Genomic DNA, 57,671 nt, shown 5'->3' on the forward strand with positions numbered 1-57,671 from the left:
GGGTGGGCGGGAACGCGACGCTCGTCATTAGATCGGACCATCCCCATGAACTGGGATGACGTCCGCATCTTCCTCGCCGTGGCGCGCGCCGGCCAGATCCTTGGCGCGGCCAAACGGCTGGAGCTCAACCACGCCACTGTCTCGCGCCGCATCGCCGCACTCGAGGATGCGCTGCGGACAAAGCTGTTTCGCCGGTTGACCACCGGCAGCGAGCTGACGCCTGCCGGCGAGCGCTTTCTCGACATTGCCGAGCGCATGGAAGGCGACATGATCGCCGCACGTTCGACCGTTGCCGGCGAAGGCGACGATGTCTCCGGCACGGTGCGCATCGGCGCGCCGGACGGGTTTGGTGTCGCCTTCCTGGCCAAGCGCCTTGGCGCGCTGACCGCCCTGCACCGCGAGCTGACGATCCAGTTGGTGCCGGTGCCGCGCTCCTTCTCTCTGTCGCGGCGCGAGGCCGACATCGCCATCACCGTCGAGCGGCCGACGGAGGGTCGGCTGGTGGCGGGAAAGCTGGTCGACTACTCGCTCGGCCTGTTTGCCTCCCGCGCCTATGCTGACGTGCATGGTTTGCCCCAAACCGCCGCCGAGCTTGGCCAGCACACATTGATCGGCTATGTGCCGGACCTCATCGTCAGTCCCTCGCTCGACTACGCGGCCGAATTCAGCGCCGACTGGCGCACCAGCTTCGCCATCTCCTCGGCGCTCGGCCAGGCCGAAGCGGTGCGCTCGGGCGCCGGCATCGGCATCCTGCACACATTCGTCGCCCGCTCGATGCCGGAACTTGTGTCCGTCGATGCTGTCGCGCCCATCCGCCGTGCCTACTGGCTGGTCTATCACGAATCGGTCAGGCCGCTGCGCCGCGTCCAGATCGTTGCCAGCTTCATCACCAAGGCAGTGGAGCGGGAGCGAAACCTGTTTGTCTGATGCATGTCGCCCAAAAGTGATCTCGGTTTTGGGAGAACGACATGCATAAACAAAGACGCTAAAGCGCATCGCATGAATCCTTTCAAACGCGCTGCGCTTTAGCCGTGCGCCTTTTCCTTGCCACAAAACCGGCGAGTGTGGCATCAGGCGCGCGGTCGCCGCGTAGGGACATCTTTCAGAAAGCTGGCGCGGATAGACATGCGAGCCGTTCTTGCCATCCTGCCGCTGCTTTTCGTTTCCGCTTGCGCCAATCCGTGGACGAAGGTCCCGGAGGCCGAACTGCCCAAACCGATCCGCAACGCCATGGCGCGGCCTTCGCCTTTCGTCTTCGGCAATTATTGCGGCCCCGGCACCCGCACCGGCGATCTGTCGTTCCGGCCGGTCAACCGCCTCGACACGGCCTGCCGGACGCATGACGCCTGTTACATCGCCCGCCACAACCATTGTGACTGCGATGGCGCCCTCGTCACCTCCGCGAAAGCGATACGCGACGACAAGACAGCGCCGCGCAAAATGCGCGGCGAGGCCGAATTACTGATCGCCACCTTCGCCATCCCCGTCTGCAAGGTCTTCCCGCAGGGCTTCATGCCGCCGCGTGACCCGGCGCAACTGAGCGTCCTGAATGCCGGAGCGGCCGGGTGAAGGGCCGCGCATCTGTCGCCCTCGTTCTATTCGGGCTGGCCGCCCTTGGCGGCTGTGCCGGCGGCGCTGGTCGCAGTGCCTGCGATCTCCTGCAAGGCCAGACGGCCTGCGCTCGACCCTCGCTATCGGCCAGGACACCCGGGCCGCAGATCGCCGCCGCGCAGTTTTTCGGCGACGCCAGCACAAGCGACTACGAAAAGCGGTTCCTGGCGCTGCTCGCCCACCACCAGCTCGGCGCGATGGACCGCGCCAACGGCACCGGCCCTTTCGGTCACGACCGCTATGAGATCCGCAATGGCGATTTCCAGGCGACTTACCGGACACTGCAGCAACTGGCCGGGCCGGTTGCCGAAACGCATCTGCCGCCGGCCAGCGGCAGCAGCGGCGACGGCCATTTCGACGGACGCTGGCGGGTGTCGCGGCAGACGCTCTACATCGATGCGGCAGCGCAGCCTTCGACGCCCAGGATCTTCGATTTCTCCGGTCTGCAGGCGCGCAGCGTCGAGATCGTGCTGCGCCAGGCTGGAAAGCAACCGGCCGACATCGAGGGCACCTGCGACGGCTCGCTGGCGATCCGTGCCGGCGGCGGTTCACGCACAATCGCCACGGGCACCGCATTCCGCTTTCGCCTGTCCGGCGAGGACGACACGGTCAGCCTGTTCCCGAGTGACGGCCTGAACCGCTGCACGGCAAGGATCCGCTCCAGCCTTGCCCCGGCCGGCGCGCCGCTCACCATCCAGCGCGAAGAGACCGCCGATCCGGCTCTCGCCGCCTTCGACAGCCGCTACGAGCGTTGCCCGACGCCAGACCCAACCGGCCTCGATCCGCTCAGCCGCGCCTTCTATGCCAGCCGCTGGCTCTCGCAGACCTGTGCCTTGCCGATCGGAAAGCCGCGCCTGCTGCGCAAATCGCGCGACGGCTTCAACGCCAAGGTCGAGGCGCTGATGGGAGCACCACTGTCCGACAGCGCCATCGACAAGGGCGACCCGGAACTGCCGCTCGATTTCTCCAGGGCGCCAAGGCTGAAGCTGATCTATCTGTCGTCGCTGGAGTTCAAGGCCGACTTCTCCGGTCGCATCATCGAGCGGTTGATCCGCCATCATGCAGCACTAGGCACCAAGGTCCGCATCATCGTCACCGACGTTCTGGAGCGCGACAAGGACGATGCCCTGCTGCACCGGCTGGCCGCCGAATTCCCCAATGTCGAATTGCAAGAATATCGCTGGCGGGCGGACCATGGCGCGCCGATCGACGAGCAGACCTCACAACTGCACAAGGTCCATCACGTAAAGATGCTGGCAACGCTTGCCGACGATCCCGGGCGCTCACGCGCCATCATCGGTGGCCGCAACATCCATGACGGCTTCCTGTTCCACCAGCCGATCGATCTGTCGCGCTATCCAGACCTTGAGCAATACGACAAGACCGACGGGTTTTCGCTGAACTACTATTCGAACTGGAGCGACTTCGACATCGAGTTCGCCGATCCGGCCACGGTCGAAACGCTGGCTGCGCATCTTTCGACAATGTGGCTGCGCGACGCCGACACCAATCTGGCGCGCCCCTTCTCCATTCCGGTCCGGTCCGACGGCGCCCGCCCGTCAGGCACGGCACGACACTTCATTTCGGTGCCTTACGAGGATGGTCATGCGCTGGAGGACTATTTCGTCGAGCTGGTCGACGCCGCCCAGCACCATATCCAGATCGTCAATCCCTACCTCAACCTGACGCCCAAGCTTGCCCAGGCTGTTGACCGGGCGCTCGCCCGCGGCGTCAGGATCGACATTGTCGGCCGCATCGATCTCAAGGGCGATATCGGCGGCAAGTTTCTCACCGCGCTCAACAAGCTGTTCGTCGAGAAATATGGCGACCGCATCAACATCCGCGAGTTCAAGGCGCCTGACGTGGTGCTGCATTCCAAGATCATGATGATCGACGAAAGGCTGGTCGCCATCTCGTCGGTCAATCTCAACAACCGCAGCTTCTTTCACGACTCGGAGAACGGCATGATGGTGCTCGATCCGGCCTTCTACACCAGGATGAAGCCGATCTATGACGACTATGTCGCCCACTCGAACCCGGTCGCCACCAATGTGACGATACCGTGGGCCTACCGGCTGCTGTTCGACGAGGACTGGGTCCGACAGGCGTTCTGACCTCTTATCGCAGATAACGCTCCTGCGCGAGGTCGCGGACATCGATGTCCGGCACCCGGCTGGAGATGATGTCGGCCAGAACCTTGCCCGAGCCGCAAGCCATGGTCCAGCCGAGCGTGCCGTGGCCGGTGTTGAGATAGAGATTGGAGAGCTCGGTGCGGCCGATCAGCGGCGGACCGTCCGGCGTCATCGGCCGCAGCCCGCACCAGAACGTCGCGTCCCGCATCGCGCCGGCGCCCGGAAAGAGATCGCCGACCGAGTGTTCCAGCGTGCGCCGCCGCGATTCGTGCAGCCTGAGGTCGAAGCCGGAAATCTCGGCCGTGCCGCCGACCCGGATGCGGTCGCCGAGCCGGGTGATCGCCACCTTGTAGGTCTCGTCCATCACCGTCGACACCGGTGCCGCGGCGGCATCCTTGATCGGCACGGTGATCGAATAGCCCTTGACCGGATAGACAGGGATCGGCCGCTTCACCCGGCGCATGAAACCTGCCGAATAACTGCCCAGCGCCATCACATAGGCGTCGGCGGTCTTCCAGCCTTTGCTGGTGCTGAGATTGGCGATGCGGTTGCGGCTGCGGATGACGCGCCATATCGTCACGTCGTATTCGAACTTGACGCCGCGGGCCACGCAAAGCTCGGCCAGCCTGTCGGTGAACATCTTGCAGTCGCCGGTCTCGTCGTGCGGCAGCCTGAGGCCGCCGACGAACTTTTCGCGCACCCCGGCAAGGCCAGGCTCAGCCGCGATGCAACCGTCCTGCTCGAGGATTTCGTAAGGCACGCCGTACTTCTTCAGCACCTCGACATCGCCGCCGGTGCCGTCGAGCTGCTTTTGCGTACGGAACAGCTGCAGCGTGCCCTGGGTACGCTCGTCATAGGCGATACCGGTCGCTTCGCGCAGCGCCTTCAGCGTGTCGCGGCTGTATTCGGCGAGCGGAACCATGCGCGCCTTGTTGATCGCATAGCGCTCGGCGGTGCAGTTGCGCAGCATCTTGATCAGCCATGTCCACATATGCGGATCGAAGGCCGGCCGCACCACCAGCGGGCCATGTTTCATCAGCAGCCATTTGATCGCCTTCAGCGGAATGCCGGGCCCGGCCCAGGGCGAGGCGTAGCCGGGCGATATTTCGCCGGCATTGGCGAAGCTGGTTTCCAGCGCCGGGCCTTTCTGGCGGTCGAGAACCGTCACCTCGTGGCCGGCCTCGGCAAGGAAGTACGCCGTGGTCACTCCGATGACGCCGCCGCCCAGCACCATGATCTTCATCGTTCACTCCTTGCCGCGCCGCACGTCCTAGGGGACGCCTGGACGCGGCCGCATTTCCGATTTGCGCACGATCCCCGGCGAAAATCGATGCTGACTTTCGGGATCGTGCAGTGTTGCCTGTTCACGCCGCCGTGGGACCGGGGTCGTCATCCCCTGTCTGCCGCATTCCGGCCCTTTCGCCAAGGGGCCGCCAATCGGCTGCGGCGCTGTAGACGAGGGTGAGCCCATGCGGCCGTCGCGCCTCGACTTGGGATCTCTCCCTGACGGCACGCCGCGCGGCCTCCGGCTGGTAGAGCACGGTCGCGATCAGGACCGACTCCCGCCTGCCGTCGGCCTGTTCGATCCAGGCAGTCTGACCCTCGGCCATGCCGAGCATGCAAAGCCCTCGCCTTGTCATGATCGACAGGCTGGAGCCGACCGGACCGCGCACCTCGTTCTGCACCAAGGTCCGGGTCTGAGCAGGGCCGGCATCGATACGAAACACCAGCCTGCTGTTCAGCGTCACGATATCGGATTCGACCGAATCGATCGCGACGACCTCGGCTTTGGAAAGCTTGTTTCAAGCATTGGAACAATCGTATCCGCGAAAGCCCGCCGACGCTCCAACATGATCTCGAGGACGGCGAAGTCCTTTGTCGTCAGCCGGAAATTCGCGCCTGTCATCGCCGTCTCCATGATCAGGACCCTTCCCGCCCGCAGGCCGGCGCATCGACCACTTCGATGGTCGCCGACAGTTCCCGGCCGCCACGGCTGCTCCAGCGCACTGTCTGCCCGATCGACGCGCCGATAAGCGCCGTCCCCATCGGTGTCAGCACCGAGATCCTGTTTTCACTGATGTCTGCTTCGCCGGGATAGACCAGCGTGATGCGCTGGGTGTGGCCGCCATCGTTGCGGATTGTCACCGTCGAACCCATCCGCACCACGTTGGCCGGCATGGAAGCCGCCGCCGTGACGACGGCGCGGTCCATCTCCGAAAGCAGTTCTTCGGCCGTCTCGGGCACGCGGTCGAGCGACGCCCGCGCCAGGCCGGTCAGCCTGTGGTGGTCGGCATCGCTGACCCGGCTCGGTGGACGCAATCCTGTTGCATGTTGCATGGCAAACCTCGATGACTTGGCGCATCGAACAGACGCGCGCCTGCCGCCGCACAAACGGTGGCTTGATGAAAAGCCGGCAGCCGCGAAGCTGTCTGGCTCGGGAATGATGTCAGGTAGAAATGCCCCGGTTCGGACGAACGCCAAAAGGCGACCGCGCCGGGGCTACGATCCCGCGATCGGGCAGACCCTGAACAAGGTTCTGATATAAGCTGGGTTGCTCATGCAAGGAGCCTTGCCGACAGGCGTCCGCTTGTCAAGCGCGGCCAAACCGCTCAACCGCCGACATAGCGCCGATGGAAGCGCGGACCGAGGCTGGTCAGGATCTCGTAGCCGATGGTGCCGGCATGGCCGGCGGCGTCATCGACGCTTTGTGAAGGACCGAGCAGCTCGACGAGATCACCCTCGCGCAGCCTGCCGACCGGCAGGGCGGAAATGTCGAGAATGATCGAGTCCATAGACACTCGCCCGAGGAAAGGCAGGCGCACGCCCTCGAACCACGCAGCCGACGCGGCCCGGCGCTGCCAGCCATCCGCGTAGCCGAACGAAATCGTCGCCAGCCTGAGCGGGCCTAGCGCATGATAGGTGTGGCCATAGCCGACGCCGGCGCCTTTTTCGACGCTGCGCGTCTGTGCCACCTTTGCCTGAAGCCGCACCACCGGCAGCATCGGATTGGGCTTGGCCGGCGTCGGATTGATGCCGTAGAGGGCGGCACCGGGGCGGGCGAGATCGTAGTGAAAGGATGGCCCGAGAAAGATGCCGGACGAATTGGCGAGCGAGGCTGGCGTCGCCGGCAGCATTGCGCGCAGCCGCTCGAACGCCAGCCGCTGCCGTTCATTGGCCGGATGCTCCGGCTCGTCGGCGCAAGCCAGATGACTCATCACGAACCGGATGTCGATGCCGTCGAAGGCCTGCGGATCGGCGGCAACGCGCTCCACATCCCGGGGCGCCATGCCGAGCCGCGACATGCCGCTGTCGACCTGGATCGCGGCCGGCAGTTTTCGGCCGGCGCGGCGAGCCGCCACACGCCAGGCCACCAATTGTTCCGGGCTGTTGATGACAGCGCAAACGTCCGCTGCCACGGCGTCCGTCTCGGCACCGGACGGAACGCCGTTCAACACGAAAATGGCAGGGCCCGGACCAAGCGAGCGGCGCAGGGCGACGCCTTCGCCCAGAAGCGCAACGAAGAAGACATCGCAGCCTTCGCGCAGCAGCGCCGCCCCGACCTGGCCGGCGCCAACGCCGTAGCCGTCCGCCTTGAGCACACCAGCGCAGGCAACATCGCCCAACCGCGCTTTCAGCCGCCGGTAGTTTTCACGGATTGCACCGAGATCGATGGTGAGGATGGCCCCAGCCGCCACTTCGCTTGTGGCGGTGACCTCTTCTGGCGGCGGCTTTTGGGGGGCGTCGTTCATGGCGACCCTTCGCGTGGTAGTGGATACATCAATAGGACCGCCGGGCCGGCGCGGCAACCGCGGTTGTTGTATAGCGGCTATTGCACCAGATGCCGGAACGCCGCCACCACATCCTCATAGACATGGCGCTTGAACGGCACGATCAGGTCGGGCAAATCCTGCATAGGCCGCCATGCCCATTCGTCGAACTCTGCGGTGTGGCCGCCCGGCGGCGGGTTGATCTGGATCTCGCTGGTGTCGCCGTGGAAGCGAAAGGCGAACCATTTCTGCGTCTGGCCGCGATACCGGCCCTTGAAGGCGATGCCGACGAGATGGTCCGGCAAATCATAGTTGATCCAGTCCGGCGCCTCGGCCAGCAGCGAGACGCCTCGCATGCCGGTCTCCTCATAGAGTTCGCGCTCGGCCGCCTGCAGCGGCTCCTCGCCCTTGTCGATACCGCCTTGCGGCATCTGCCAGAGCTGCGTCGTGCCGGCAAATTCGCTGTCCGGTTCGGCAATCCGGTGCCCGACCCAGACCAGGCCCTGGGCATTGAGGATCATCAGCCCGACACAGGGACGGTAAGGCAGCGTTTCGCGGTCGATCTTTTTAGCCATGCGTGATGGGGTCCAGCCGTTTTGAGAATTCGCTCCGGTGAGGCAGGTGGCGAGCGGTTTCGAGAACCGGAGCGGAGCGTACTTAAAGTACGTGAGCACCGGAAGCGCAGAAAACGTCGCCAGATTCCCGCCGGAGTAGAATTATCAAGACGGCTGTTAGCCTTTTTGGGGGTCAATGGCCACCGCTGAAATCGGCACGATCTCGATGCCGCGCTTCTTGGCTTCGACCACCCAGGACGACACGGTATCGACCGTCAGGTCGAAGGCCGAACCGATGCCGACGGCAGTGCCTTTGGCCCGCGCGGTCGCCTCCAGGCTGTCGAGCTTCTTCAGGATTTCGCCGCGATCCTGCACGGCATCGATCGCCATGTCGCCGGAGACGAAGGGCACGCCATCCCTGAGCGCCAGGTCCGGCGCCAGGCTGCGAGCCGACGAGCCGTCATCGATATAGGCGAGGCCGCGTTTGCCGAGCTCGGCGATGAACGGCTCCATCGCCGACGCGTCGGCGGAAAAACGGGCGCCCATATAGTTCATGACGCCGGTATAGTTGGTCGTCCGCGACAGTGCCCAGTGCAGGCTTTTCAGGTTCTCATCCGCGCTCGCCGCCACCGTCAGCGTGTTGCGGCCCGGATTGACCTTCGGATAATCGAACGGTTCGAGCGGCACCTGCATGACGATCTCGTGGCCGCTCTGCCTGGCTGCCTGCATCCACCGGCCGATGCTGTTGCCTTGCGGGGCGAAGGCCAGCGTCACTTCTGCCGGCAGCTTGGCGATGGCCGCCTGGGTGCCGGTCTGCGACACGGCAAGCCCACCGATGACGATCGCCACCCGTGCGCCGCGCCCGCCCGACCAGGGCCGCGCATAGACGTCGAACGGCCGCCTGCCATCGGCGGCGCGCACCGGCAAAGGCCCGGTCTCGCTGGCTTCGATCAGCGCCTTGTCTGGAATGTGCGCGATCTTCAAGTTCTGGCCGATGGTCGACGGATCGCGAATGACGATCGCTGCCTTGGGCGGCCCATCGCCCTCCTCCGTCTGCACATGGATGATCTGCGGCCCGCCTGATTTGACCGGCGCCTGCGGCTTCGGTGCCGCCGGGGCCAATGCAGGCGGCGCGGCGGCAGGCTCGGCCGCCGCGGTCACTTTCGGTGTTGAAACGGCAACCTCTTGCGGCTTTCGAAACGGCTTTTCCCTGAGCGCGATCGCGCCGGAGACGCCGGCCACCGCCAGCACGGCCACGGTCGCCATGATCGCACCGCCGCTGAGCTTGCCGGCGGCGCGCGGCGGCCGGACTGCCTGTCCGAGCGGGCGTTCGATGTCCTTGCCGATGTCAGCCAAGCCTAATCCCCGGGCGCATGGCTCCGAAGGCGAAGCCGCTTCGAAAAGACATGCGCGAATTCATCAATCCCGGCACACACCCCGCGCCATGCCTTGGGGGCTTTGCCTCACCCCCCGAATCAAACTGCCGGAACCTTTCGGTCCCGGCAGCATCGCATTGCTTCCATCAGGCTCAAACAGAAAGATGGAGCGGCGCGTGCGCCGCTCCAGATCCTTACTGGTTGAGAACCGCCTTTTGCGGATTGGGCGGGAAGGCCGGATCGGTCTTCTGGCCGCGCAGCAGCTGCTCGGCATAGATGAGCTGCAGATCGTCCTTCGGATCCGGCGGCACATAGGCTGCCGAGCCCGAACCGGTCGTGCTCTCATCGGCGCCCTTGATATGGCCCTTGAGGTCGGATTCGCCGCGCGTCAGGTCCCTGCCCTGCAGTTCCGGCGGCAACGGCTGGTCGACCTTGATGTCGGGCGTGATGCCCTTGCCCTGGATCGACTTGCCGGACGGCGTGTAATAGAGCGCCGTCGTCAGCCTGAGCGCACCATTCTCGCCGAGCGGAATGATGGTCTGCACCGAACCCTTGCCGAAGGACTGCGTGCCAACCACCGTGACGCGGCGCAGGTCCTGCAGCGCGCCGGCGACGATTTCCGATGCACTGGCCGAACCGCCATTGACCAGGACGATCATCGGCTTGCCGTTGATGTCGTCGACCTGCTTGGGCTTGGCGTCGAAGCGGGTGACGTCCTTGGGGTCGCGGCCGCGCGTCGAGACGATCTCGCCGCGGTTGAGGAAGGCATCGGACACGCTCACCGCCTGGTCGAGCAGGCCGCCCGGATTAAGGCGCAGATCCAGAACGTAGCCCTTCAGCTTGTCGTCGGGAATCTGCTTCTTGATGGTGTCGATGGCGTTCTCGAGGTCGTCATAGGTCTTTTCGGTGAAGGAGGTGATCTTCATGTAGCCGATGTCGTTCTCGACCCGGAACTTGACCGCCTTGACCTTGATGATGTCGCGTACGACCGTCAGTTCAATCGGCTTGTCGGCGCCCTGGCGCAGGATGGTCAGCTTGATCGGCGTGTTGACCAGGCCGCGCATCTTGTCGACCGCATCGTTGAGGGTCAGGCCGCGAACCTCTTCGCCATCGATCTTGGCAATGTAGTCGCCGGCCAGCACGCCTGCCTTGGCGGCCGGCGTGTCGTCGATCGGCGTGATCACCTTGACCAGATCGTTCTCCATGGTGACTTCGATGCCGAGGCCGCCAAACTCGCCCTTGGTCTGGACGCGCATATCCTGCGCCTGCTCGGCATTCATGTAGGAGGAGTGCGGGTCAAGCGAGGCCAGCATGCCGTTGATGGCGTTCTCGACCAGCGACTTGTCGTCGGGCGGTGTCACATACTGTGCCCGCACCCGCTCGAAGATATCGCCGAAGATCGCCAGTTGCTTGTAGGTCTCCGACCCTGCAGCGTTCGCCGCCGAGCCGGGTGCGCCATAGACCAGGCTCATGGCGGACGCGCCCATCAGCGCACCGGCAAACAGAAGCGACAGTTTCCGCATTATTCACGTCCTTCCAGAAAAACGGTCCGCCCACCATGGGGCCGGATCGACGGGTTTTCCATCCTTGCGGAACTCGACATAGAGTTCCGGCGTGGCATTTCCATTCTTCGAAACCGAGGTGCTCGCCACCCGGGCCTCTCCCATCGCACCGATCGGCTCTCCTGCAAGCACTGATTGACCGGTCGCGACGCTGATTCTGCTCATCCCCGCCAAAACGACATGATAGCCGTCGCCTGCGTTCAGGATCAAGAGTTGACCATAAGACCGAAACGGCCCCGCATAAAGCACATTTCCATCCGCCGGCGCGGTGACGATGGCTCCCGATTGTGTCGCAACCATGTCGCCAAGCATCACCGCGCCGTTACCGTCATCGGCGCCGAATCGCCGCTTGATGCGGCCGGTCACCGGCAGTGCGATCTGCCCCTGAAGGGCCGAAAAGGGCACCGCGGCGGCAAGTTGGTTGCCCTCCGGAACCGGCAGCGACGCCAATTCCGCCGGCGCAGATGTGTTGTCGCCATCCGCCGTCTTCTGCTCGGCGGCCTTGGCCGCATCGGCGGCCTTGCGGCTCTTGTCGGCCTGCGCTTCGAGCGAGGCGATCAACTCTTTCAGGCTGCCGGCCTTGGCCGCCAGCGCTTCGGATCGCTGCTTTTCCGCAGCCATTTGCGTTTGCGTGTCGGCTTCGAGCTTCTGCTTGGCCTCCAGCAGCATGCCGAGCCGCTTCTTTTCCGCCGTCTGGTCGCCGACCGCCGCTGTCAGCCGCGCCCGTTCGGCCTCGATCGACGCCGTAATCCTGGTCTGTTCCTTGAGATCGGCAAGCAGGCTATCGGTCTGCTGGCGCAGTTCGGGCACCACCGCGCCGAGCAGGATGGCGCTGCGCACCGACGACAGCGCGTCCTCGGGCTTGACCAGGATCGCCGGCGGCGGGTTGAGGCCCATGCGCTGCAACGCGCCCAGCACTTCGGCCAGAACGTCGCGCCGCGCCATCAGCGAGGCGCGGATCTTCTGTTCCTGGCCCTTCAGTCCTTCCAGCCGAGCGCCGATGTCCTCGATGTCCTGGCCGAGCTTCTGCTCGGTCATCGCCGACTGGATCAATGCGGCGGTGATCGAGGCGTGATCCTTCTTGATCGTCGCGATATCGGCGGAGAGTTTGGCCAATCGTTCCGACGACAGCGTGATCTCCTTCGAGACCCGTTCATATTCGGCCCGGCTCTGATCCGGATCGGGAGCCATGTCGAGCGTGTTTTCCGCCCGCCCCGCATGCAGCGACAGCACAAGTACCGCCGCCGCGATGCCGCAGCGCGCGCGCCAGGAGCCCGTTCTTGATTTGCTGTCTTCAGACATTGAAGCCCGACTCTATGCGTGGCTTCGTTAACGAACAATCAACCATGTTCGAAACCGCCCACTCGATGCAATCTTGCCTCGGCATTGGGGCGGAAATCCGGGTGTGTCGCACCAATTCACCGGTTTACGAGCGATGGTAGGGATGTCCCGAAAGGATGGTGGCCACACGATAAAGCTGCTCTCCCAGCATCACGCGCACCAGTTGATGCGGCCATGTCAGCAATCCGAACGACATCACTAGTTCGGCCTGGTCGCGCAGCGACTGATCGTGGCCGTCGGCGCCGCCGATGGCGATGACCAACGCCTTGCGGCCACCGTCACGCAACAGGCCGAGGCGCCCGGCGAAATCTTCCGAGGAAAAGCTTTTGCCGCGTTCGTCAAGGAGGATCAAAGCGGTTCCGGGCTGCAACTGCGTCTGCAGTTTCTGGCCTTCCTCACGCCGCCGCTCGTTGGCGGTCTGGCCGCGCCCCTCGGCAATCTCGGCAATGCCGCCAAATTCAAGCCCCACTACCGGGCCGCTCTTGGCGAAACGCTCGAAATAGCGGTCGGCCAGCAGCTTTTCGGGGCCGGCTTTCATCCGGCCCACGGCATGAACTGATATCTTCATCCTCGCCTTGTAAGCCGCGCGAACGACTTAGTGGAGCGTTTCTTCCTCGAGGTCCGGCGCCTGCCACATCTTTTCGAGATTGTAGAATTCGCGGACTTCGGGGCGGAAGACATGGACGATGATGTCGCCAGAATCGATCAGGACCCAGTCGGCGCCGGATAGCCCCTCGACGCGCGCGGTGCCGAGACCGGCATCCTTGATCGCTTTGAGAAGATGATCGGCGACAGCCGCGACATGACGGTGCGATCGGCCCGAAGCGACGACCATGTAGTCGCCGAGGCTCGATTTCCCCTGGATGTCGATGGAGACAATGTTTTCGGCCTTGGAGTCTTCCAGACTGGCAAGGACTGTCTTGATGGCGCGGGACACGGCGTCGTCTACGCTGATCCTGGCCGGCGAAGGCATGATATCGGCCTTCTTCCGCAGTGCTGTTCTCAGTGTATTTCCTTTCGCAGCAAGAACAACCAAATCACCCCTTGAAGCAGGTGACACCACTTAGATAGGCAGAGTTCCCTGACAGTTTCAAGACGGGACCCTGCCTCGCACGAACGTATTGTCGCTCTTGTGGTTCCGCCGCACGCCGGAAAAGATCGGAACCCTCACCGCCCGCATGGGTTATCGGCTCACCGACCAACCGGATTTCCCCCATGCCGATCGACCCGCAAAACGCTTTTCTCAGCGTCCAGGCTGGCCTCGCCCAACTGAGCACGCTGATTGTTTCGTACTCCTTCTCGGCCATCGGTGCCGTCATCCTCTTGATTGTCGGCTACATCGTCGCCGGTCTTGCCGAACGTTCGATCTTCGCTGGTCTCGGCCATATCCATGGTTTCGACGCGACGTTGCGGCATTTCTTCTCGAAGATCGTCCGCTACGCCATCCTGATCCTCGTCACCATCATGGTGCTCGGCCAGTTCGGCGTGCAGACGGCCTCGATCATTGCCGCGATCGGTGCCATTGGCCTCGCCATCGGCCTGGCGTTGCAGGGCACGCTGCAAAACATCGCCGCCGGCATCATGCTTCTGGCGCTGCGGCCGTTCCGCATCGGCGAATCCGTCGAGGTCGGTTCGATCGCCGGTACGATCGAGGAGATCGGCCTGTTCGCGACCAAGCTCAGGACGGCCGACGGGGTCTACATATTGGCGCCGAACTCGACGCTGTGGAACCAGCCGGTGCGCAACTTTTCGCGCAACGGCGTACGCCGCAGCGACATCATACTCAGCATCGGCTCCTGGAACGACATCGACAGGGCGCAGAAAGCCTTGCTTGCCATTGCCGCGGCCGAACGGCGAGTGAAACGTGAGCCGGCACCGATCGCTTTCGTCTCGACATTGGGCGACAGCACTGTTTCGATTGCCCTGCGCTATTGGACATCGTCGGCGGACTTCTTCGCCACCCAGACCGATCTCACCAAGCGCGCCAAACAGGAGTTCAATAGCGAAGGCATATCGATCCCGCTGCCGCCGCCGGAAGCGCCCCAACCGGAAGCCCGTCGACAATAGTCGGTTGGCTCAGTGCCGGCCCTCATCGTCCGGTGCGAAGGCAAGTTCGACCGGCAACGGCGCCTGCGCCGTCATCGGTGCGAAACTGCCGGTTTCACCGACCGGAACCGCACGCGTCGTGAACACGCGCAGAAGCACGAACAGGCAGAAGGCTGCGGCGATGAGAACAGCCACATAGATGAAAGCCTGCGTTCCGAAGACGGCTGAAAGCGCCGTCACGATGCCGGGCACGACGAAACCCGACAGCGACCAGGCAAACAAAAGCGAACTGGACAGCGCCACCATGTCGTCCTTGCCGGCGCGGTCGGCGGCATGTGCGCTGGCCAGCGAATAGATCGATTCCGAGGCGCCGTCCCACACGATATAGATCACAACCAACGCGGCCAACGCGCCGCCATCGAACCCGAGCGCAAACAGGCCGGCAACCATGGCGAGCGCGGATGCGGCGATCAGCACATAGCGGCGGTCTGTTCGGTCGGAAATCCAGCCAAGCGGGATCTGCAGGATCAGCGTGCCGAGAGGCATCGCCGAAAGCAGCAGCGCCACATCGGCCTGGCTGTAGCCCTTGGCCGTGGCGTGGATCGGCGCGAAGCCCGCAATCGACATCGACAGGCCGCCAACCGCAAGCATGCCGGCGACGCCGACCGGTGAAACCCGCCAGGCACGGCGCAGCGCCACCGAGGCCGCCTGCGGTGCCGGCGGCTGGGCAAGTCTGGTCATCCCGACGGGAAGGATCGATAGCGCCGTGAAGACGATGCCGATCAGCGGCGCATCCGCTGTCCTGATATCGACCAGCGCCAGCGTCGCGTAGCCGACGCCGAGCCCGGCGACATAGGCAACGTAGAAGAAAGCCATCACCCGGCCGCGGATGGCGTTGGCAACGGCGTCGTTCAGCCAACTCTGCGCGACGATGAACAGGCCGCAGATGGCAAAGCCGTAGAGCGCGCGGGCGGCTATCCACAGCAGCGGATGGACCCCGGCGCCGACAGCGGCGTTGGCCAGTGCGATCAGCGCCGACAACACCATGAAGGCACGGGCATGGCCGACCCTTCGCACCAGCGGTCCGGTCAGGATGCAGCCCGCCAGCCCGCCGGCCGAAAGTCCGGTGATGATCAGCCCGGCCCAGGTCGGATCGAAACCCTCGGCGCCGAGCCGAACCGGGATATAGGCAAACATCAGCCCGTTGCCGACGGCAATCAGTGCCATCGACACGATGACGCTGGCAATCGCGATCAGCGGCGTGGGCTCGGCGCCCTGCTCGGCTTCGCTGCGGGTTTTCCTGGGAATCGACATGCCTGCTCAGGATTGCCCATGAAACGGGCAAAGGGAGCGATAAAAGCGACATGGCCGGGCGGTCGGGCTCACCCCTTCGCCAGCTTGCGGATCGCGCTCGATGACAGCGACGAGCGCGGGCCGTGGATGAAGGTCCAGGCCGGTGCCTTCATGCGGGCAAGCCGCGGCGCATCGCCCTCGTCGATGCGGGCATAGTCGAAGGTCTTGGCGACGACCGAGGACAGGAACGACAGCGTCGCGCCCGGGCGGTCGATGACGGCGATCGGGAAGGTCATGACGATCTCGCGCCAGCGCTGCCAGCGGTGAAAATCACGCAGACTGTCGGCACCCATGATCCAGACGAAGTCGACGCCGGGATTGCGCGCCTTGACCAGCGCCAGCGTGTCGGCGGTGTAGCGGACGTGATGGGCGGCTTCGAAAGCGGTGACCTTGATCTTCGGGTTCTTGGCGATCTGCTCCGACAGCTGCAGCCGCTCGTCCAGCGGCGCCAATTCCCTGGTGTTCTTCAGCGGATTGCCCGGCGTCACCATCCACCACAGCTGGTCGAGCGACAGGCGTCTGAGCGCAATCTCGGCGACCAGCGCGTGGCCGGCATGCGGCGGATTGAACGAGCCGCCGAACAGGCCGACGGCCAGCCCTTTCTCGGCATGCGGCATTTTGAGATAGTGGGATGGGGCGACGGGTGGGGAAGGAGATAGCATTCCGCTAGGCACCCCCCTCTGCCCTGCCGGGCATCTCCCCCGCAAGGGGGGAGATCAGCAATTTCGCCGAAGGCGTAAATCTTGCAGCGTTGAGGATTGGCGAAATCAGAAATATCAGCCAATCTCCCCCCTTGCGGGGGAGATGTCCGGCAGGACAGAGGGGGGTGGCTGGGCGCAAGCTTCAGGCCCTTTGGGCGAAATACGTCAAGGCCTCACCTGTCCAGACCCGCGCACGCGGTATTTGAACGACGTCAGTTGCTCGACGCCCACCGGTCCGCGCGCATGCATCTTGCCGGTGGCGATGCCGATCTCGGCGCCCATGCCGAACTCGCCGCCGTCGGCGAACTGCGTCGATGCGTTGTGCAGCAGGATCGCCGAATCGATCTCGTTGAAGAATTTTTCGACCGCTTGCGCATCCTCGGCGACGATCGCCTCGGTGTGATGCGAGGAAAACGTCTCGATGTGATCGATCGCACCCTTGATACCGTCGACCAGCTTCACCGCGATGATGGCATCGAGATATTCAGTCACCCAGTCGGCACCGGTCGCCGGCCTGGCGTCGAAAAACACTTTCAGCACCTCGGCATCGGCATGGATCTCGCAGCCGGCCGCGCGCAGTGCGTTGAGGATCGGCACCAGATGCGTGGAGGCGACCGCGCGGTCGACCAGCAGCGTCTCTGCGGCACCGCAGACGCCGGTGCGCCGCATCTTGGCGTTGACGGCGATCCGCACCGCCATTTGGAGCTCGGCCGAACGGTCGATGTAGAGATGGCAGATGCCTTCGAGATGCGCGAAGACCGGCACCCGTGCCTCGGCCTGCACCCGCCCGACGAGGCTTTTGCCACCGCGCGGAATGATGACGTCGAGCATACCGCCCAAGCCTTTCAGCATCTCGCCGACGGCGGCGCGGTCGGTGATCGGCACCAGTTGGATGGCGTCCTCCGGCAGGCCGGCTTCCTTCAGCCCTTCGACCAGGCAGGCGTGGATGGCGGCCGAGGAATTGAGCGAATCCGAGCCGCCGCGCAGGATTACCGGATTGCCGGCCTTGAGGCACAGCGCGCCGGCATCGGCGGTGACGTTCGGGCGGCTCTCATAGATGACGCCGACGACGCCGAGCGGCGTGCGCACGCGCTCGATATGCAGACCGTTCGGCCGATCCCATTGTGCGATCACGTCGCCAACCGGGTCGCGCAATTCGGCGATCTCCCTGATGCCGTCGGCCATGGCGCGAATGCGCGCCGGATCGAGCTTCAGCCGGTCCATGAAGGAGGCGGAAAGCCCGGATTCCTGGCCGTTCGAGACATCGATGGCGTTGGCGTCGAGAATGTCTTGCTGCCTGGCGACGATCGCCTCGGCCATGGCGGCAAGTGCAGCATTCTTGGCGGCGGTGGTGGCAATGGCCAACGGTCGGGCGGCAGCGCGGGCGCGGCGGCCGATATCGGCCATCAGCGCCACTGTGTCTTCTCCGGATTTTTCATGCTGCTTCAGCATGCTCATCCTCCGCTTATGGCGCCACCGGCCAGTACTTGGTCGCTAGCCCCTACTTGGGCACCAGAATGACTCACCACAAGGTCGTCGCGGTGGATCATCGCCGAACGCGCCTCGTAGCCGAGCACGGTTTCGATCTCGGCCGTCTTCAGGCCAGCGATCCTTACGGCATCGGCGGCATCGTAGGCAACCAGCCCGCGCGCGATCTCGCGGCCCTCGGGCGACAGGATCGCCACCGTGTCGCCGCGCGAGAAATTGCCGCTGACCAGCTTGACGCCCGCCGGCAGCAGCGACTTGCCCGACAGCAGCGCGCCGATGGCGCCGGCATCGACTGTCAGCCGGCCGGCCGGCTCGAGTTGGCCGGCGATCCAGGTCTTGTAACCCTTGACCGGATTGGAACTCGGCCGGAAGAAGGTGGCGCGTTCGCCGCGTTCGATCGCCATCAGCGGCGACAGCCGCGTGCCCGACGTGATGATCATCGCGGTGCCGGCGGCGGTGGCGATCTTGCCGGCATCGAGCTTCGTGCGCATGCCGCCGCGCGACAGTTCGGAAGCGGCCGCACCCGCCATCGCCTCGATATCGGGCGTGATCCGGTCGACCACCGGAATGAATTTGGCATGGGGGTCACGCGCCGGCGGCGCCGTATAGAGCCCGTCGATGTCTGAGAGCAGCACCAGGAGGTCGGCGCCCATCATGGTGGCGACGCGAGCCGCCAGCCGGTCATTGTCGCCGTAGCGGATTTCGGAAGTCGCCACCGTGTCGTTCTCGTTGATGACCGGCACTGCCTTCATCTTCAAGAGTGTCGAGATCGTCGCCCGCGCATTGAGATAACGGCGGCGCTCCTCGGTGTCGCCGAGCGTCAGCAGGATCTGGCCCGATTTCAGGCTGCCCTTGCCGAGCGCGTCCGACCAGGCGCCGGCCAATGCGATCTGTCCCACGGCTGCCGCCGCCTGGCTCTCCTCCAGTTTCAGGGCTCGCTTGCCGAGGCCAAGGATGGTGCGGCCAAGCGCGATGGCGCCGGAGGAGACGACGAGGATTTCAGCGCCGCCCTGCGCAAGCACCGCAATATCGTCGGCAAGCGAGGCCAGCCAGTCGCGCTTCAGGCCTGACGTTCGGTCGACGAGCAGCGCCGAGCCGATCTTGACGGTGATGCGCCGATATTTTTTCAGCGACTGCATGGCCTACTTGTCCCAGCGCGTCTCGACCGGGGTAGCCGTCCGCGCACGCGCCTCGCCCACCACCGACATCAGCGCCCGCAGCACCGCCTCGACGCCTTCGCCGGTGACCGCCGACAACAGCATCGGTGCTCGGCCGGCGGCGCGCTTCAGCGAGGCGACTTTCTTCTTGCGCGCATCGGCGTCGAGCGTGTCGACCTGGGAAAGTGCCACGATCTCGACCTTGTCGGTCAGGCCGTTGCCATAGGCCTCAAGTTCCGCGCGCACGGTCTTGTAGGCTTTGCCCGGATTTTCCTCCTGCGCCGAAACCAGATGCAGCAGCACGCGCGTGCGCTCGACATGGCCAAGAAAGCGATCGCCAATGCCGACGCCCTCATGCGCGCCTTCGATGAGACCCGGAATGTCGGCGATGACGAACTCGCGCGCGTCGATCCGGGCGACGCCGAGGCCGGGATGCAGCGTCGTGAACGGATAGTCGGCGATCTTCGGCTTGGCCGCGGTGACCGCCGCCAGGAATGTCGACTTGCCGGCATTGGGCAGCCCGACCAGCCCGGCATCGGCGATCAGCTTCAGCCGCAGCCAGATGTTGAGCTCCTGCCCCGGCAGGCCGGGATTGGCGCGGCGCGGCGCCTGGTTGGTCGAGGTCTTGAAATGTTGGTTGCCGAAACCGCCATTTCCGCCCTTGGCCAGCAGAAAGCGCTGGCCGACCACGGTCAGATCGCAGATCAGCGTCTCGTTGTCCTCTTCGAACACCTGCGTTCCCGCCGGCACCTTCAGCGTGACATCGGCGCCCTTGGCACCGGTCATGTTGCGGCCCATGCCGTGGACGCCGGTCTTGGCCTTGAAATGCTGCTGGTAGCGGTAATCGATCAGCGTGTTCAGCCCGTTGACCGCCTCCAGCCAGACATCGCCGCCACGACCGCCATCACCGCCATCCGGCCCGCCGAACTCGATGAACTTTTCGCGCCGGAACGACACCGAACCGGCGCCACCGTCACCGGAGCGGATGTAGACCTTGGCTTGATCGAGAAATTTCATGGGATTGTACAGTTTCTACTAGTGGCCTTGCGGCATTGCTCTAAACCTTGGCCCTTGCTCTAAACCAAGGCGCGGCGAAGGGCGAGGCCGTTTTGTGACAATGGCCGCGTGGGATCGGCCGGAGAGATGCCGGAATGAAGCTTGTAACTTACAACATCCAGTACGGCATCGGCCTCGACGGGCAATACGATGTCGGGCGCATCGCTGATGCCGTGCGCGGCGCCGACGTGATCGCTTTGCAGGAGGTGACCCGCAACAATCCCAGGAATAGCGGCCGCGACATGGTCGCCGAGATCGGCGAGGCGCTGCCCGACTACTTCGCCGTCTATGGCAGCAATTTCGAGGCCAATATCGGTTCGCACATCGACAATGGCCGCGCCATCACGAAAACCTTCCAGCTCGGCAACATGGTGCTGTCGAAAACGCCTATTCATCTGTCGCGCAACCTGCTTTTGCCGCGCAGCCGCAGCTTCGAGATGATGAACTTCCAGCGTGGCGCGCTGGAAGCGCTGATCGAGACGCCGCTTGGTTTCATCCGCTTCTATTCCATCCATCTCGATCACCGCAGCCCCGTCGAACGCGCCAGCCAGATCCAGTTCTTGCGCCAACGCATGCTGAACTACGCGCTCGAAGGCGGCGCGCTGTCCGGCGTCGCCGAGATCGGCCTGCCGGAACTGCCGCATCCCGAAGCCTTTGTCGGCATGGGCGATTTCAACATGCTGGCCGGTTCACCCGAATATGTCGAACTCGCCGGCCGGCCGGACCATGAATTCGGCATGCCGCTGACCGCCGACTTCGCCGTCGATGCCGCCTTGCGCCTGAACGCCACCGGCGACGATCTCATCAGCTGGGTCGACCCGAAACAACCCACCGACCCCAGCCGCCACAAGCGCATCGACTATATCTTCACAAGCGCTTCGCTTGCCAAATCCCTGAAGCGCCTGTGGGTCGACCGGAAAGCTGACGGTTCGGACCACCTGCCGGTGTGGGTCGAACTGGGCTGATGGCCTTTCATCCGGCAGTGTTTTCACGTTCGACGATCGCCATCATGATCGTATCGCGGTATTCCCCGTCGATATGGACGGCGTCGCGCTGCACGCCCTCCCTGACAAACCCGACCTTGTCGTAAAGAGAGATGGCGCGAGCATTGTCGGAATGCACGGAAAGCTCGACGCGGATAAAGCCGGTCTTGCGCGCCTGTGCCAAGGTCGCATTGATGAGCCGCAGTCCGAGGCCACGCCCCCGATAGGAAGGAATGATCCCCATTCCGAGGGAGCCGCGATGCGCATGGATGAGCCGATCGTGACGTGAGATGTCGCACCAGCCGACGACCTCGCCACGAACAACGGCCACGAACCCCGGATCGCCTCTCCCGATACGGTCCATTGCGAAACTTCTGACTTGATCCAGCGGTGGCGCCTCTAGGAAGGACAGGTACTTTCGCTCACGCGCTACGACATCGAGCGCGCGATGAAAGCTTTCGATATCCCCGGGCGTCATTGACCGTCGTCACACATCAAAAATGTACCCAGTTCCGCAGGCTGGTCCAGGTCTTGCGATCGAGCCGGTAGCGCTCGACGGGAACCTGGCCGGCGACGATCGAATTCAGCATGCCCTGGCCGGCATATTGGAACCCGCATTTGTGGATGACGCGGCGCGAGGCCGGATTGATGACCCGCGTCGAGGCCTGCAGCACCTGGATCGACGTCCTCTGGAAGGCGAGATCGACCAGCGCATGGGCTGCTTCCGTCGCATAGCCCTTCTTCCAGTAAGGCTCGCCGATCCAGTAGCCGAGTTCCAGCCCGCGTTCGGTGGTGTTGAGACCGGCACAGCCGACGAACGTGTCGGTTCCGGCCAGCGTCAGGGCATAGGCGATGCCGGCCCGGCGCGACCTGGTCATGGCGAGGAAGGAGCGCGCCTCGGCCTCGCCATAGGGGTGCGGCATGCGTGCCAGCATTTCGGCGACATGACGGTTGTCGGCAAGTTCGACCAGTTGCGCGACATCGCCTTCATGGGGCGCCCGCATCACCAGCCGCTCGGTGACCAGCACCGGGCAGTCTATCGCGTAACTTCCGTCTTCTGAGTCTTCCGCTTCGGCAACCATTTGAAAGTCCTCCAGGCACAAGAAAAAGGGGAGATGGAAACCCATCTCCCCTGATCCTTTTCCTGGCTTTGCCAGACACCGGTTCCCGAGATGGGCGCCGGTGTTCTAGTGCGGAACCGGCTACTCCGCGGCTTTGGCAATCGGGTTGACCGATACGTAGGTTCGGCCGTTGGCTTTTTTGTTGAACGTCACGGCGCCGGTCTCGAGCGCAAAAAGCGTATGGTCCGTGCCCATGCCGACATTGACGCCGGGATGCCACGTGGTGCCGCGTTGACGAATGATGATGTTGCCCGGGATGACGGCTTCGCCGCCGAACTTCTTCACGCCCAGACGCTTGGAATGCGAGTCGCGACCGTTGCGCGACGAGCCGCCAGCTTTCTTGTGTGCCATCTAACTAACTCCGTTGCGCCGCAAGGCGCCTAAAAGGCCTTATGAACGCGTTCGCGTTCCGTTTCAAGTCCGATCCGGCGACCCAATCGCCAGAAAATTACTTCGCAGCCAATTCCTTGGCCTGCTCGCGCCAGTCCTTGATCTGGTCGGCGCTGAAGGACATGTGCTCGTCGATCTTGGCGACATCCTTGTCGGTCAGCTTGGCGAGCTGCGCGAAGGTGATGATGCCCTGCTCGTTCAGGTCCTTGGCTGCGACCGGGCCGATGCCCTTGATCACGGTCAGATCGTCCGGCTCACCCTTCGGCGCCTTGAACAGCGGCGCTGCCGCGGTCTCGGCTGCCTTTGTCTCGGCTGCCTTGGCCTTGGGCTCCTTCTTCGGCGCGGCTTCCGCCTGCACCTCGGTGGCGGCCTCGGCCTTCACCTTCTTCGGCGCCTTGACCGATGCCGTCTTCGTCGGCTTGGCGCCACCCAGCAGGATCTCGGAGATCCGCACGGTGGTCAAAAGCTGGCGATGGCCGATCTTGCGGCGCGAATTCTGCCGGCGGCGCTTCTTGAAGGCGATGACGGTGCGGTTCTTGCCCTGTTCGACGACTTCGGCGGTGACCACCGCGCCGTCGACGAACGGCGCGCCAAACGTGACATTCTCGCCTTCGCCATGTGCGAGGACGTGGCCGATCTCGACCATATCGCCGACATTGGCTTCAACTTTTTCGATCTTCAGGAGATCGTTGGCGGCAACGCGATACTGCTTGCCACCCGTTTTAATGACTGCGAACATTTTTTGCCTTTCGCTGTTCGGTCGGCCTTGATGAACCGCCTGAGGCAGTTCAGCCGTCTTTTTGTCAGTCTGCGGGTTCAAAAAACAAGCGGCGTGGAAGAACCCTCCACGCCGATTGCGCGCTGTCCCTAACCGAAGGTTGGGGGCGAGTCAAGGCAAACCAGCCGCGCCGTTTCCGAGACCGTCATTGGCGGGCACGGACCGGCTGTGCCGACATGCCCACGGCGTTGCCCCCGCCTGGGCTGAGGATGGGTGACTGGTCGGCAATCCGCCTCGGGTCTCGCTGTACCCCACCAGCCCGTGAATCCGCCGCTTGCCAAGCAAGCCAAATAACTGACGGATTGGCCTTGTAACCTGCCCGTTCAGCCGTTATCTAGTGCGCCGCGCCGGCAACGGACGACCATGACCGCGGAGAGGTGGCAGAGTGGTCGAATGCACCGCACTCGAAATGCGGCATGGGTGCAAGCCCATCGGGGGTTCGAATCCCTCCCTCTCCGCCATTTAGCTTCCATAAAAATCCTTTCCTTTCAAAAGCTTCCTTGTTGCGCTTGACCAGCACGAAGCGAAACATATCTTAGACTGTGTAACAAACTGTGTAACATTAGAGAAAGATAATGCGACGTTCCGCAGCGCCAAAGCCGCATAAACGTGAAGGCATCTGGTATCTCGTCCGCAGGGTGCCGAAGGAATTCGCGGCGTTTGATCGCCGCTGCCTAGTACGCATTTCCACGGGCGTCGCCGTGGCTGACGATCCCCGCGGTGTACGGGCGCGAGATGCAGTGCAAAGCCTCGGCGCGGGGCTGGAGGCGTATTGGCGTAGACTGCGGGAAGGCCAATCCGCCGAGGCGGGGCTGCGTTTCGAAGCCGCGAGGAAGCGCGCGCGGTCATTTGGATTGGCCTATCGCACTAACGAGGAACTAGCAGCGGGGCCGCTCGACGAACTCATGGCCCGTATCAAGCTGCTCCTCGACAAAAAATCGATCGAGGACGCGCAGGACGTCTCGGCCGTCATGGGTGGGGAGAAGCGGCCAGCGGTCCGCCTGAGCGGTCTTATCAAGGAATTCGAGACGATCGAGCAACAGAACTTGCTGACCATGTCGCCCAACCAAATCAAGAAATGGCGTAACCCCAAAAAGCGCGCAGTTGCCAATCTGGTTGGAGTCATTGGCGACAAGGAGATCGCAAGCCTCACTCGGGACGACGCAATCGCGTTCCGCGAGTGGTGGCAAAAGCGGATCGTTGAGGATGGACTTGATATCGGTACGGCCAACAAGGACATCGGCCATGTTTCGAAAATGCTGCGCGTCGTCGATCTGACTCACCAGCTCAAGCTGGAGCCGGTTTTTCGAAACCTGCGTCTTTCCGGCGCCGTCCCCGGGCAACGCGCTGCGTTCACAGCGGAGTTCATTCAGGAGAAGATACTCGCTGAAGGCGCGCTCGACGGACTCAATGACGAAGCCCGCCATCTAATCTATGTGATTGCCGATACCGGACTCAGGCTTTCTGAAGCGGCAAACCTCACCACCGAAACAATCCACCTCGATCGAGAAATCCCGCATGTGCGGGTGCGCCCCAATGGCCGTCGCTTGAAGACCGGTCATTCAGCCCGTGACATTCCCTTGGTTGGCGGCGCACTTGCAGCCATCAAGCTCCATCCGGACGGCTTTCCTCGTTATCGCGACAAGGCCGCGTCACTTTCAGCGCTCGTCAACAAGGTGCTCGCCAGCAAGGAACTTCTGCCGACTTCCGAGCATAGTCTTTATAGCCTGCGACACACTTTCGAGGACCGGCTGACGGCAGTTGAGGCGCCGGAGAAGGTAATTGCTTCTCTGATGGGCCACAAATGGATCCGGCCCAAATACGGCGCGGGACCTTCGTTAGCGCAAAAGCGCGAGTGGCTCCAAAAAATCGCTTTTACCCCGCCCGGGCGAATGTGATTGCGGCGCCATCCAGGCCTTGAGAACCAACCTCACGGCTCCAGCTGTCCGAGCCATTTAGGTTGAGCGTGGCCAGCACGCGCTGCGCTCGCTCGCGATTTCCGAGCTTCCGCCGCATTTGTTCGACCTCGTATTCCAGCCTTTCGAAGGTCGGTATATAGGCATCTCCATGCCGGATGACCAAGTAGGCGGCAACAGCTAGACACCATTCTAGCTCCGTGGCCGATGGATCGGAAAAAGGGGCGACGCCATACCAAGACGAGCAACGCCTCTCGAGGGCTTCCGAACTAGGCAAACGGCCAGCATGTGGCATGGGAAAGAAACCTATGCCTGATCGACGAACCTAAAGTGCTCACGAAGCTTGACCGGTACGCGGGCCATCGGAGGGTTCTGCCTAAAACCGCCAAAAATTTTGAAACACCCATTCATCCGGCTCGAATTCAAAGGGATCGGCGATTTTTGGGTTATGGCTTGCAAGCATAGTTCAGCCCAGACAAGAACGCCTGATATCTTGTCGTGCACTGTCACCCTGCCAAATATGGTGCCGGCGACAACGGCAGTTTGGCGAGCAGAAGAATTCCCGAGACTGAGACGTTCTACGGCTTGGCCCATGTTCGCGCTCCTCCTCGATTGGAGACAGGATGGGCCATATGGAAGCGAATAAAAGGAGGTTGGTGACGAGTCTCGGTAGTGGAGTAGAAACGGGTGGAAAAGCTTGCGCTATTCGCCATCGGCGCCGCTAAGCGCATTTGAGAGAAGGGGCAGCGATCGCCAAGAGATGACGTCCGATCGCAAGCCGGCTAGAAATGCGACAGTGACGCGCCTTTTTTGGCACGACCTTAGCACCCGATCGGGCCTCAGCTGGTCGTCGTTGCGCAGCCGATCGGGTGCGATTTTTATAAAGCTCTCTTGGCTTTAGCTTTGAGAGCCCGTCATCGAGACAAATGCAAGGGAACGGTCCGCCCCCTGGGGACATTCGACATGCCGTGGCAGCTTCCTATGGTGAGCCAGCGCATTCCGATACACGTTTTCCGCGCTCTACCGTTGCTCCAGCACCTGTGCTGAGGCTGAGCGCTTGATCAGGACCCGACCGCTGCTGTTGCGGGATGGTGACTGGGTTGAGGTCGCGAAGACCTTGACCGCGGGTACGTTGTTCATCCCGATGAGCGCTGAGCCGAGAAGCAGCCAAGAACGCTTCCCGTAATCGAATCCTACGGGAACCGCGAAACCAGCGTCCAAAGGACGCAATTCTCCGACGTCGTTCACTCAAGCTCATCTCGCAACTTGAACGCTTGTATGAAGCCGCTGCATGTGCGCCGGTGGACCGGATTGCTGCTATCCAAACCACGTGCTCAGTTTCGCCCCCGTAATAACTCTACCGTCCGAAACGGCTTTCGCGCGTCAGGTCCACCCCACATGAAAGTTCCGCGAGCAGCACGGACGGAGAGGCCGGTCACAACTCCTTCGCGTGCTCTTTTACTACCGAATCAAGTGCCAAATGGAGAGGCACTGCCTTAGAGAACAGGAAGCCCTGCGCGGTTCTGCAGCCAAGCTTGTACAGAGTTTGCCGATCTGCCTCTGTTTCAACGCCCTCGGCCATGACCTCGATCCCGAGCGTCCTACCAAGATCAATCACCGCTTTGACAAGCAGCCGATTCTCCCGGGACTTGGCTAAGCCGCGAACGAAGCCCTGATCTATTTTCACCTTCCTGATCCGACTGTCCTTGAGCGATGCCAACGTCGAAAAACCGGTGCCGAAGTCATCGAGCGCGATAGAAATGCCAGCATGTGAAAGCCGGGCGAGCTTTTCATCCACTCTGTCCGGATCCACTGGGGCTTCTTCGGTAATCTCGATGTCGAACATCGTTGCAGGGAGGTCTTTTGCCGCCAGACCATTAAGAATCATCTCGTCAATATCGCCAGCTTCCAACTCGCACGGTGAAACATTCATCGCCACACGAACATCACGACGGTCAGCTTTGACCAAGCCCTCGATAAGAGCGCAACAGTCGGCGAATACCGTTTGAGTTAGCAGCTGAAGCATTCCAGTTTCGCGTGCCGCTGTCATGATCTCGGGCGGAGAAATGGGACCGTGAAGCGGGTGAGACCATCTTAGCAAGGCTTCAAAACTGACGACGGCTTCAGTTTCGAGTCTTACGATTGGCTGAAACCAAGCGACCAAGCTTCTCATCGTTATCGCCGAATGAAGATCGCGTTCGATTGACTGGCGGCGTTGCAACTCCCGGGCTAGCTCGGCATCGAACAGACAAAATTCATTCCTGCCGCGGCGCTTAGCTGTGTAAAGGGCGATGTCGGCCCGCAACAACATTTCCGTTAGTCCGGGGTTTTCAGCCAAGTAGATTCCTATAGACGCTCCAATGCGGACTGATGCGATCCCAGGATAGGGGCGAGCAAGCTTGGCTATGAGATTGGACGCGAGATTGGTGGGAGAAGGAGAATTCTTTCGCGAAGAAAAAACCAGCACGAATTCATCCCCACCGATGCGGGCGAGCGTTGAGCCCTCCGGTGCTTCTTCCTCTATTCGGCGGGCGATCCTGGCAAGCAGCTCGTCACCCGTTCTGTGACCGTAGGTATCGTTGACAGATTTGAACCCGTCCAGATCAATCAGCATGGCCACAAAGGGTCCATCGGTGTTCTCAAACTGATCGATTGCATGTTCGAGGCCCCGCCTGTTGAGGAGCGCGGTAAGATGGTCCTCCCTGGAATTGCGCTCCATTTCCGCGGCAAGCCGCTCGGCTTGATGTCTCAGGCGGCTCGCGTCACGGAAGCGCGCTTGTCCAACGAACGAGGATCGAACCAGGCCGCCCTCGAAAAGCAGGACGGCAAAAGCCAGAATGTAGTTTTCCGGGGCTCCCTTCGTCAGCAAACATGCGGCGGCAATGAGGAGTGGCGGTGTGATGAAGCATATCGCTGCCGCAGCATATGAGCTGCCGTACGTGACCGCGCCAGCTGAAATGCCCGCCAGAATTATTAGATGCAGCGATGCTTGAGACGTCGTGTATCCAGCCGTTAGGACGGCAAGGAATGACCAGGTGAATCCCGCCAGAAGAGCAAGCCTGCCAAACCAGCGAAGCCGCAGCCAAACCCGTGTCAGATCATCCTGGACTCCGGGTTCCTTCAGCTGATGACGGGCGAGTGCAAGGCGGGCGGCATTTATCGCATTAACGACCGAAAACCAGGCCGCGCCAGCAAGACCGTTCCCGGAAAGGGCCTGCACGGTCAAAATCAGCCCGGACAGCACAATGCTTATCGGCATTGAGACGAAAAGGCCTGCCCTCAGATCAGCGAGCTGGTCCTGAAGGATTCTCGCCTCCAGCGGATCTTCTTTTTCCAAGGCTGGACGGGTCAGCTTGCTTACTCCTGCTTGTCCGCAGCCTATGCAGCCCCCCTGAAGGACGGGTTAATTCTTCAATCGGAGATCAGCGTCGGGGAGCAGGATTACTCCGGTGCATCATGCACTCTCTCATCGCTCGCCCAGCACGCGCAAAAATGCGACTGCTGGTGCAGTATCACCGCTGGAGCTCCGCCGAAATCCCATGCCGGACAAGGGGAACATGTTGGGCAAAGCGAAGCCCCAGATGCCTTGCAAGCCGTGCCGCCAGGTGGTCTCTGGAGTAGAGTCCAACCAATATGTTCGTTGCATGGTAGAGCGGCGCCGCCGACAGGCGCAGCCGCCTTTCGTATATATGCAGCATGTCGGGGTCGCCAACATTGCGGCCGTCGCGGCACGCAGTCATGATTCCACGGGCGAGTTGCTTCTGGCTGCTGAGACCGATGTTGAATCCGTGAGCGGTCACCGGGTGCATGCCGATGGCAGCGTCGCCGATGAGTGCGGCGCTCGGCGCCCGGAATTTGTGCGCCCAGGTCGTGACCAGCGGATAGGTGTGGCGCTTGCTTGCCAAGGTCATTTTTCCAAGGCGCCCTCGACACCGTTTCGTCAACTCCGACAGGAACAAATCATCATCGAAGGCAAGCAGTCTATAGGCCTCGTTTGAGCGCAATGTGAGCAGCAGCGACGACATGCCCTCCGCGAGGGGCAATATCGCTATCGTCTGATGGTGATCGAACCATTCGATGGCGATCTGGTGGTGGGCGCGCTCGTGCCTCACTCGGCAAATCAGCATCGAGTGGCCAAGCCGGTTGATATCGGCGCCGATGCCTAGCAGATCACGCGTGGCGGACAAACGCGAATCCGCGGCAACAACCAGCCGAGCAGTTAAACGCGCGCCATTAGAGAGCGTTACGACTGCTCCTTCTTGGCTGTTTGTTGCATCGACGACCGAGTGGCCGCACAACAGCCGGGCGCGATCCTGCAAGCGGACGATTTTGAACAGCGCCTCGCGGATCCGGCAATTTGGAACCAAAACCCCCAGCGGTTCTCCAGAGTTGCTGGGAGGATCGAAACGAAGAGCGAATGCGCTCGAGCCGTTGAGCACGCGCGCGCCTTGAAGTGCTGATTTGTCCGAAGCCGGGATGACATCCCAGGCGCCGAGCTCGCGAAGGGTTCTGATCGAAGCGTTGGTCAGCGCGATTTCGCGACCATCGAAAGCCGGATTCGCCAGACTATCGAATGTGTTCTGTTCAACAACTGCCACCTTGAGTTCGCTTTGGGCAAGCGACGCAGCGAACGAAAGGCCGACCGGGCCGGCTCCAACGACAACGATGTCAAAATTATCGTCAGAGCCCATCAGCGTGCCGCCATCCGGTCGCCTATCCTCGTGTAACGGTGGAACTGAGCCGAGTGACATGAGCTCCGTGCCCGCCGCATTGCCTAAAGGCGCTGGGCCGGGAGATTCGCATCGATCGGCAACGAAGCACTCAAAGCGCTCAGAGGTGGATGCGGCTAACCGATCCCGCCCTTTCGCCGCGCAGCCGCGCAGATCGCCGCCAGCAAGCGAGACACTCGCGACGCTGGTCAGCGACGGCCGCGCCGCATCGATCGCCACATTCCACCTGGAACCCTTGCGCATACTACTCACGCTCCACGACGTCGAAGCGGGCTCTCTTGCGAGGGTGAGGGTATCGAACGTAGCGCTCTCTCTCGTCATCCCAGCCAAGGTAGCGGAAACTTTTATCCACGACCGCGCATATCTCATCAAGAACCTGCTGCATGGCTTCGATGTCGATGTCCTTGCAATTCAGTCGCCGATAGAGCAAAGCCCACGCGGCGACATAGTCGTCGAAATAGCGCGCGTCACTCGAACCAATGATCAACTTCGGACGGTTGATCGATTTCGAAAACGCACGTCCCAACCCCGATGATGCTCCGCAGCACGTTGACATCACGAGGATCTTCGGCGCTGGATGCGAGCCCTGGAACATTTTTACGAAGTCAGCCCAAAGAAGGCCACTTCGCCCACTGGACGAAGCGATCCCGTCACCATTGCCGTGCCCGGCGATGTGAAGCACGTCGCACTCCGCCTCCATCGCTCGTACTACAGCCTCACCAAATTTCGTTCGGTTCAACGCCATTTGGAGCTCCGCGCGGATGTTGACAGCCTTTAACAAGTGCTGCACGATCGGTCCCTCTTGCCTGTCGGCGAAGTAGTCATTTGCATTGTGGCAGTCGATGATGTGTACGGTGTTCATGGTACTCCAGCCGCTTGTTCGTTCATCGTCGTGACGAGCGGACACCACGCGCGCGGAACCGCGTGACGTGCGCTGGGTTCCGGTACCGTCGCATAGCCTCAAGGCGCGGGCCGGGAATCGGGATGGATCGGCAACGACGCACACAACCCATCAAAGGCGAAAGCTGTTGATCGGCCCCCTGTCCGCGCAAGCCACGCGGATGGTCAGCCAGCAAGCGAGATACACACGACGCCGGTCAGCTAATGGCTGCGCCGTAAGCACAAGGCATGGCCGACCACACGACAGAAAACCCAGAACCGTGAAGGTGCTGATAATGACGACCAATCTTTCCGTAAGTCATGCATTTCTCCGTCGAAGACTGGTCAATAGACCACGCCGATGAGTATGACCCTGATCTGGATCAGCCAGACATGACCAATCGGCACTGGCGGTTCACGGTCAGGTGATCGACCGTGACGTTCCACTTTGGAACCCGTGCGCACATTGCCAAGCTCTCGTCCGGCCACGCGAGGTACTCTCGTGGCATCACACGCCTCATACTGGGTGCAATGGGAGGCAGTCCTTCGCACGACAGAGGCTTTTCACAAATGTAGTGTGCAGCTTAGGTCAAGATGGTCATGGAGCATGGAGCATGGAGCATGGAGCATGGAGCATGGACAGCTTGTTCCCGACCGAGCCGGCTCGACTGACGAGCGCGATCCGCGCATCTTATGCACAGCGGATTGAAATCAGCGTTCCGGTTTGTCGTCCCGATCAATTAGTATCCGCTCGGCGGCTCCGTCGAGATCTTCGTATTGACCGCTTCGCAATGCCCAGACGAAGCCGGACACACCCAGTGCACCCAGAAAAAGGGCCACTGGTATGAGATAGAGCAACGTCGTCACGAGGATTATGCCGAATAGCTGACTGCGGAGCGTCCGACTTTTTGAATAACTTGCAGCGTCGCATTCGCCCCGAAGCCGTGCAAGCGCAATGCGTTTCCAATAACAAGCACCGATGAGGCAGACATGGCAATCGCCGCTAACAAAGGCGTGGCGTGGCCCAGGATGGCGATCGGCACGGCGACGGCATTGTAGACGATCGCAATCGCGATGTTCTGGCGGATCAGGTGTCCCGCCTTGCGCGAGACGTCCAGCGCGAGAGGCACTGCCAGAAGGCTTTCGCGCAGGAATACGAAGTCGGCGGCATTGCGGCCAATGTCGGCGGCGGTGGCCGGAGCGATCGAGACATGCGCCGCGCTCAGCGCCGGCGTGTCGTTGAGGCCGTCGCCAACCATCAGAACCTTGTGTCCGTCTTTCGCCAGGGTCTCGATGCGCTCGACCTTGCCCGACGGCAGCAGGCACGGAACGAAGTCCTCGACACCCAGCATTCTTGCAACTTCACCGCAGGCACCTGCGGTATCGCCCGACAGCATTTGCATCGACACCCCAGTATCGTTCAATCGCTTGATCGCCGCCGCCGCGTCGGCGCGCAGCGCATCCTCGAAATCGAAGGTCGCGACAATGAACCCGTCTTTTGTCAGCACCGTTCCGCCATAGCCATGGTTGCCTTCACCACCGGTCCGGGCCTTCCATCCAGCCCATCCGCGTCGACCCAGCCGCCAGATGCTTCCGGCGACAGTGGCTTCGATCCCGAACCCCGGATGCTCTGTGACGGCATCGAATTTGTGTTGCCCGCCAGGAGCGGCAAAGCCGGTTATGGCCTTTGAAAACGGGTGACGCGAGTGCGCGGCCATGTCTGCCGCGATTGCCAGCATGGCCGGATCGATCGACGATGCATTGAGGAGCCGGGGTTGTCCGAGCGTGAGCGTTCCGGTCTTGTCGAACACTGCGTTATCAATCGTCGCCAGGCGCTCCATGGCCGAACCGTCCTTGACCATGATGCCGTTCTCGAACAGACGCCGCGCGGCGACCACCTGAACGATCGGTACGGCGAGGCCGAGCGCGCACGGGCAGGTGATGATCAGAACGGCAATGGCGATCGTCATCGCCCGGTGCCAGTCGCCCGTCGCCGCCATCCAACCCAGGAATGTCACGAAGGCGGTGAGATGAACCACGGGCGCGTAGAGTGCCGACACGCGATCAGCGATGCGGCGATAGTGCGCGCGACCGCCCTCTGCGGCTTCCATCAGCCGAACCATTTCGGCGAGGAACGAATCCTTCGCGGCGGCGGTCGCCTCGATCGTCAGCGGGCCGGTAAGATTGAGCACGCCGGCCTGCACGGCTTCGCCCGGCGCCACGTTTTTCGGCGCGCTTTCGCCTGAGGCCAGCGAGCAGTCGAGATCAGACGCTCCGTGGATGATCTTGCCGTCGACGGGGATCCTTTCACCGGCCGCGATCAGCAGCTGCATCCCCGGTTCGATCTCGCCAACCGGCAGATAGTCGCGCGCGCCATCGCCGCGCAGCACCATGGCGCCGCGTGCGGCCAGCTGCGACAGGCCTTTCACCGCGGTGCGGGCACGTTCGCGCATCACGTGATCCAGCGTCCTGCCGATCAAAAGGAAAAAAAGCAGCGAAACCGACGCGTCGAAATAGGCGTGGTCGCCATGGTTGATCGTCTCATAGAGGCTCATGGCGTAAGCGAGCGACACTCCGACCGCGATCGGCACGTCCATGTTCATGCGGCCGTGGCGCAGTGCATTCCAGGCCGAGCGGAAGAAGATGCCGCCGGCGAAGGCGAGCGCTGGGATGGCGATCAATGCGGAGACCCAGTGAAACAGGTCGCGGGTAGCCCCTTCGGCCCCGGACCAGACAGAGACCGAAAGCAGCATGATATTGCCCGCCGCGAACCCGGCAACCGCGACGGCGCGGATCAACTCCGAAAGCGTCCTGTCCTTTTCATCAATCTCGGGGGCGAAGAGATGCGCCTGGTAGCCGAGCCGTCCAAGCGCGGCGACGAACGGTGGAACCTCGTCGCCACGCCAGCGGACCGAGACCCGTTTCGTCGACAGGTTGACGCGGGCGCTCTCGACGCGATCGAGCGTTCCCAACGCCGTCTCGATCGTCTGGATACAAGCTGCGCAATGAACGCTCGGCACCGAAAGATCGGTTTGGCGGAGATCATCTCCAAGCGATCGGCTCGCCAGCCTGATCTCTTGACTAGACGGCAGGACCGACGTGGTGCTGCCCAGATCAAGCGCCATTTCGGCGCCCGGTGCACAACAACTCATTTCAGCGCTCCATGGGAAATCATGATCCTGCGGACTTCGCGGTAGGGCTCGGCCAGACCGGCGTCAGCGTCGACTTCGACGATCCAGACGCCATCCTTCGGCATGTGCTGGGCTGCGAATTCCTGGCCGGAGGCGAGGGCGAGGTTGACCGCCTTGTCCTCTTTCTCGTAGGCGGGATGGCGAAACAGCACCTTGACGCCATGCAAGGCAATCGGCTTGCCGACGGCGTCGGTAAGGCTATAGCGGACCTCGCCCCATGCGATGGTCAGCTTGCCGGTCCAGCCGAGCGCTGCCTGCGCCCGCCCCTCCTCGGCCTTCTTGTTGAACTGCTGGCTCGCCACATAGGTGTTTTCGACGACAAGGCCGGTCCAGCTCGTGTTGGCGAGCGTTGCCATCGTCAGATTGACCGCGATGACCACCCCGAAAAAGGCTAGGATGATGGCCAGCATGTGCCTGCCGGTGAATACGCGGGGTTTTTCAGCGTTAGCGGTCATCTGGCAGTCTCCGGCGCGTTGAAGGTGGCGGTGTATTCGTCCGCCTCGAAGCTCGCCTTGTCCTCGACACGGAACTTGAAGGTCTGCGCTGTGCCCTGGATTTGATCCGCCGGCTGGCGCACGAAGACCTTCAGCATTTTCAGGCGGTCGGGTTCGACCGGAATGGCAAAAGAACGGCCTTCCGGGATGTCGTCGCCGACCACGCTCATCTCGGCGCCCTGCAAGCCTTGAATCGCGACAACGATCGTCCTTGGCTCGGGGATCATGTTGAGCAGCTTGACGGTGTAGCCGTTGCGGATCGAGCCGTCGGACAGCGTGACAAATTGCGGATTGCGATCATGCAGCACGTTGACTTCGAGCCGATCGCGCGTCAGCAGCGAATAGAGCAGACCCAGGCCGATCAGCGACCAGATACCCATGTAGACGTAGGTGCGTGGCCGAAAGATCTTGCGGATATGGAAATGCGCCACCTTGTCGGAGAACAGGCCATCAGCGGTCCTGACCTGCGACGGGTTGACTGAACTGGAGCCGCCCGCGGTCGCCAGCATCATGTTGGCGTTGTAGTCGGACAGTGTCGCATAGGAGATCAGCCCGCGCTCCTTGCCGAGCTTGTCCATGACCCCGTCGCAGGCGTCTATGCACAGCGCGCAGGTGATGCATTCCATCTGCTGGCCATCGCGGATGTCGATCCCCATCGGGCAGACCGCGACGCAGGCATTGCAGTCGACGCAGTCACCGACCGGCAGCCCTGCGGCAAGGACCTTCTTGGCGTGGCGAGAACGCGGTTCGCCGCGCCAGTCATTGTAGGTGACGGTGAGAGAACTTTCGTCGAGCATCGCTGCCTGGATGCGCGGCCATGGGCACATGTAGGTGCAGACCTGCTCGCGCATCAGACCGCCGAACGTGTAGGTGGTAGCCGTCAGCACGGCGACAGTGATGTAGGCGACGGGTGGCGCGGTGCCGGTGAAGAGTTCGCCAACCAGCGTCGGCGCATCGGCAAAATAGAAAATCCAGGCGCCGCCGGTCGCCGCACCGATGACCAGCCAGACGGCGTGCTTCGATAAGCGCAGCATCAGCTTGCGGGCGGTCCAGGGGCCTGCATCGAGTTTCATGCGAGCGTTACGGTCGCCCTCTATCGCACGTTCGACGACGAGGAACAGATCGACCCACACCGTCTGAGGGCATGCATAGCCGCACCAGGCACGGCCGACAGTCGAGGTGATCAGGAAAAGACCGACGCCCGCCATGACCAGGAGGCCGGCCACATAGAAGAATTCCTGGGGCCATATCTCGATGAAGAAGAAGTAGAAGCGCCGGTTCGCGAGATCGAGCAGGACTGCCTGGTCCGGGGCAAATGGACCGCGAGCCCAAGGCAGCCACGCAGCCAGGTAATAGATGCCAAGTGTGATCGTCATCACCAGCCATTTGAAGCGACGAAAGTTGCCCGAGGCGCGCTTCGGAAAGATCTTTTGACGCGCGGCATAAAGCGGCTTGCGGGTTTTGGCGGAATTGACAGTTTCTGTTTCGAGCCCTGTCAACTGCGTCTTGTCACGCATGTGCAACTCCACTTTCCCAGCCAATGTCAGGGGCACCTGTCGTAAAGCCTCGCCGTAGGATAGCCTTGCCGGGTTGTGCAGATCGCATTAGGGATGGTGTCGAGGCCCGGCTCACGCCGGGCCTCGTCCGCTTGGCAGGGGGGACCGAAGAATAGGACCTTCCATTCCTATTCTCCGCCGCCAAGCGAATGGACATAAACTGCAAGTTCCTTGACCTTGATCTCGCCGAGACGGCCAACCCAGGCCGGCATGACGCCCTGTTTTGGCGCACGGACCTGTGCGGCGATGGCTGTCTCACCGGATCCATAGAGCCAGATCGCATCGGTCAGGTCGGGGGCGCCGAATTCCCTGTTGCCTTTTGCATTGTCGCCGTGACAGGCCACGCAATTCTCGGCAAAGACCTTGGCGCCGGGTTGGATCAGACTTGCATCGCGGACCTTGCCGGAAAGGCTGGCCACGTAGGCGCTGACTTGTGCGATCTGGTCGGCGGTAATGATGTCGCCGAAGGCCGGCATTTCCGACAGGCGCGTGTCCGGATCGGATGCGAAGCGGATGCCGTGCGTAATCGTCTGCTGGATCTGCTCGGCCTTGCCGCCCCACAGCCAGTCGTCGTCGTTGAGATTGGGAAAGCCCTTGGAACCCTGGGCGCCGGAGCCATGACATTGTACGCAATTGACCTTGAAAGCGGCGCCACCGGCGGCGATTGCGAATTCGCGCAGGCCGTCGTCCGCGGCGATTTCCGAGACGCTCTTGGACTCCACCGCCGAGATATATTTGCCCTTGGCGGCCTCAGCCGCGGTCAGCTCGTTCCTGACCTCGTTGCGGCTGGAATAGCCGAGCACACCCGTTGTCGCCGAGTGCAACAGAGGCCATGCTGGATAGGCAATGGTGTAGCCTATCGCCCAGACAATGGTGACGTAAAAAGTGATAACCCACCATCTGGGAAGCGGGTTGTTCAGCTCCCGGATACCATCCCATTCGTGGCCGGTGGTCGAGACGCCAGAGATTTCATCGATATGCTCGTCGCTCATGATCACTCGTCCTCGAGCGGAATGCGGGCCGCTTCGTCGGCCAGCCTTCGGCTGCCGGGGCGTAGGGCAAAGGCGATGCACCCCACGAAGAACAGCGCCATCGCAACCAGGCCCCAGCTGTCGGCAAACGCCCGCATCAAATTGTAGGTCATCAGCGTTCTCCTCAGCGGTAGCCGGCGGCTTCGTCGTAATTTTTGAAGTCGACCAGTGTGCCAAGCATCTGCAGGTAGGCGAGCAGGGCATCCATTTCGGTGACCTGTTGCGGGTTGCCGTCGAAGTCGCCGATCTTGGCTTTTGGGTAACGCGCCTCAAGGCCTGATGTGTCGGCATTGGGATCGGCCTGCGCCGCCAGATCCGCATTGGCGTGGGCGATCATGTCATCGGTGTAAGGGACGGCTACAAGCCTGTTGGCGACCAGATGCGTCGAGAAATCCTTCACGTCGATCGGCGTGTCTTTCAGGAACCCATAGCTCGGCATGATCGATTCCGGCACCACCGAGCGCGGGTCGGTAAGATGCGCGACATGCCATGCATTCGAGTAGCGGTCGCCAACTCTGGCGAGATCCGGCCCGGTGCGCTTCGATCCCCACTGGAAGGGGTGATCGTACATGGACTCGGCAGCCAGGCTGTAGTGGCCATAGCGCTCAACTTCGTCGCGGAACGGCCTGATCATCTGGCTATGACAGAGGTAGCAGCCCTCGCGCATATAGATGTTGCGCCCGACAAGTTCGAGCGGCGAATAGGGGCGCATGCCTTCCACCTTCTCGATCGTGTTGTCGAGATAGAAGAGAGGCGCGATCTCGACGATGCCGCCGACCGTCACCACGAGCAGCGAGCCAACGAGAAGAAGCGTGGCGTTCTTCTCGATGATTGCGTGTTTGTCCATCAAGCCCATTACCTGGCTCCTGATCGCGCAGGTCGGATGGCGACGGGGCTCGGCATCGGCTCCTCCTCGCGCTGGTGGCCGAGGATGGTCCTGGTGATGTTCCAGGCCATGATCAGGGCGCCGGAGAGGTACATGGCGCCGCCGATGGCGCGCAGGACATAGTAGGGGTGCATGGCGGCGACGGTTTCGGCGAAGGAGTAGACCAGGAAGCCCTGCTCGCCATATTCGCGCCACATCAGGCCCTGCATGATGCCGGACACCCACATCACCGCGGCGTAGACGACGATCCCGAGTGTCGCCAGCCAGAAGTGCCAGGTGACGAGCCTCAGCGAGTAGAGCCGTTGACGGTTCCAGAGCTTCGGGACCATGTAGTAGATCGCGCCGAACGAGATCATGCCGACCCAGCCGAGCGCACCCGAATGGACGTGCCCGATGGTCCAGTCGGTATAATGCGACAGCGAATTGACCGCCCGGATCGCCATGATGGGGCCTTCGAAGGTCGACATGCCATAGAAGGCGACGGCCATCACCATCATGCGGATGATCGGATCGGTGCGCAGCTTGTCCCAGGCGCCGGACAGCGTCATCAGGCCGTTGATCATGCCGCCCCAGGACGGCATCCACAGCATGATCGAGAACACCATGCCGAGCGTCTGCGCCCAATCGGGCAAGGCGGTGTAGTGCAGGTGATGCGGCCCGGCCCAGATGTAGAGAAAGATGATAGCCCAGAAATGGACGATCGACAGCCGGTACGAATAGACTGGCCGGTTCGCCTGCTTGGGCACGAAATAATACATCATGCCGAGGAAGCCGGCGGTGAGAAAGAAGCCGACCGCGTTGTGGCCGTACCACCATTGCGTCAAGGCGTCCTGGACCCCTGAAAAGGCGGAGTAGCTCTTGGAGCCCGGGAACGAGACTGGTATGGACAGGTTGTTGACCACATGCAGCATCGCGATGGTCACGATGAACGACAGGTAGAACCAGTTGGCCACGTAGATATGCGGTTCCTTGCGCTTCAGGATCGTGCCAAGGAACAGAATGAGGTAGGCGACCCAGACGATGGTCAGCCAGACATCCACATACCATTCGGGTTCGGCGTACTCGCGGCCCTCGGTGATGCCGAGCAGGTAGCCGGTCGCGGCCATGACGATGAACAGCTGGTAGCCCCAGAAGACGAACCAGGCGAGATCACGGCCGAAGAGGCGCGCGCGGCAGGTGCGCTGCACGACATACAGAGACGTGCAAAGCAGCGCGTTGCCGCCGAAGGCGAAAACGACACCGGATGTGTGCAACGGCCGCAAACGACCGAAATTGAACCAGGGCTGGATGTTGAGATCGGGGTAGGCGAGCTGCAGCGCGATCACCACGCCGACCAGCATGCCGACGACACCCCAGAACACGGTGGCGATCGCGCCGTAGCGGATCGGACCATCCATGTAAGCGGATGGGTCAATCGGAGCTGCTGGCCTGAACTCCGTGTTGCGCAACAGGATCGCAGTGAAACCAGCCACTGCGAAGAACAACACCCACATGTGTCGGCGGAAAGGTTCATCCACGCCGAAGCCGGCGGCCACCAGGGCCGCAAAAGCGAACACGCTTAGAAGGACGATCTCTGTGCCGAATTTCATTGCAGATCCCGATCTCGAATCTGGTGGATGCCAAATCCGCAGCGCACTAATCGCGCAGCCGCCGCCCCCTCGCCCTGATCTATGTCAGGCCGCACGATTTTGTGCGGCGCAATCAGCAGGTGGCGAATGAACGAGGAACGCAGCGCGGGCTCACTCCCTCATGGAAGGCGTTCCCTGGGTTGGGCGGGCGCAGACGCGATCGCTGAGGCGAAAGCTGAGGCTCTGCGCGCGTTGGATGCTATTGCCGATGCCCTGCCAAACGTTGTTCGGATCCCATTGGAAACGAACGCGATCGTTCCGCCGAGCCGTGGCAGATTAAGGACCATGCTTCGCCGGTATGTGCCGAAACACACCTGGCGATTGGTCACGTTCCTATCAAAGCCCGAAAGCTGTTTGTCTCGACAACCGTGACGCCGCTTCGTCGAAGGCGCGGCGACATCGCATTAAAAGGCAAACACGGCCCGCCCCGGAGTCATGCGACATGGCCTCGCCGCTTAGGGCCGCTCGCGTCCGCCGCCACAGCGCTTCTCCAGACGGCTTATGCTGTCCACCGTCACATGGCGTGCGTTCTCAATCCGAATCACCCCGTCAGCCCGCAATCGCGTCAGTTGGCGGCTCACGGTCTCGCTGGTGATTCCAAGGAAATCAGACATTTCGGCACGCGTCAGCGGCAGATCGAAGGAGGCCGACCCGGAAGCCGCATCGAGACTGGAATCGATATTCCGGGCCATCATGAGGAGAAAAGTCGCCACCTTTTCCGGAGCTGTCTTGCGCCCCAGCGTCACCATCCACTCGCGCGCCTCATCGAGTTCATTCAGCGTCTGTTTGAGCAGGCGATGCTCGAATTCCCGTGACGCCTTCATCATCCGTTCGACGGCCGCTCGCGGAAACGAACACAGCGTGACTGCTGTTGCCGCTTCCGCATTGATCGAGCTTTCCTCCTTGAAAGGACGTCCCAGAAAATCCGGTGCAAACTGGAGACCGACGATCTGCTGGCGCCCATCCGACAGGCTCTTTGATAGCTTTACCACGCCTGAAAGCACGTTGGAGTAGCTGTCGACGTTCTGTGCCTCGCCGGTCAACTCCATTCCTGACTCGATCCGGCGACGCGAGCAAGTCTTGGCGAGCCCAACCAAATTGTCTGGATCGAGCGCACCGCAGACACCGCGACGCCGTGCCTCGCAAGGGAAGCAAAGAACAGGAATGCCGGAACTATGAATGTCTTGCCGAAAGGTCATGCGTTCGCCTTACCCGATCCTAACTGCCGGCAGGATACCCATCCAGGGTAGAGAAATCCTGCGGCGGTTTGTCCATGAGCGCGGCTGATCGAGATCAGGGTCTGCTTCAGCGATGCGTGCAGTGTTCCGGCGGGCAACACGGTGAACGCGAGATGCAATCGGAAATAGCTGTCAAACTCAGCGAGAACGTCCCACGCTACACCAGCTATCCGACGGCGCCGCATTTCCATTCGGGGATCGATGCTGCCATTTACCGTGGCTGGTTGGAGACGCTGGAAAGCGGCGACGAAATCTCGCTGTACCTGCACATTCCTTACTGCGACAAGCTCTGCTGGTTCTGCGCCTGCCACACCAAGCAGACGCACCAATATGAGCCGGTGGCCGCTTATCTGCGCTCGCTGAATGCCGAAATCGTCACGATTGCCGGTCTGGTGAGCGGCAAGGCACATGTCCGTGCAATCCACTTCGGTGGCGGTTCGCCAACTATTCTGAGGCCCGATGATATGGTTGCTCTTGGAGCGGCCTTGCGGGACAGCTTCGACCTTCTCCCGGATGCTACGGTCAGCATCGAAATCGAAACCAACGACATGGACAAGGCGCGCCTTGATGCACTTGCTCAAATCGGCGTAACGCGGGCGAGCCTCGGCGTGCAGGATTTCGATCCGCAAGTGCAAAAAGCAATTAATCGTGAGCAGAGTTTTTTGCAGACCAAGGCAGTCGTCGACGGGGTTCGTTCGCGGGGCGTCGAATCGGTCAATCTGGACCTGCTCTACGGGCTCCCGAATCAGACACGCGAGACGATCTGTTCCACGGTGGCGCAGGCACTGACCTTGGAGCCAGACCGGATGGCCCTGTTCGGCTACGCACATGTGCCCTGGTTCAAGAAGCATCAGACGATGATCGACGAGGCATGGCTGCCGAGTCCCACTGAGCGTTTCGCCCAATCTCAACTCGCGGCGCGGGCAATTGTCGCCAAGGGATATGAGGCAATAGGACTCGATCATTTCGCGAAGCCCGACGATGCGCTGGCCATAGCGGCCCGCGCAGGGGTTTTGCATCGCAATTTTCAGGGCTACACTGAGGATCGCTGCCCGACACTGATCGGACTTGGCCCTTCGTCCATCGGTCGTTTTCGCCAAGGCTACGTGCAGAACATGGCTTCGACTGCCGGGTACGGGCGCATGGTTGCGGATGGCGGGTTGGCTGCCGTCCGCGGCGTTGCCCTTTCCGACGACGATCGCGTCCGTGGCTGGATCATCGAGCGGCTGATGTGTGATTTTGCCTTCTCGGCAGTCGACCTGGTGGAGCGGTTCGGCAAAGCCGGCGAGCAGCTCCTTCATCGCTCGAGGTCCATCGCACTCCACGATCCTGCCCGAGCGCTTGAATTCGATGGTGACAGTTTCCTCGTACGGACTGAAAGTCGCCCCTTCATTCGAACCATCGCGGCCAAGTTCGATACATATTTCAAAGGGGGAACGGCGAGGCACTCGGTGGCGGTCTGAGCAAAGCACAGTGCGCTCGCCGTTTGGTCGATCGGCGAACCAGCTGCGTTCGTTTTGACCGCTCATAGGCGACTACCGCATCAAATCGTCGACCGTGAACAATCCGAGCCCTAAGCGGCGACCGGCTTCGGCCGGATTTGAAGCAGGGCAATCAAGAGCGACAAAAACCCCTTCAGCCACCTGAGCAGGAGGGAGAAGTTGTAGCCGGCGGCGGCCAGGATGGCGTTGAGGGTGTCGCCCTGCTGGCCGGCGAGGTAGTTGCGGCCCATTCTGTGTTCGCTCTTGATGTGGCCGATGACGGGCTCGACCGCCGACCGCCGTCGCATCTGGCGCTTGATGGCTGGGGTGACGCGGCGTTTCTGGCCCGCGGTGAAGACCCTGAGCTTGTGGCTCTGCGGTGCGTTGTGGCCGCGATAGCCGGCGTCGGCGAGGATGCGGCCGATCTCGTTGCCGATGGTCTTTTCCATGTCGGGGATGACGCTTGCCAGCGTGTGGCCGTCATAGGGATTGCCGGGCAGTGCTTTTGCATGCAGGGCGAACTGGCCGCCCCTGGAGCGCTTCAGCGTGGTGGCCACCGACACCTTCACCCCGAACTCGTAGGGCGCATGCGCCTTGCCCTTGCCGATGCATTCCACCTCGTGTGCGTGCAGGCTGTAGATCTTGCGGCCGCGCTGGCGCTGGCGTTGCTCGAGAACGGTGGCGGCCTGGTAGAGCGGCCATTTGAACAGCGTCCAGCCCCTGATCGCCGGCGATCTGGCGACCAATGTCGCGAATGGTCCGGCCGAGATAGGTCTTGAGCTTGCGTAGCGCCTTGTTGGCCCGCTTGAACTGCTTGGCGTGGGCATAGCGCTGGTGGCTGATCAGCGCCAGCTTGCCGACCCGCACATAACTCTGGCGCAAATGGAGACCCGTCCTCTTGGCCAGCCGCACCAGCCGTTCGCGTGCCCGATGGATGAGCTTGGCGTCGGTCGGGAACATGACGTTCTTCGGCTGCACGGTGGTGTCGACGATCACCTGGCGCGTGTCGGCCGGTTTCATCGCCCCGGTCTTGACCGCGAGGCTGAGGCTCTCCTGCAACAGCACCATAATCCGCTCCTCGCCCATACGGCTGCGCCAACGCGTCATCGAGGAGCGGTCGAACGGCAGCGTATGGCAAAAGAACGTCTCGCCGGTGAGATACTGGAAATAAGGGTTCTCCACCCAGCGCTCGCACAGCACCTCATCCGACAGGTTGAAGGTGTGCTTGAGGATCGCCAGCCCCGCCATCAGCCGGGTCGGCAGCGGCGGCATGCCGGGGCCGTCCGAATAGACGGCGCCGAAACGCTCCTCCAGCACCGGCCAGTCGATCGCCTGCGCCAGCCGCACCAGCTCGTGCTTCATGTTGATGATTTGGTCGAGCCGGGAGCGGAACAGGTCCTGCTCTCCCGTCTCGCGCTTCTCGCGTGGCCTGGACATTCGCTGTCCCCTCGATTCGCCGCCGCCGAACCGAGTGAATCACGCTCCGCGCCACAAGGGAATCGCAAAACCGAATTGCAGGAAAACAGCGTCCAAATACCGCTAATCCTGCAATTCCAAAGCCGCTATCCGCCTCAATCAACAGGCCAGATCAATGGCTTGCGGATAGTTCACGGCCGACTCACTATTTCTATGCTGAACAGTCTCGCCTGAGTATATGTTTTAGCTAGTCGCTAATTAGACGGAATTCTGCCAGTCTGCATTCCCCCCTGATCTGATGTAGAGCAGCTTCCAAGTGGGAATTAGCCCCCCATCGACCGGATCGGGCGACACGAACATGCGCTGAAGGCTTGGCGGAACGGCTACTGGGACCATGATGCTACTCGAATGCAAGATAGTGTCAGAACGTCCCGGGAAGGCTGCAGGCAGGGGATGTCAGGTCAATCAGCCTATAGATATGATACCGCCCATTCGCTGAGACTTCACGATGGGCATAGGAGGTGGGAATTCTTGCCTTGAGATGGACGCGGCTGTCGGAGCAGGCGAGCACGGCAGCAGCGATGGCCTGAACCTTCGGGCCGCTGACAAAAACGTTCACCACCGCACGCGAGCCGAACCCGTCGAGATACGTCTCGAAAGCATCGAGGTGGGCCATCAGCCCGAAAGCCTGGATGTCGCGAACTTCGCCATCTTCGAGCCGGTGGGTTTCACGTACCTTGGCCACCTGTTGATCGAGCAAAGCATCGATATGCGCATTCTTGTCGCTTCTTGGGACGAGGAGCGAGATCCGTTCCGGACTGACGATATCGATCAATCCGTAGAATACGTCGGCATCTCCTCCGATCCCCACGAGCAGGACTTTCTCTTCGCCCATTCCTCCGCTGCCTTGAAGATGAGGGACGGTGACGTATCGGTCCAAGCCGCTGGAAAAATCCTCTTTGCCGATCGCGTTCCCGTAGATACCTTCGGCGTACCCGAATTCGAGAGACTGAATCGACATTTTCTTGAATGCCACCGCAATCAGCCATTGGATGTAGATTCGCGGCATCGTCGAGCACTCGACGAAAACCTTCCGCAGGCTTCCTTCGTATGAGCCACATGAAGCGGCCATCTGAGTGAGCAGGTGATCGAGGAGATTGATGTTCTTCTGATACTCGATGGAAGGCTCGAGGGTGATCACAGTCACTTCGACGCCCCATCGGGTACCCATAGCGATGAGCTTTCGCCGGTTTTCTTCGACGGCTGGGACGTTCGCTTCCTTCAGAGCAAAGTCCAGAACCACGATCTTGCCGACCTTCAGGTCAAGATGGTTTTCGAACGCGGCGAAACGCGTTTCCCATCCAAGCGCGACGATCGCGATATCTGCCTCCATCGTTTCGCAGGTACCTGCATCTCTCGCCTTCTCGGTGACGGCCAGATGGCCGAAGACTCGATACTCGACAGTTGAAGCGGTCATTCGAGATCGCTCTCGAAAAGCGAGTGCTGGAATTCGGTCTTGAGTGCGGGCCGCGCGACGAGCTCCTTAAACACCGAGTCGGCCCAGTCTTCTGGGAGCCGATGCCTGGTAAAAAGCAGGTCGACCATCCGCGCCGCAGGGATTGTGTTGATTTCGTACGGGCCGCGATAGGAGAACCCGAAGTAAGGTGCAAATCGCCGATGCAATCTGATCATCATCTCCTTCGATGCGGGGTCGGCGCGGTCCACCTCAAAGTTGCCGGCGGCGGAGACCTCCCGGATAAACCCATCCCTTTCCGCCCGACGCAGGACCTCGTCCAGTTTTCCGCTGGGTTGCTCCAGTCGGTTCACCAGCGAGCGCATTTCCTTTAGATCAACCCTGAAAATGCCTCTCTCTGTCGTTCCTAGAGCATTTTCTTCGGCAAACTCTGTCTGGAGGCGAGCGGTCAGGTAACCCAACGCCCGCACCATGCGCACGCTCTCTTCTTCGTACGGATGTGAAAGCGCCTGAAGTCCATCAAGCTTCCGTTGAGAGGCGGCGTTCACAGCCTGTCTCTGCTGTTCGAGATGAATCTGTAAATCCGAGTTGATGAATTCCACCAGTTTTCGTGGATCACTGGAACTCGGAACACTGCGGCGGAAGATCTCTCCCATTATATCAAGGAAATCGCGTATACAGACGTCGCTCAATGATGTGATGATCTGGTGCCCTACGTACGGGTAGTCATGCAGACGCAGCATCTGGCACGCTTTCAGAAAAGCCCATCCCTGTTTCCGGGCGATCGACCTCTTCAGATTTGAAGCATCCGCCTTGCTCATGGGCCGGCGCTTAATTTCCGGGTTCATGAGCGCGAGCGCCAGCCCTTCGGCATAAGGGCGCGCTTTTCGATCAAGAAGGAATTGCTGCTGATCCGCCGTCCTCAAATTCACGGAGAGGAATTCACGTGCTGCATCAGCAAGTGCCACAAGCTCTTCTCTGCCCTCGGAATGACCCGATATGATAACCCGCTCGATGATGTCATTGACGGAAAGCCGCCCCAGCCGGTTTTTGAGCGAAAACGCGCTGAGCGCATCGTTGCGCTCGAGATCACTCCGCAGATGGTCAGGAAGCGCATAGTACAGCCGAAGCGACGACACGTTCTCGCACAGCGTGGCGAACTCCCTCGGATCGACTGAATCAAGATTCTCGACGTCCCGGTCAGCATTCGAGAGCGACTGGCCGGGTATGATCGTCCGGATCGTGTCGTAGAGGCCGCCGATGTAGGCGAGGACCCATTTCACGTTGCCGCGCGTCTTTCTCACCAAGGTGTTCAGGAACTGCTGTTGGAGCGGTGTCAGTGCTTCACAGTCGTCAATCAGTATCTTGAAGAAGGGCGCCCTGTCACCGGCGAAAGATGGGCCATTTAAAAGTGGAGTGATCGCGGTCGCGACCTTGTTAATGATCGCGCCAGGGTCTGTTGCTCTGAAGCCGGTCGCTCCGGCATCGGCGGCAAAGAAGAACGCGTTGAAGCATTCGTCGACGTACCGGGTTATCCCACCCCGCAGCTCATCGATGCTGAAGAAGTCGAGACGGGCAGGTTGGGGTATGAAGTGCAGCACTTCGCGATGCAGTGCCAGGGCGACGTCCCTATCTTCGGAGGCCCGGTATTTCAAGTGGCCGTCGCGTCTGAGCTGGCCGATGCTCTCGAGCAGGCGTTCGACTATCTTCAGCTCCAGATAGTGAGAGAAGATTACGAATTGCCGCGGGATCACGGCGGCCGTGTCGAAGCGTATCCGCTCCGGAATGAGGTTCAGAACGGCGTTGTCGATTAGGGGCGAGAATGTCTCATTGAGCTGGAAGAAGACGCCATACCAAGCGAGCTTGCCGACTTGGTCCGAGAGACTTTTGTCTTCAAGAATATGGACTGTGGAAAGCGAGCGAAGAATGCTGGTCTTGCCGCTGCCTCTCGTCCCTGCGACGAAGACCGGCTTGGCGGCGGCAGAAATCAACGCCGACTTCTGACTGAACCACAGTATCGGGCGGCTTTCGTACTCGATCCTGTTGGGGCCGAACGGATTCTCCATCGCTATTCGTCCCTTACCTTAATGCGCCAAGCCGAGTTTGCCTTGGTGAGGCCGTCTATCTCGATGAAGCGCGCCGCTTGGAGCATCAGAAGAGAGTCTTCCAGATCTAGCCCGAGCTCGGCGGAGGCAGCAATCTCAGTGATCTCGTCCCAGAAGAGTAACCCATTCCCGCGCCTGGTGGCATGGTCGCGCAGTCGGCGCAGCAGGTCAAACGTGTCGTTGTTCAGAAAGGCCTTGCCGTTGGACATGGTCGAAATAAAGCAATGTTCGCCTTCCATGACCGTCCCGTCGGCGACATTGGTGCGGTAGGGTATAAGTCGGATGCCGACGAGCTCTCCCTGATCGGTCGTGAAGAAGACGAGCTCATTGAAACCTGACTGTATCTCTGGTGCTGAGATGCAGATCAATTTGCCGTCCGGAAACCTTGGATCGTTGACGATCTCGACCGGATCAGCATGTATGTGTCCATGCAGGTAGACGATAGGCTTGTTGCCCTGCAGCAGCTGAGTTCTGACAAATCCGCTGTTGAGCATCTCCGCGTATGGCGTAATGCGCGGAGTCTTTTGTGGCAGCAGATTGTGATGGCCGATTATGATGCCGTAACGCATGTCGGGCTGCTGGAGCAATTCCTGTAGGCCTGCAAGCATCTCACGCGAGATGTATGGCGTGTCCATCTGACCGTAATACTCGTCGTCGGACGCCTCCTTGTCTGGATCGCTGGGAGGTGTCGCGGGCGAATGTCCCGAGATGTCCGGCGAGCCGAGATCTAGAGGCTCTGTAGAAGGACTGAGTGCCTCGAGACGATCACGAAGGAACGCGGGAAGGTTTTGAAGCTCCCAACTGCCTATCGCTGTGTTGACGAGGATGAAGTTTGCGCCTGCGGATCCTGTCGGAAGTCTGAAGTGCACGGGTTGGTCCACGGGAACGGTCTGCCAACCCAAGCGGGCGGCTAAACTCGCCATTTCGCTGAATTTCTCAGTCGGTCCAAGTTCGCGCGCGTCATCACGGTTCACATCGTGATTTCCCGGTACGAATATCAACGGAAGCGCCTTTGAACTGCGTCCCTGTGCGCGGCAGAGCAACGTGAAATGCTGGAATGCCGAAGCAATGAAGGTCTTGTCGCCACGGCTCGTGAAATCCCCCATGAAGGCGATCGAATCCAAGGGCTTCGAAGTCGTCAGCCGCCGAAGTTTCGTCAAGACGGCACGCAGCGAAGACGCGCGTAGCTTCTGCGTTATTTTCGGAGCGAACTTGCTATCCTTGGCATCGATGTTGCTAGAGGAAGGATGCCAGTCCGGATAGTGAATATCGCCTACTTGAAGGATTCGCACCCGCCGCATAACTCGCCCCCCTGCCGAGAGCCATAGACTAATCCGTTCGCTTTTGCCAAGCGCGAACGATCATCCGCAGTGTCCTTAACGAGGTAGCCTGCACTTTTCGAGAATTGCCACGGCGGCTATTTTTCGGCTGTGAAGCACACGAGACCCGTGACGTGAGACCCAGTTGCTCAATGCCCAGTTGCTCAATGAGCTTTCTTACGAATAAGGGAGAATTTCCGCGGCCGGACTATCTCTGAGCGAGCGTGCATGACTGCCAACGGAAGGTCTTGCACGCACCCTTGCGATCTTGAGCAATGGTCGCCATGACTTTCTTCTTGCAGGCTTTTGAGTGGCCCAGCCTGCGATCACCAGACCCCACCGATTCTAAAGAGCGTGGCAGATGGGATAGTCGAGGTTGCCCGTGCACAGTCACGCTCAGGGCTTGCGCCGCCCAGAGGACACGCTGAAAAGGCAGATTGGGGCGCAAGCACGCCATTCACGAGAGGTTCGACATGAAGACCATGCAAGAAAAAGACATTCCGGCATTCGTACAAGCAGTTGTGGACGCCGGCTGCAAAATTTGCGCGATTGGCAACTTGGGATACGTCTTTGGCGATGCTGATTTCACGCCAGCGCAACGGAGGGCCGTCGAGCCACAGCTGCGTAGGATTGCTGAAATCTACGGCGAACGCGATCATCTCATGAACGAGATAGCTGTATATCTGCGGTCGATCGGACGCCATGTCGAGGTTGAGCCGAAGACAGGTATTTCCTGATGGCCGTGATCGCGAGAAGCCGTCTTCCAACCTCTGAATCCTAAAGGAGGTGACCCCCAAGGCCGTTCGTCACCTTCGACCAGAATAACCACATCCGTGACCGCCTGAGCTACTTGGTCGATACGCGCACATGGCCAATACAGTTTCTCCATCCTTCACGAAGCGAATGAGGCTTTGGCCATTCAGCCCCGGTCTACGGGGCGTGACTTGTCCCCGATGCATGCGCGAGCTCTCCGCCCGGCTGGCCGCCGGTCGTCGCCACCGGCCGAAGGCGCCCGAATGCGCTTGACAAGATAGCGTCAGCCCGTTCAACCTAAGGCATTCACCAGGGGAGTCCCGGCAAGGGGCTGAGATACTGCTGGCTTTCGCGGCGCAGTGACCCGTTGAACCTGATCCAGTTCATACTGGCGTAGGGACGGTGCAAGCGCTTTGCGGGAGTTTACGCCCGAGGTCCTGTTGCAGCAGGTCTACAGAAGCGTCTTTTCATCCTTCCGGCACAGAACTGGGTCTCCAATGCATGAGCAAAGGAGCCTCACGATGAATGCCCTCACCCCCGCCGTATCGACGGGACCACTGCCCGCCTCGCGGAAAATCCACAAGCCCGGCGTCCTCTACCCGCAGATCAGGGTGCCGATGCGCGAGATTTCCGTCCATCCGACGGCCGGCGAACCGCCCGTCACCGTCTACGATCCGTCCGGCCCCTACACCGATCCATCAGTCGAAACCAGCATCGAAAAAGGCCTTGCCCGGCTTCGCCACGAATGGGTCACGGCGCGTGGCGATGTCGAAGCCTATGACGGCCGCCACGTCCGGCCGGAAGACAATGGATTCGCCACCGGCGAGCGCCTGACACCGGAATTTCCGATACGCAATCGGCCGCTCAAGGCCAAGCAGGGCAAGGCGGTGACCCAACTTGCCTATGCGCGCGCCGGCATCATCACGCCAGAAATGGAGTTCGTAGCCATCCGCGAGAATCTCGGCCGCGAGGTGATGCGCGGCAAGCTGCAACGCGACGGCGAAGCCTTCGGCGCGGCGATCCCAGATTTCGTCACACCCGAATTCGTGCGCGACGAGGTGGCGCGCGGGCGCGCAATCATTCCCGCCAACATCAATCATCCCGAGAGCGAGCCGATGATCATCGGTCGCAATTTTCTGGTCAAGATCAACGCCAACATCGGTAACTCGGCTGTCACATCGTCGATGGCCGAAGAGGTCGAAAAAATGGTCTGGGCTATCCGCTGGGGCGCGGACACGGTGATGGACCTGTCGACCGGCCGCAACATCCACAACATCCGCGACTGGATCGTGCGCAATGCGCCGGTGCCGATCGGTACGGTGCCGCTCTATCAGGCGCTGGAAAAGGTCAACGGCATCGCCGAGGATCTGAACTGGGAGGTCTACCGCGACACGCTGATCGAGCAGGCCGAGCAAGGCGTCGACTATTTCACCATCCACGCCGGCGTGCGGCTGCACTACATCCCGCTGACCGTCGACCGGGTCACGGGCATCGTCTCGCGCGGCGGCTCGATCATGGCCAAATGGTGCCTGCACCATCACCGGGAGAGCTTCCTCTACGAGCATTTCGAGGAGATCTGCGACATCGCCAGAGCCTATGACGTCTCCTTCTCGCTCGGCGACGGCCTTCGTCCCGGTTCAATCGCCGATGCGAACGACGCGGCGCAATTCGCCGAACTGGAAACACTTGGAGAACTCACCAAGATTGCCTGGGCAAAGGACTGCCAGGTGATGATCGAAGGCCCGGGCCATGTCCCCATGCACAAGATCAAGCAGAACATGGACAAGCAGCTCGCAGTGTGCGGTGAGGCGCCGTTCTACACGTTGGGGCCGCTGACGACCGACATCGCGCCGGGCTATGACCACATCACCTCAGGGATAGGTGCCGCCATGATAGGCTGGTTCGGCACCGCAATGCTTTGCTACGTCACGCCGAAAGAGCATCTCGGCCTTCCCGACCGCAACGACGTCAAGATTGGCGTGATCACCTACAAGATAGCCGCCCATGCAGCCGATCTGGCGAAGGGCCATCCGGCAGCGAAAACCAGGGATGATGCCCTTTCGCGCGCGCGCTTCGAGTTCCGCTGGGAGGACCAGTTCAACCTGTCGCTCGACCCCGAAACCGCACGGTCCTTCCACGACCAGACCTTGCCCAAGGAGGCGCACAAGCTGGCACATTTTTGTTCGATGTGCGGGCCGAAATTCTGCTCCATGCGCATTTCCCACGACATCCGTGCCGAGGCCCAGAAGGAAGGCATGGCGGCAATGGCGGCAAAATACCGGGAGGGCGGCGATCTCTACATGCAGGCGGACGAGACTGGCGTACCGGTCGTGCCAGAGGCTCCCAAACCATCATGAGGGTGCTCGTCAAAGGGGCCGGCGTTGCCGGCCTCACCGTCGCTTTCGAACTCGCCGCCCGCGGCGCGACGGTCACCGTCGCCGAGATGCGGCATGGCCTTGGTGGCAACGCGTCGTGGTTCGCCGGCGGCATGCTGGCGCCATGGTGCGAGCGCGAAAGCGCGGAGCAGCCGGTGCTGGATCTCGGACGCGATGCTGCCGACTGGTGGGATGCGGTGCTGTCGGGTCAGGTGACACGGGCCGGGACATTGGTCGTGGCCGCGCCGCGTGATGCCGGTGAGCTTGACCGGTTCGCCAGTCGCACGTCAGGGCATCGGCGCGTCGATGAAAACGAAATTGCGCTCCTGGAACCCGACCTCGCCGGCCGCTTCCGGCGTGGATTGCTCTTCCCCGACGAGGCTCACCTCGACCCACGCCCGGCGATGGCGGCACTTCATGACAAGCTTGCGACCATGGGTGTCAAATTCCACTTCGGCTGCGACGCCCGGCCTGTTTCGGGATTCGCCCGTCAGATAGACTGCATGGGAATGGCAGCGGCCGATGACAGGCTGCGCGGTGTTCGCGGCGAAATGCTGATCCTTCGCACGCCTGATGTCTCGCTGTCGCGGCCGGTCCGTTTGCTTCATCCACGCTTTCCGCTTTATGCCGTGCCGCGCACCGATCACCGTTTCATGATCGGAGCGACGATGATTGAAAGCCAGAGCGCCGGACCGGTGACGGCGCGTTCCATGATGGAGCTGCTGGGCGCCGCCCATGCCCTCCATCCGGCCTTTGGTGAGGCCGAGATCGTTGAAACCGGTGTGGGTGTCCGTCCGGCATTTCCCGACAATTTGCCACGCGTCGAAACAGACGGTGAGATCATCGCGATCAACGGTCTTTATCGTCACGGTTTTCTCCTCGCCCCCGCCATGGCGCGCCAGGCTGCCGACCTGGTTTTCAGTCAAGACAGAACCAAGGAGCATGCTCATGAAACTGATGGTCAACGGCGAGGCGCGTGAGATTGCCGCCACCACGCTGGCCGAGTTGCTTGCCGCGCTCGACTATGAGGGCGATTGGCTCGCCACCGCCGTCAACAGCGACCTCGTGCACAAAGCCAACCGCGCGGAGTTCCAGTTGAGCGACGGCGACCGGATCGAAATCCTCTCGCCCATGCAGGGCGGCTAGCATGTTGGAGCTTTATGGAACCGAGCTTTCGTCGCGCCTGCTTCTCGGCACGGCTCAGTATCCTTCGCCGGCCATCCTTGCCGATGCAGTCAAGGCATCGGGCACGTCGGTGGTGACCGTCTCGTTGCGGCGTGAGATGGCGGGCGGTAGGGCCGGCGAACAATTCTGGTCGTTGATCCGCTCGCTGGGCGCCAGAACCCTGCCCAATACCGCCGGCTGCCTCTCCGTCAAGGAAGCCGTCACCACCGCGAAAATGGCGCGCGAGGTCTTCGGCACCAACTGGATCAAGCTCGAAGTGATCGGCAATCACGACACGCTACAGCCGGATGTGTTCGGTCTGGTTGAAGCCGCCCGCATCCTGTGCGAGGACGGCTTTGCGGTATTCCCCTATACCACCGACGATCTCGTTGTCGCCGAGCGGCTGCTGGAAGCGGGCTGCAAGGTCCTGATGCCGTGGTGCGCACCGATCGGTTCCGCCTTGGGACCGGTCAACATGACGGCGCTGCGCTCGATGCGCGGATATTTCCCTGGCGTCCCGCTGATTGTGGATGCGGGGCTCGGACGGCCGTCGCACGCGGCCACCGTCATGGAACTCGGCTTTGACGCCGTGCTCCTGAACACAGCGGTCGCCAAGGCGGCAGATCCGGTCGGCATGGCGCGTGCTTTCGGTAAGGCGGTCGACGCCGGTCGTGAGGCGTTCAGTTCGGGAATGCTCGAACCGCGCGACGTCGCCGTGCCATCGACACCGATGGTCGGCAGGGCCGTTTTTTCATGAAGCTCGATCCCTTCTACCTGATCGTCGACAGCGCCGCCTGGATCGAAAGGTTGGCGCCGCTCGGCGTCAAGCTGATTCAGCTTCGCATCAAAACCATGGATGAAACCGGGCTGCGCGCGGAGATCCGCAAGTCGAAGGCCTGGTGTGTCCAACACAAAAGCCAGCTCATCATCAATGATTATTGGCGCCTGGCAATCGAGGAAGGCTGCGATTTCGTGCATCTGGGCCAGGAGGATTTGCAAACGGCCGACCTCTCGAGGATACGGGCAGCGGGCGTCAGGCTCGGATTGAGCACGCATGATCATGTCGAGCTGGAAACGGCCATGTTTGCCGAGCCCGACTATGTCGCGCTCGGTCCGATCTATCCCACCACTTTGAAGAAAATGAAGTGGGCACCGCAAGGGCTAGAGCGGATCAGCGAGTGGAAGCGGCGGGTGGCGCCGATCCCATTGGTCGCCATCGGCGGCCTCAACCCCGACCGCCTCGACGGCGTCTTTGAGGCCGGCGCCAACAGCGCCGCAGTGGTCACGGACATCACGTTGAGCTTCGACCCCGAAGCGCGCACGCGAGAATGGATCGAAAAGACGGACCGATGGCGATGAGACGAGAACCGCATGTGCTTGTCGTTGGCGGATCAGATTCCAGCGGGGGTGCTGGAATAGCACGCGACATCGAGACGATCTCTGCCGTTGGCGTGCGCACCTGTCTCGCCGTCACAGCGCTAACGGTGCAAACGCACGACGCCGTGATCGAAATCCATCATTCGCCACCCAGCATGGTGGCCAATCAGATGTGTGCCGCGCTACAGGCCAACGACGTAGCCACAATCAAGATCGGCATGCTGGCGACTGCCAAGATCATTGTTGCCGTTGCCGCAGTGCTGCGCAAATTTCCGCAAGTGCCGGCAGTACTCGACCCTGTGCTGGCCTCCACCTCAGGCCGCGCACTTCTGGAAGCAGGCGCTATCGCTGCCATGAAGCGCGATTTGATGCCGCTTTGCTGCATTGTCACGCCCAACCTTCCTGAACTGGCGCTCCTTACTGGTTCCGAACCGGCTTCGGATGAGGACGGTGCGCTCCAACAAGGACAAAGACTGCAGGCCGTCGGCCCTCAGGCCCTGCTGATCAAGGGTGGGCACGCGTCGGGTCCCCGATCGGCCGATATTCTGTTACGCTCCGATCATGAACCCATCCACTTCGACACGCCGCGCCTTGCTATATCGATGCGCGGAACAGGTTGCATGCTGGCCAGCGCGATTGCGGCGCATCTGGCGAAGGCGAAGTCGCTCGAAGATAGCGTGCGCGAAGGCAAGCTGTTTGTGTTCGAGAAGCTTCAGAAATGCCGGCTGAATAATCACAACGTTCTGCGTCCAGCCAAGCAGACCCATTTTCCAGAATTTTTCCAGTAGCGAGACTGGAGGGCTACTGCTTCTCTATGCCATCCTTACAACGCGTTGAGTTCCACTGTGCCGTCCAGAATTATCTGTCGTTGTCCAGAATTAAGCCGGGCTTAGAACTGAAACGAACCCGCCGAAAGGTACGAGCGGCCCTCACTCGATAAGGGTTACCAAACCTATTCCTGTGGGCTACCAATCCGCGTGGTGGGTGGCCTTAGGTTACCAATCAGTGTGGCGTCCGGAATTATCTGCCTCTCTCCGGAATTAAGCCGAGATTAGAAGATCGGTGCGGTATTGCGCCCGGTCAAACCGTGTCGATTTGCGGCGTAGCCGACGTGTCTCACGCTTGGCGGCGTCGCACGCTGGTCCCGATTGTCGCCCGAATATCTGCCTACCGGCGACAGTGAATGCGCCAAGCTAGACCTTCGTCGATAGGGCGGCTCCGGTTTACCAATCCTGTCGTCCTAGGTTGACCAATCCGTTGTCGACCGTGAGCGGGTTTACCAATAAGGGCGGCTATATTCTGCGCAAACCCAATCACCTGATGCCAATCCAGAATTAATCGTCATTAAGGGCATTGGTAAACTCAGTCTGAAACCCCACCCTTAGCCAGAAAACTCTCCTGTTTTCAATCGCATAGCCCGCCCGCCAGCAACCGATAATTCGGGACCGGTAAACCCGTGAAAGGCCCAATAATTCCGGACGTCACACCAGTCTGCCCTTTTATGCGACTTTTCGAGCACAGACCGGGAACATCTGACCGTTTCCATTCATCGCCCAAGGCCGGTTTAGCGCTGGAAAAGCCAAAGTGCGGGAGTAAGAATGGCCGCAACGGGGCCGGAAGCCGTCGGTCAGCTTTCGGGGAGTGATCCCGGTAAGTTCGCAACTCATTCGCTTCTTTTCTGCAGTCCCCGCCATTACGAGTTGGCGGTGTCGGTCGCCGAGGGGATCAACGCCATTACTGCGGCTAGTTCGGCCCTCCGGACGAGGAATGGCATGCGCGTCGTCCCATAGTGCTTGGCAAGATGGAAGCGGTGCATGCCTCCTACGATGTGAACTTGGCCTTGGTACTCGCCGAGCAAAGGCGGTGTGACACCGCGGCCATGCAGCCATCGGTAGGCGATCCCACAGCTCTTGCTCTTGTAACGTTGATGCCAAGGACCCTTGTCCCTGCTGGCGGCGTAGGTAAGCCTGCCGCCAACGTCAGTGACATCAGCGTCGATAAGAATGAAATCCGTCGAAGCGTGGTCGCTGGGATCATCGCCGTCGAACGCGAGATAGAAGTTTGCAGGATCGCAGTCCCATATCGCAGTCAGTGCAACCGGAATGTTCTTTCTTCCTTTGCACCAGATGTCGACCTTGCGTTTCTCCTGAGCGCGGGCGACCTCGAAGGCTTCGTCTAGTTTTCCTTCCGCGACATCCATGGCTGTGATGACGTTCAAGCCAAGGGCCGTCAGACGGTTGATCTCGTCCACGTTCGCCATGCCTTCTCCTCTGGCAGCAGATTATTATCCACCGTTGGAAGATGCGGCGGCAATCCAAGCCTGAGGCACGAGGGCCTGTCCACGCCATTCCTCAATCAACTTGACTCCGGGAAGCTTGCCCCAGACGTCCTCATCTGCATGATCCAGCACGATGATCTGGAGGCGACCTTTCGCGGCCATGACCTCAGCGCCTAGGAGCGCAAAGACCTTCCTGACGGCGACCACGTCCTGATCCCTCCACGCGATGAGGTCGGGGCCCTCGTCGCCCGCCGCCCGCTTAGGAAAATAGACTTGGCTAGGTTGGTCGAAGATCAGCTGACCAGGGACTGGGTGATGAGGTTCGGCCAGGAAGTAGTGCTGCAGCGCAAGCATTAGTGCGACGTGATACGCGAGCCAATTGGCGCCGCTGCCAATCTCCCACAGGTAGTCCTCACGCGTTCCCCTAGTCACCTTGACGGTCAGGTCTTCAATCAACAGCCTAATCGGGGCCTCGGGCCACTCCGCGTCAAGCTGCGGAATCAGCCGATTGGCATGATGGGAGACTTGGTGCAACGCGTTGAATAGCTTGCGCTGGATGTCGGCCTCGGAGATCGTCTTTTGCAGCGTTGCAATATCGGCCTGCAGCGAGGTGAGTTCCTGCCGCAAATCCGACGACTGGTCGGCGCGGTCGTAGACGTGCAACGCCTGCTCCAATCGACCGAGGAAGCGCTCAAGCCTATCGAAGCGATTGGCCTCGTCTCGGGCGACGTCAGAGTCCCGTTCCAGCACCGCTATCTCGCTACGGACATCGTTCAACTCAGATAGGACCGCTTCAGCGGCGCCGCGCTGGCGCAGGATTTCCTTGTCAAGCGTGTTAGACATCGCAGGGTGGGTCCGCAGTCGGATCTCCAGACCGCCGAGGTTGTCGCAAAGGGCCAAGACCTTCTCGCGGCCGCCGTCCCCGAGTGCGACCAACGGATCGGCGAACTCGTCGGCCAAGTCC

Annotated in this window: 50 protein-coding genes, 1 tRNA gene, 1 pseudogene and 1 riboswitch (1 of these 53 running past the window's edge); of the genes and pseudogenes, 15 read left to right on the forward strand and 37 right to left on the reverse strand. The window is 61.4% G+C overall.

What is annotated here, in order from left to right:
* Positions 1-45 precede the first annotated feature (45 nt).
* From EOA19_RS23535 to EOA19_RS23545, 3 genes are all read left to right on the forward strand, one after another.
* Positions 46-927, forward strand: coding sequence for a LysR family transcriptional regulator (locus EOA19_RS23535; RefSeq protein ID WP_023811795.1), 882 nt, complete (start codon positions 46-48; stop codon positions 925-927).
* A 198-nt stretch (positions 928-1,125) separates the two neighbouring features.
* A complete protein-coding gene (locus tag EOA19_RS23540; RefSeq protein ID WP_023811794.1) occupies positions 1,126-1,569 on the forward strand; it encodes a hypothetical protein in 444 nt (147 codons plus the stop codon).
* Entirely contained in the window at positions 1,566-3,725 is a 2,160-nt protein-coding gene (locus tag EOA19_RS23545; protein WP_128304956.1) for a phospholipase D-like domain-containing protein, read from the forward strand. Before EOA19_RS23540 ends, EOA19_RS23545 begins: the two co-directional genes overlap by 4 nt.
* Before the next feature lie 4 nt (positions 3,726-3,729).
* On the opposite strand, the gene EOA19_RS23550 is transcribed toward EOA19_RS23545, so the two are convergent.
* The 10 genes from EOA19_RS23550 to rsfS form a co-directional block, all read right to left on the reverse strand.
* Positions 3,730-4,986 carry a D-amino acid dehydrogenase gene (locus tag EOA19_RS23550; protein ID WP_128304957.1) on the reverse strand — a complete coding sequence of 419 codons (1,257 nt, stop codon included), beginning with the start codon at positions 4,984-4,986 and terminating at the stop codon, positions 3,730-3,732.
* A gap of 121 nt (positions 4,987-5,107) precedes the next feature.
* Positions 5,108-5,491, reverse strand: coding sequence for a nucleoside-diphosphate kinase (locus EOA19_RS23555; RefSeq protein ID WP_245486272.1), 384 nt, complete (start codon positions 5,489-5,491; stop codon positions 5,108-5,110).
* Positions 5,492-5,663: 172 nt separating this feature from the next.
* Positions 5,664-6,080, reverse strand: coding sequence for a nucleoside diphosphate kinase regulator (rnk, locus tag EOA19_RS23560; protein ID WP_128304958.1), 417 nt, complete (start codon positions 6,078-6,080; stop codon positions 5,664-5,666).
* Positions 6,081-6,352: 272 nt separating this feature from the next.
* A complete protein-coding gene (gene alr, locus EOA19_RS23565) occupies positions 6,353-7,492 on the reverse strand; it encodes an alanine racemase (RefSeq protein ID WP_128304959.1) in 1,140 nt (379 codons plus the stop codon).
* A 77-nt stretch (positions 7,493-7,569) separates the two neighbouring features.
* Entirely contained in the window at positions 7,570-8,085 is a 516-nt protein-coding gene (locus EOA19_RS23570) for an RNA pyrophosphohydrolase (RefSeq protein ID WP_128304960.1), read from the reverse strand.
* Positions 8,086-8,241: 156 nt separating this feature from the next.
* The gene (locus EOA19_RS23575) at positions 8,242-9,420 is read right to left on the reverse strand and encodes a divergent polysaccharide deacetylase family protein (RefSeq protein WP_128304961.1); all 1,179 of its coding nucleotides are present in this window, start codon (positions 9,418-9,420) and stop codon (positions 8,242-8,244) included.
* 214 nt (positions 9,421-9,634) lie between these two features.
* Positions 9,635-10,966 (reverse strand): S41 family peptidase, encoded by a 1,332-nt coding sequence (locus EOA19_RS23580; protein ID WP_023811786.1) that lies wholly within the window; start codon positions 10,964-10,966, stop codon positions 9,635-9,637.
* Complete coding sequence (locus EOA19_RS23585) at positions 10,967-12,304, reverse strand: murein hydrolase activator EnvC (RefSeq protein ID WP_128304962.1); 1,338 nt, start codon at positions 12,302-12,304, stop codon at positions 10,967-10,969. It abuts the gene before it with no gap.
* A gap of 124 nt (positions 12,305-12,428) precedes the next feature.
* Complete coding sequence (gene rlmH, locus EOA19_RS23590) at positions 12,429-12,911, reverse strand: 23S rRNA (pseudouridine(1915)-N(3))-methyltransferase RlmH (protein ID WP_023811784.1); 483 nt, start codon at positions 12,909-12,911, stop codon at positions 12,429-12,431.
* A 27-nt stretch (positions 12,912-12,938) separates the two neighbouring features.
* Positions 12,939-13,316 carry a ribosome silencing factor gene (rsfS, locus tag EOA19_RS23595; protein WP_013529073.1) on the reverse strand — a complete coding sequence of 126 codons (378 nt, stop codon included), beginning with the start codon at positions 13,314-13,316 and terminating at the stop codon, positions 12,939-12,941.
* A gap of 242 nt (positions 13,317-13,558) precedes the next feature.
* Here rsfS and EOA19_RS23600 point away from each other — a divergent pair, with 242 nt between their 5' ends.
* The gene (locus EOA19_RS23600) at positions 13,559-14,410 is read left to right on the forward strand and encodes a mechanosensitive ion channel domain-containing protein (protein ID WP_128304963.1); all 852 of its coding nucleotides are present in this window, start codon (positions 13,559-13,561) and stop codon (positions 14,408-14,410) included.
* A 9-nt stretch (positions 14,411-14,419) separates the two neighbouring features.
* Here the strand turns inward: EOA19_RS23600 and EOA19_RS23605 are convergent, their stop codons facing one another.
* From EOA19_RS23605 to obgE, 5 genes are all read right to left on the reverse strand, one after another.
* Positions 14,420-15,703: an MFS transporter gene (locus EOA19_RS23605; RefSeq protein ID WP_128304964.1), complete on the reverse strand. Its 1,284-nt coding sequence runs from the start codon at positions 15,701-15,703 to the stop codon at positions 14,420-14,422.
* A 68-nt stretch (positions 15,704-15,771) separates the two neighbouring features.
* Positions 15,772-16,359, reverse strand: a complete 588-nt coding sequence (locus EOA19_RS23610) for a nicotinate-nucleotide adenylyltransferase (protein ID WP_128304969.1) — start codon at positions 16,357-16,359, stop codon at positions 15,772-15,774.
* A 249-nt stretch (positions 16,360-16,608) separates the two neighbouring features.
* On the reverse strand, positions 16,609-17,895 hold the full coding sequence (locus EOA19_RS23620) for a glutamate-5-semialdehyde dehydrogenase (protein ID WP_128304966.1): 1,287 nt from the start codon (positions 17,893-17,895) through the stop codon (positions 16,609-16,611).
* Between the two features lie 2 nt (positions 17,896-17,897).
* Positions 17,898-19,070: a glutamate 5-kinase gene (proB, locus tag EOA19_RS23625; RefSeq protein ID WP_023811780.1), complete on the reverse strand. Its 1,173-nt coding sequence runs from the start codon at positions 19,068-19,070 to the stop codon at positions 17,898-17,900.
* A gap of 3 nt (positions 19,071-19,073) precedes the next feature.
* On the reverse strand, positions 19,074-20,105 hold the full coding sequence (obgE, locus tag EOA19_RS23630) for a GTPase ObgE (protein WP_023811779.1): 1,032 nt from the start codon (positions 20,103-20,105) through the stop codon (positions 19,074-19,076).
* A 134-nt stretch (positions 20,106-20,239) separates the two neighbouring features.
* On the opposite strand from obgE, the gene EOA19_RS23635 reads away from it, so the two are divergent.
* Positions 20,240-21,109: an endonuclease/exonuclease/phosphatase family protein gene (locus tag EOA19_RS23635; RefSeq protein ID WP_128304967.1), complete on the forward strand. Its 870-nt coding sequence runs from the start codon at positions 20,240-20,242 to the stop codon at positions 21,107-21,109.
* A gap of 7 nt (positions 21,110-21,116) precedes the next feature.
* On the opposite strand, the gene EOA19_RS23640 is transcribed toward EOA19_RS23635, so the two are convergent.
* The 4 genes from EOA19_RS23640 to EOA19_RS23655 form a co-directional block, all read right to left on the reverse strand.
* A complete protein-coding gene (locus tag EOA19_RS23640) occupies positions 21,117-21,605 on the reverse strand; it encodes a GNAT family protein (protein ID WP_128304968.1) in 489 nt (162 codons plus the stop codon).
* Between the two features lie 16 nt (positions 21,606-21,621).
* Entirely contained in the window at positions 21,622-22,209 is a 588-nt protein-coding gene (locus EOA19_RS23645; RefSeq protein WP_023811776.1) for a GNAT family protein, read from the reverse strand.
* A 120-nt stretch (positions 22,210-22,329) separates the two neighbouring features.
* Positions 22,330-22,599: a 50S ribosomal protein L27 gene (gene rpmA, locus EOA19_RS23650; protein WP_013529063.1), complete on the reverse strand. Its 270-nt coding sequence runs from the start codon at positions 22,597-22,599 to the stop codon at positions 22,330-22,332.
* Between the two features lie 97 nt (positions 22,600-22,696).
* Entirely contained in the window at positions 22,697-23,377 is a 681-nt protein-coding gene (locus tag EOA19_RS23655; protein ID WP_127317713.1) for a 50S ribosomal protein L21, read from the reverse strand.
* A gap of 410 nt (positions 23,378-23,787) precedes the next feature.
* Here EOA19_RS23655 and EOA19_RS23660 point away from each other — a divergent pair.
* Positions 23,788-23,877, forward strand: a tRNA-Ser gene (locus tag EOA19_RS23660).
* A 114-nt stretch (positions 23,878-23,991) separates the two neighbouring features.
* The gene (locus tag EOA19_RS23665; RefSeq protein ID WP_063169217.1) at positions 23,992-25,314 is read left to right on the forward strand and encodes an integrase; all 1,323 of its coding nucleotides are present in this window, start codon (positions 23,992-23,994) and stop codon (positions 25,312-25,314) included.
* A 1,453-nt stretch (positions 25,315-26,767) separates the two neighbouring features.
* Here EOA19_RS23665 and EOA19_RS23670 read toward each other — a convergent pair.
* The 12 genes from EOA19_RS23670 to EOA19_RS23725 all read right to left on the reverse strand — a co-directional run bounded on the left by EOA19_RS23670 (position 26,768) and on the right by EOA19_RS23725 (position 40,926).
* Entirely contained in the window at positions 26,768-28,669 is a 1,902-nt protein-coding gene (locus tag EOA19_RS23670) for an EAL domain-containing protein (RefSeq protein ID WP_082826564.1), read from the reverse strand.
* A gap of 175 nt (positions 28,670-28,844) precedes the next feature.
* The gene (gene ubiM / locus EOA19_RS23675; RefSeq protein ID WP_024502870.1) at positions 28,845-30,026 is read right to left on the reverse strand and encodes a 5-demethoxyubiquinol-8 5-hydroxylase UbiM; all 1,182 of its coding nucleotides are present in this window, start codon (positions 30,024-30,026) and stop codon (positions 28,845-28,847) included.
* A 280-nt stretch (positions 30,027-30,306) separates the two neighbouring features.
* A complete protein-coding gene (locus EOA19_RS23680) occupies positions 30,307-30,924 on the reverse strand; it encodes a hypothetical protein (protein WP_063169219.1) in 618 nt (205 codons plus the stop codon).
* Positions 30,925-31,652: 728 nt separating this feature from the next.
* Positions 31,653-31,808 (reverse strand): cbb3-type cytochrome oxidase assembly protein CcoS, encoded by a 156-nt coding sequence (ccoS, locus tag EOA19_RS23685; protein WP_081714250.1) that lies wholly within the window; start codon positions 31,806-31,808, stop codon positions 31,653-31,655.
* Between the two features lie 5 nt (positions 31,809-31,813).
* Positions 31,814-34,093, reverse strand: a complete 2,280-nt coding sequence (locus tag EOA19_RS23690) for a cation-translocating P-type ATPase (RefSeq protein WP_063169220.1) — start codon at positions 34,091-34,093, stop codon at positions 31,814-31,816.
* A complete protein-coding gene (locus tag EOA19_RS23695; protein WP_063169221.1) occupies positions 34,090-34,587 on the reverse strand; it encodes a FixH family protein in 498 nt (165 codons plus the stop codon). Before EOA19_RS23695 ends, EOA19_RS23690 begins: the two co-directional genes overlap by 4 nt.
* On the reverse strand, positions 34,584-36,143 hold the full coding sequence (gene ccoG / locus EOA19_RS23700; RefSeq protein WP_063169222.1) for a cytochrome c oxidase accessory protein CcoG: 1,560 nt from the start codon (positions 36,141-36,143) through the stop codon (positions 34,584-34,586). Before ccoG ends, EOA19_RS23695 begins: the two co-directional genes overlap by 4 nt.
* 167 nt (positions 36,144-36,310) lie before the next feature.
* Positions 36,311-37,174 (reverse strand): cytochrome-c oxidase, cbb3-type subunit III, encoded by an 864-nt coding sequence (gene ccoP, locus EOA19_RS23705; RefSeq protein WP_063169223.1) that lies wholly within the window; start codon positions 37,172-37,174, stop codon positions 36,311-36,313.
* 2 nt (positions 37,175-37,176) lie between these two features.
* Entirely contained in the window at positions 37,177-37,326 is a 150-nt protein-coding gene (locus EOA19_RS23710) for a cbb3-type cytochrome c oxidase subunit 3 (RefSeq protein WP_024502864.1), read from the reverse strand.
* 11 nt (positions 37,327-37,337) lie between these two features.
* On the reverse strand, positions 37,338-38,069 hold the full coding sequence (gene ccoO / locus EOA19_RS23715) for a cytochrome-c oxidase, cbb3-type subunit II (protein WP_063169224.1): 732 nt from the start codon (positions 38,067-38,069) through the stop codon (positions 37,338-37,340).
* A complete protein-coding gene (ccoN, locus tag EOA19_RS23720) occupies positions 38,069-39,688 on the reverse strand; it encodes a cytochrome-c oxidase, cbb3-type subunit I (protein ID WP_063169225.1) in 1,620 nt (539 codons plus the stop codon). Before ccoN ends, ccoO begins: the two co-directional genes overlap by 1 nt.
* A gap of 494 nt (positions 39,689-40,182) precedes the next feature.
* On the reverse strand, positions 40,183-40,926 hold the full coding sequence (locus tag EOA19_RS23725) for a Crp/Fnr family transcriptional regulator (protein ID WP_024502861.1): 744 nt from the start codon (positions 40,924-40,926) through the stop codon (positions 40,183-40,185).
* A 152-nt stretch (positions 40,927-41,078) separates the two neighbouring features.
* Between EOA19_RS23725 and hemN the strand changes: the two genes are divergently transcribed.
* Positions 41,079-42,428, forward strand: coding sequence for an oxygen-independent coproporphyrinogen III oxidase (gene hemN / locus EOA19_RS23730; RefSeq protein WP_063169226.1), 1,350 nt, complete (start codon positions 41,079-41,081; stop codon positions 42,426-42,428).
* 110 nt (positions 42,429-42,538) lie between these two features.
* Here hemN and EOA19_RS23735 read toward each other — a convergent pair.
* The 4 genes and pseudogenes from EOA19_RS23735 to EOA19_RS23750 form a co-directional block, all read right to left on the reverse strand.
* Positions 42,539-43,883 (reverse strand): annotated as a pseudogene (locus EOA19_RS23735) (IS5 family transposase).
* 400 nt (positions 43,884-44,283) lie between these two features.
* Positions 44,284-45,339, reverse strand: coding sequence for a hypothetical protein (locus EOA19_RS23740; protein WP_063169411.1), 1,056 nt, complete (start codon positions 45,337-45,339; stop codon positions 44,284-44,286).
* Positions 45,336-47,402, reverse strand: a complete 2,067-nt coding sequence (locus EOA19_RS23745) for a hypothetical protein (protein ID WP_063169412.1) — start codon at positions 47,400-47,402, stop codon at positions 45,336-45,338. The genes EOA19_RS23740 and EOA19_RS23745 overlap by 4 nt, the downstream gene beginning before the upstream one ends.
* Positions 47,403-47,404: 2 nt before the next feature.
* Positions 47,405-48,742, reverse strand: a complete 1,338-nt coding sequence (locus tag EOA19_RS23750; RefSeq protein ID WP_063169413.1) for a metallophosphoesterase — start codon at positions 48,740-48,742, stop codon at positions 47,405-47,407.
* Between the two features lie 491 nt (positions 48,743-49,233).
* Between EOA19_RS23750 and EOA19_RS23755 the strand changes: the two genes are divergently transcribed.
* The 7 genes from EOA19_RS23755 (at position 49,234) to EOA19_RS23790 (ending at position 55,217) form a co-directional block, all read left to right on the forward strand.
* Positions 49,234-49,497, forward strand: coding sequence for a hypothetical protein (locus EOA19_RS23755; protein ID WP_082826710.1), 264 nt, complete (start codon positions 49,234-49,236; stop codon positions 49,495-49,497).
* Between the two features lie 317 nt (positions 49,498-49,814).
* A riboswitch (TPP riboswitch) is annotated at positions 49,815-49,931 on the forward strand.
* Between the two features lie 103 nt (positions 49,932-50,034).
* Entirely contained in the window at positions 50,035-51,870 is a 1,836-nt protein-coding gene (thiC, locus tag EOA19_RS23765) for a phosphomethylpyrimidine synthase ThiC (protein ID WP_063169414.1), read from the forward strand.
* On the forward strand, positions 51,867-52,868 hold the full coding sequence (thiO, locus tag EOA19_RS23770) for a glycine oxidase ThiO (protein ID WP_063169415.1): 1,002 nt from the start codon (positions 51,867-51,869) through the stop codon (positions 52,866-52,868). Before thiC ends, thiO begins: the two co-directional genes overlap by 4 nt.
* On the forward strand, positions 52,837-53,034 hold the full coding sequence (thiS, locus tag EOA19_RS23775) for a sulfur carrier protein ThiS (RefSeq protein ID WP_024504260.1): 198 nt from the start codon (positions 52,837-52,839) through the stop codon (positions 53,032-53,034). The genes thiO and thiS overlap by 32 nt, the downstream gene beginning before the upstream one ends.
* A gap of 1 nt (position 53,035) precedes the next feature.
* Positions 53,036-53,809, forward strand: coding sequence for a thiazole synthase (locus tag EOA19_RS23780; protein WP_024504259.1), 774 nt, complete (start codon positions 53,036-53,038; stop codon positions 53,807-53,809).
* Positions 53,806-54,411, forward strand: coding sequence for a thiamine phosphate synthase (locus EOA19_RS23785; protein ID WP_063169416.1), 606 nt, complete (start codon positions 53,806-53,808; stop codon positions 54,409-54,411). Before EOA19_RS23780 ends, EOA19_RS23785 begins: the two co-directional genes overlap by 4 nt.
* On the forward strand, positions 54,402-55,217 hold the full coding sequence (locus EOA19_RS23790; protein WP_063169417.1) for a hydroxymethylpyrimidine/phosphomethylpyrimidine kinase: 816 nt from the start codon (positions 54,402-54,404) through the stop codon (positions 55,215-55,217). Before EOA19_RS23785 ends, EOA19_RS23790 begins: the two co-directional genes overlap by 10 nt.
* Positions 55,218-56,122: 905 nt before the next feature.
* On the opposite strand, the gene EOA19_RS23795 is transcribed toward EOA19_RS23790, so the two are convergent.
* The gene (locus EOA19_RS23795) at positions 56,123-56,689 is read right to left on the reverse strand and encodes a hypothetical protein (RefSeq protein WP_063169418.1); all 567 of its coding nucleotides are present in this window, start codon (positions 56,687-56,689) and stop codon (positions 56,123-56,125) included.
* 24 nt (positions 56,690-56,713) lie between these two features.
* Positions 56,714-57,671: the 3' end of a DUF3732 domain-containing protein gene (locus EOA19_RS23800; protein ID WP_063169419.1), read on the reverse strand. It continues 1,016 nt past the right edge of the window; 958 of the gene's 1,974 nt are visible here — the last part of the coding sequence; its start codon lies beyond the right edge, outside the window; the stop codon is at positions 56,714-56,716.

It is taken from the genome of Mesorhizobium sp. M7A.F.Ca.US.010.02.1.1 (genome assembly GCF_004023085.1).
GTDB lineage: Bacteria > Pseudomonadota > Alphaproteobacteria > Rhizobiales > Rhizobiaceae > Mesorhizobium.

Bases quoted from the DNA above. Each gene is read 5' to 3' on its own strand.
- EOA19_RS23710 (WP_024502864.1), bottom strand. From the start codon at position 37,326: ATGACCTACAATTTGATGCGGGCGTTTGCCGACAGCTGGGGCCTGGTT.
- EOA19_RS23680 (WP_063169219.1), bottom strand. From the start codon at position 30,924: ATGAACACCGTACACATCATCGACTGCCACAATGCAAATGACTACTTC.
- rsfS (WP_013529073.1), bottom strand. From the start codon at position 13,316: ATGCCTTCGCCGGCCAGGATCAGCGTAGACGACGCCGTGTCCCGCGCC.
- EOA19_RS23550 (WP_128304957.1), bottom strand. From the start codon at position 4,986: ATGAAGATCATGGTGCTGGGCGGCGGCGTCATCGGAGTGACCACGGCG.
- EOA19_RS23640 (WP_128304968.1), bottom strand. From the start codon at position 21,605: ATGACGCCCGGGGATATCGAAAGCTTTCATCGCGCGCTCGATGTCGTA.
- thiO (WP_063169415.1), top strand. From the start codon at position 51,867: ATGAGGGTGCTCGTCAAAGGGGCCGGCGTTGCCGGCCTCACCGTCGCT.
- ccoP (WP_063169223.1), bottom strand. From the start codon at position 37,174: ATGAGCGACGAGCATATCGATGAAATCTCTGGCGTCTCGACCACCGGC.
- ccoN (WP_063169225.1), bottom strand. From the start codon at position 39,688: ATGAAATTCGGCACAGAGATCGTCCTTCTAAGCGTGTTCGCTTTTGCG.
- EOA19_RS23535 (WP_023811795.1), top strand. From the start codon at position 46: ATGAACTGGGATGACGTCCGCATCTTCCTCGCCGTGGCGCGCGCCGGC.
- EOA19_RS23585 (WP_128304962.1), bottom strand. From the start codon at position 12,304: ATGTCTGAAGACAGCAAATCAAGAACGGGCTCCTGGCGCGCGCGCTGC.
- EOA19_RS23790 (WP_063169417.1), top strand. From the start codon at position 54,402: ATGGCGATGAGACGAGAACCGCATGTGCTTGTCGTTGGCGGATCAGAT.
- rnk (WP_128304958.1), bottom strand. From the start codon at position 6,080: ATGCAACATGCAACAGGATTGCGTCCACCGAGCCGGGTCAGCGATGCC.
- EOA19_RS23725 (WP_024502861.1), bottom strand. From the start codon at position 40,926: ATGACCTTTCGGCAAGACATTCATAGTTCCGGCATTCCTGTTCTTTGC.
- EOA19_RS23780 (WP_024504259.1), top strand. From the start codon at position 53,036: ATGTTGGAGCTTTATGGAACCGAGCTTTCGTCGCGCCTGCTTCTCGGC.
- EOA19_RS23600 (WP_128304963.1), top strand. From the start codon at position 13,559: ATGCCGATCGACCCGCAAAACGCTTTTCTCAGCGTCCAGGCTGGCCTC.
- EOA19_RS23740 (WP_063169411.1), bottom strand. From the start codon at position 45,339: ATGACCGCTTCAACTGTCGAGTATCGAGTCTTCGGCCATCTGGCCGTC.
- EOA19_RS23665 (WP_063169217.1), top strand. From the start codon at position 23,992: ATGCGACGTTCCGCAGCGCCAAAGCCGCATAAACGTGAAGGCATCTGG.
- EOA19_RS23795 (WP_063169418.1), bottom strand. From the start codon at position 56,689: ATGGCGAACGTGGACGAGATCAACCGTCTGACGGCCCTTGGCTTGAAC.
- thiC (WP_063169414.1), top strand. From the start codon at position 50,035: ATGAATGCCCTCACCCCCGCCGTATCGACGGGACCACTGCCCGCCTCG.
- proB (WP_023811780.1), bottom strand. From the start codon at position 19,070: ATGCAGTCGCTGAAAAAATATCGGCGCATCACCGTCAAGATCGGCTCG.
- EOA19_RS23645 (WP_023811776.1), bottom strand. From the start codon at position 22,209: ATGGTTGCCGAAGCGGAAGACTCAGAAGACGGAAGTTACGCGATAGAC.
- EOA19_RS23750 (WP_063169413.1), bottom strand. From the start codon at position 48,742: ATGCGGCGGGTGCGAATCCTTCAAGTAGGCGATATTCACTATCCGGAC.
- EOA19_RS23610 (WP_128304969.1), bottom strand. From the start codon at position 16,359: ATGCCGCATGCCGAGAAAGGGCTGGCCGTCGGCCTGTTCGGCGGCTCG.
- EOA19_RS23690 (WP_063169220.1), bottom strand. From the start codon at position 34,093: ATGAGTTGTTGTGCACCGGGCGCCGAAATGGCGCTTGATCTGGGCAGC.
- ccoO (WP_063169224.1), bottom strand. From the start codon at position 38,069: ATGGGCTTGATGGACAAACACGCAATCATCGAGAAGAACGCCACGCTT.
- EOA19_RS23785 (WP_063169416.1), top strand. From the start codon at position 53,806: ATGAAGCTCGATCCCTTCTACCTGATCGTCGACAGCGCCGCCTGGATC.
- rpmA (WP_013529063.1), bottom strand. From the start codon at position 22,599: ATGGCACACAAGAAAGCTGGCGGCTCGTCGCGCAACGGTCGCGACTCG.
- hemN (WP_063169226.1), top strand. From the start codon at position 41,079: ATGCAATCGGAAATAGCTGTCAAACTCAGCGAGAACGTCCCACGCTAC.
- EOA19_RS23695 (WP_063169221.1), bottom strand. From the start codon at position 34,587: ATGACCGCTAACGCTGAAAAACCCCGCGTATTCACCGGCAGGCACATG.
- EOA19_RS23655 (WP_127317713.1), bottom strand. From the start codon at position 23,377: ATGTTCGCAGTCATTAAAACGGGTGGCAAGCAGTATCGCGTTGCCGCC.
- EOA19_RS23745 (WP_063169412.1), bottom strand. From the start codon at position 47,402: ATGGAGAATCCGTTCGGCCCCAACAGGATCGAGTACGAAAGCCGCCCG.
- alr (WP_128304959.1), bottom strand. From the start codon at position 7,492: ATGAACGACGCCCCCCAAAAGCCGCCGCCAGAAGAGGTCACCGCCACA.
- obgE (WP_023811779.1), bottom strand. From the start codon at position 20,105: ATGAAATTTCTCGATCAAGCCAAGGTCTACATCCGCTCCGGTGACGGT.
- thiS (WP_024504260.1), top strand. From the start codon at position 52,837: ATGAAACTGATGGTCAACGGCGAGGCGCGTGAGATTGCCGCCACCACG.
- EOA19_RS23570 (WP_128304960.1), bottom strand. From the start codon at position 8,085: ATGGCTAAAAAGATCGACCGCGAAACGCTGCCTTACCGTCCCTGTGTC.
- rlmH (WP_023811784.1), bottom strand. From the start codon at position 12,911: ATGAAGATATCAGTTCATGCCGTGGGCCGGATGAAAGCCGGCCCCGAA.
- EOA19_RS23755 (WP_082826710.1), top strand. From the start codon at position 49,234: ATGAAGACCATGCAAGAAAAAGACATTCCGGCATTCGTACAAGCAGTT.
- EOA19_RS23620 (WP_128304966.1), bottom strand. From the start codon at position 17,895: ATGCTGAAGCAGCATGAAAAATCCGGAGAAGACACAGTGGCGCTGATG.
- EOA19_RS23605 (WP_128304964.1), bottom strand. From the start codon at position 15,703: ATGTCGATTCCCAGGAAAACCCGCAGCGAAGCCGAGCAGGGCGCCGAG.
- ccoG (WP_063169222.1), bottom strand. From the start codon at position 36,143: ATGCGTGACAAGACGCAGTTGACAGGGCTCGAAACAGAAACTGTCAAT.
- EOA19_RS23635 (WP_128304967.1), top strand. From the start codon at position 20,240: ATGAAGCTTGTAACTTACAACATCCAGTACGGCATCGGCCTCGACGGG.
- EOA19_RS23540 (WP_023811794.1), top strand. From the start codon at position 1,126: ATGCGAGCCGTTCTTGCCATCCTGCCGCTGCTTTTCGTTTCCGCTTGC.